The sequence below is a fragment of the Pseudoalteromonas fuliginea genome (genome assembly GCF_000690055.1).
Lineage (GTDB): Bacteria > Pseudomonadota > Gammaproteobacteria > Enterobacterales > Alteromonadaceae > Pseudoalteromonas > Pseudoalteromonas fuliginea.
Map to the genome: position 1 here is coordinate 1 of NZ_JJNZ01000027.1, position 51,547 is coordinate 51,547.

Consider the following 51,547-nt stretch of genomic DNA (forward strand, 5'->3'; position numbering starts at 1 on the left):
GATCAAGTCTGAGCTAGTACAACTAATTTTTGAAGAAGAAGATAAAGATTTGACGGAAAAAGCTTATCTAGATGGATTTGAAGATGGTCTAAAATCTCTGGCCTTTAAGTCCGATCTAAATCTAATTTTTAAGTCGAGCATGCAAGGTGGTAAATCAATTTACTGTAATGCCGCATTTAAAACTCTTGTGAAAGAAAATAATTTAACTGGGATTACTTTTAATAGTGACTTACTTAGCATTTTTACATAGCAGCCTCTAAACGCAGCTTTATAATTCGGAATGCCCTCACTCACGACTATAAAAAGTATCCTTGAAATATTAAGCCTTTGTCAACTAACGTTAATATGTATTAACGTTAGTTCAGTATTAAATGATTTTGAATTCATAGCGTCATTCATTTATTGGAACCTCTTCAAATTCAGGAAATACTTTTAATAGATGCTCCTTTTCTTCCTTTGTTACCACTTTTACAACTGTAAGGTTTTTTATCGTTCGAGAACACGCTACATAAAACAACTTCATGTTAGGGGGTGTAAATACACTGGAGGTTTCTGTACTATCATCACTGAACTTAAAACTGTACTTATTCCAAAAGTACTCATCTAAGACAACTAAAACGTTCTCAATACCTGAGCCTTTAGTTTTATGCATTGTAATGAAATCACACTCCTCATTTAGATATTTGTAATATCTGTTTATCTCACTAAAACTGATCTCTTCAGAGAACAGATCATGATAAAACCTTTCTCGTTTGAAGTTACTATGGAACTCATTGAAAGCTTCTTCAGTTAATTCAGGTACTTGCTTGACCATTTTGGTTAAGCTATTAGATCCTGCATTGAAAATCATTTTGAGCTGTTGATACTCTTCATCATTTTTCAATTCAGATAAAAAAGCTTCTTTACGATCAACATAAGCCAGATGAGCTTCTGACTTAGCAAGAATATTTTCTTTAAAAGCCACTTCAAGAGTTTTATTTATACTAAGGTTTCCTCTAGTTATTTTTTCGAATGCGGCCACTATCCTCTCTTTTTCTCTCAGGGTTTTAAGTACAAACCCTGACTTTTTAAGTTCAGATAATATAAAGTTATACCTTTTTTCCGAACCACTATAGGCATTACATAACTCTGCGAGATCAAGCACTTGAATGCTTGAAAGTACTTTTTCGATCTCATCTTTGACATCCGTATATCTATCAGAAAACACTTTGTACAAACCAGCAAAGCCAACTTTGCCTGCTATTGACTTATTTGTAAGCATTAACTTTTTATGGGATCGCTCTTCACCATCTGCAAAATCTATTAATTTATCGATGAAATCTAGGTATGCCTGTTTTGTTTCAGGGGAGCTCTTAGAGTGAGGCTTGACATTATCCCAGACAGCATAAAGCAAGCTAACATGTCCTTGCCTATCTTTTAATATTTCTTTGATGCCATCTTGTTTAATTTTGAATGCTAGTTTTTGGTTGAGAGCATCTATTCTCAAGTAGTTAACAAAGTCAATTACCTGCTCTGAACATCTGAAATTATCTTCTTTTGCTATCTCGACAATCTGATCTGAATCAATGTATGCGCGAACATCTCCAATACCATCAGAGTAAATACTTTGCATAGAATCACCAAATAAGCCAACAGTCGTTTTTCTTTCTTTTGGAAGGTACTTTAAAAACACTTCAATAATTTCTTCATTCGTGTCTTGATATTCATCAATTAAAACAAAGTCATACTTATCACTTAAAATCCTTCCTAGTTTTGGGAAACGTTTAAAGAGTAGAGCGGCAACTTTGAGTAAACTGTCATGCCCAAATGATAGATCTTTAAACCTATCAAAGCGTGAATCATTGTATTTGATATTTCGATGATCTTTATCTTTGATAACATTACAGACTTCAGCATTCAATTCAGCTATTTTTAAATTCAGTTCATAATTATGCTCAGTAGGAGCTTTATCATATTCTCTTTTACCTATTTCTTTGGCAGAAGTTTCGCCTTTAACTATATATTTTAGCTTTGCGTATTTTTTATAAGTCCTCTTGTAGTTATCATGGTTAGCTTTTTTTAGTTCATTACCAGCTAGGTCTGAATTTTCCTCAGTTTCAAATTCTACGTTAGAAACTATAAAAATTTCATGTATAACCTGCTGAATCGCTTTTGTATGATTCTTAATTAAGGCCGCAAGAAATGAGTGTATAGTGGACACTTTATAGCCATCTCCAACACGGTCAATAATTTCATTAACTGCCAAGTTAGTGTGTGTAATACACGCAACCCTATTCTTAGAGTAATCTTGTGATAGAAACTGCAGAGTATGTTTTAGCGTTTCAGTCTTCCCAGACCCCGCACCTCCCTGTAAAACAAAACTCATGCTTTCAGCTATACATTTTTGAATTTGTTGCTGTGGTGTTATTTGGCTATCCATTTTAATCCCTCCTTGATATACGAGGGAGTGTTCCACTTTAAATTGTCTTTTGAAAGAGCAAGGAAGAGTATGGATGAAGCAAAACTAGACTTTCCCTTACTATCAAGAATTATATCTACAAATTTGTCAGGATCAGACTTGCACTCTTCAAACCTCTTTTTGTTTTTGAGCCCACTAATGTCATCGATATTGCGACCAATTATTTTCATATTTACACTGACAAAAGACTCTTCAAAGCTTCTTCCTTGGTAACTATTTTCAGTATCTTGATATGCTACCTTGATCAGTGACGATGGATCTCTGTGTTGATGTTTTTTTAATTTATCCATCCATATAGGAAAGTCTTTTTCCTTAAACTCGGGTGAATTAAAGTAATGCCTAATAGTAGCATTACTCGTATGTGTCCCTTCTTTAACGGGACATGCTTTATAACTACTTTCACTCCACCTTGTAGTATCTAGGTCTGTGATGATAAGTGTCTTTATTTGAAGGAAATTAAGGAAGTGCTTAAATGCTTTAGCATTCGCTCCGACTTCAAGTATCGAAATATTTTGAGAAGTAAGTGCAATATCTCCTTCATCACCAACTCTTTCTTTATCAAATTGGTCTATGAAGTATGGCAGGAGTATTTTTTCAGAAGTGCCTTCGATAAAGATGATCTTCTCTGCAAAAAATAACTCTGAAGACTCAATTGTTAAATACTGTTTAAGAAACTTAAAGTTTTCCTTCTCTATTTTATCTTCTTCATCATTGGACTCATCTACATACATTTTCTGTAGCTCTAAGTAGAAGTTCAGAACCTCTGTATTCAGTTCTTTTTTGAGAGTCCGAAAGTAGCGAATATCCTTAAAATTGCACTTTTTGACGATATGAGCAGAATGGGTGGAAATGAAAGTTTGAAGACCTTTTATCTCATTTAAAGTGTCTTTTATTTTATCAATAAATATATATTGTAGCTGAGGATGAGTATGAGCTTCTGGCTCTTCAATAAATAAAAGGTTGATATCTCGATTGGCCTCTAAAAAGTCTTGCTTTTCAATTTCTATGTTAAGAAGTAAATAGAGTATATTCATGTGCCCTAAACCATTTTGATGCTCAGGCAACTCGGTATCATCCTTTCCGTACGTTATCTTGGAATGACTTGCCATTACTTCTTTTGATTGCAAGTCCGAAACAACGTTTAAGTCTGTGAGGCCCAGAAAAGACTTACCATTTTTAAGGAAAGGCTCAAAAAAAGTTTTATAATTATCACTAAGCTCTCTATCTGCTTCAATAATTGATGAATTAATAGCGGCGAGTTCATCATGAGACATTTTGACTTTACTGTTATAATACAAAGTTGTTAAATGTGAGAGTATTTTCCGTTCATGAGGTTTTGCATCAGAACTCGTTACATTTCTATTTGCTTTAATTATTTTCAAATTGATTAAGCTATTGACATCTGCAGCTTCTTTTTGAATTAATTTAGAGCGATGCTTTGACTCAAAATCACTATAATCATCAAAAATATAGTAATTAACCTGAATATATTCGAAAAGATTCTTTTTGATGAACTCTTCTCTTGTATTTATAACTGCTTCAAGATCTTTTAAGAGTTTTGATTTATTAATAGTCGCTTCAATCGAGATTCGAGCCAAATTACATTCCGTATCAAGATCTACAATAAAATCTGAAAGGTTATGTAAGCTATCTTTTTCATTATACGTTATATCTAATGATAATCTTATCGCTAACGAGTACACATCTGTTTGATGGCTTAGTTTAAGGATATCTTGACGGAGTGAAAGTGGAAAATCAGCAAAGTAGAACTTTTTAGATTTAAGAAATTTTTCAAATAAAACTATGAAAGATGTTTTTCCAGAATTGTTCTTACCTATCAAAAGCGATAAATCATTATTTTCTTCATCCTCTAAATCTAATGTTGTATCTTTGAGTAACCTAAAATTCTGAATTCGAATTTTACTAATATGCATCTTTATTCCTTGTGAAAATAAGGGGACAGTATTAACCCCAAACACCTTACTTGGTAAGTCCTAACTGCTAAGCTACACAACAAGTCTTTCATTTTCAATGAAATGAACCAACTTAAAATTAAACCTATATTTTTTCATATCCTCGCTCAATAACCTACATCAGATCGCCAGGGTCAAATCTTGACTTCATACATCATAATTTCTCACAGCCCGATTATTACTTTTTATTGAAATTCTACCAAGTGCCATGAGCATACGGCTAAAAACGAATAACTTCCCCTAAAATTTAAACACAAAAAAGCCCGCAGCGTTAACTGCGGGCTTTTTTGTTGAATGAGTGAGTCAGCCGGTAAGCCGGGTTTTGTCCTTTCCGAAGAAAGTGATAATCATTCGTCTAGGCCATAAATCGCTCTATGGCTCAAGCAACCTACCCGGTTCTCACGTGGGCCACGCGTTCATTATTTAAAATGATAGAACCCTATTTGGTCTTGCTCCGAGTGGAGTTTACCTTGCAACCGACTATTACTAGCGGCCCGGTGCGCTCTTACCGCACCCTTTCACCCTTACCAACCGAAGTTGGCGGTCTCCTCTCTGCTGCACTTGTCGTGGGCTCACGCCCCCCAGCCGTTAGCTGGCACTCTGCCCTATGGAGCCCGGACTTTCCTCCCCCTGATCATTTTCGTCACAGGCAGCGATCATCTTGGCTGACTCGGCGCGCAGTATACATGAGGCTAATACCAAGCGCAGTAAAATTTACTCTTTTTCTTCAATAATTGTTTTGTATAAAGCGTTTTTCTTCATTCCAAAGTATTCAGCAACCACGCCACAGGCTTTTTTCATTGGCATTTCACTCTCAAGAAGTGCCAACATTTTGCGCGCTTCAGGCGGAACATCGTCTATTTGCTTTGGTTTGCCCGCAAGCATCAGCACTATTTCGCCGCGCTGCTTGGTAGGATCATCTGTTAAAAACTGTTTAAGCTCACTTACACTACCATTAAAAAATGTTTCAAAGGTTTTGGTTAGCTCTTTAGCAAAAACAACGTGTTGATCGTCGCCAAGTGCTAGTGCTAAATCATCAAGGCTTGCCATAATACGGTGCGTACTTTCGTACATTATGCTGGTGATACCTGAGTTAACAGCTTCGGTAAAAAAGTCTTGCCGAGCTTTGCTTTTAGCTGGCGTAAAGCCTAAAAACTGAAAGCGGTCGGTTGGTAAGCCTGAACAACATACAGCGGTAATAGCAGCACACGCACCAGGTATAGGTGTCACATGCGCGCCTTGTTCGCGACATAGATTTACAACAGCGTAGCCTGGATCACTAATTAGTGGTGTACCAGCGTCAGATACTAAAGCAATATTTAAACCTTGATTAAGTTGATCAATAATTTGTTGTGCTTTTTGCTTTTCGTTGTGGTCGTGTAATGCGAATGTTTTAGCCTTGATACCAAAGTGGCTAAGTAGCTTGCCGGTATGGCGAGTATCTTCAGCAGCTATTAAGTCAACCTGCGATAATGTCGCGATTGCACGCTGACTTAAGTCGTCATAATTGCCAATTGGGGTGGCTACAATGTAAAGAGTGCCAATTTTCTGTGAATTCTCCTCATTTAACATTGAGGTCTCCTGCGTCAGTCAGTAATATAAGCAAATCGCGTTAACGTATTGGGAAATCATTGTGCGACTTAAACTAGTTAGTCTATTAATTATATTGTCAGGGTTATCGGCGTGCAGCACAACCGAAAAACCAACTAAAAACAGTGATAACTTCAGTAACAGTGCAAATGTATTAAAAAATCAAGCTACCAGCGCACAATCTATCTATCAATTGGCTCAAAATCGTCAAGGGGCTGATAAAATACAATTGTTGTATAGCGCAAGAGATGCAGCTATTACAGAGCAAAACTGGCCGCTACTAGAAAAAATAGGTAGCGACCTTGAATTAACAGCCAGTGTTGATCAAATTCAAAACCGTCTTTATATTGCGTTTGCGCAAAAACAACAGAATAAAAATGCTCAAGCCTTGGTTATTCTACAATCGCTAGACGGGCAACTAACCCAACCCGAGCACTTTGCATGGCATCAGTTTTTAACTGCCAGTATTTACGCATCACAAAATTTTCCTAAAAAAGCGGCCCCTTATTTCTTTAGGGCATCTGAGACAGCAGCTAAAAATAATATTGAGATCCCACAGCTTAATCAAAACTTGTGGGATAACTTAAAAAAACTGTCATCTTATGCATTAGAGCGCTTTAACCGAGGTTCAGTAATTCAACAAGGTTGGGCTAACCTTGCCTTATATCATCAAGTATATACAAGCAGCGGTGTTGAGTTAGATCAAGCAATCAATAACTGGCGACGCCGCTATGTTGGACACCCAGCGGTAACGGTATTACCTAAACAAGATGAATTGTTTACAGAGTTTTCCCCTATAAATATAGAACGTTTAGTTATACTGCTCCCACAATCAGGGCCAAATGAGCGATTAGGCGATGCACTCAAAGCCGGTGTTCTAGCTGCGCTTGATAAACAAAACATTAGTGAAACTCTGTTTCTAGATGAAAACCTAAACACTGAAGAACTTGCAGCTAAAATTGAGGAAATAAACCCCGACTTTGTTGTTGGGCCTTTGTTAAAAGCCAATATTGATAAACTTACAGCAGCTAACACCTTGATAAATATACCGGCTCTGCATTTAAATACCTTTGATGGTGAGCGTATTTCATTGCAGCATTACTTCTTTGCGCTGAGTCCTGAACACGAAGTAGAGCAAGCTTTAGAACACTTTTTAGCCATGGGCTACCAAAAACCAATGTTGCTTGCACCTAATAATGTAAATGGCCAACGTTTAATTGACTACTTTAATTTACAGTGGCAACGCTACAGTGAAACCAAACCTCAGATTGGCCTGTATAATGATAAAAAAGACATGCCTAATACAATTACCAGCTTACTAGAAGTTGATAAGTCTAAAGAGCGTATAAAAACTGTAAAAGCACTTTTTAAACAAGAAGTAGAGAACGAAACGCGATCGCGTAGTGACATAGATGTTATTTACATTTTAGGTGATGCAATAGAAACCCGTTTAATTAAACCTTACCTTGATGTAAATGTAAGTACATTTGCTGATCGTATCCCACTTTATGCCAGCTCTAAAAGTCATAGCAAACAAATTGACCGTACAGATAAAGGTGATCTAGAAGGACTATATTTTACTGAGCTCCCATGGATGCTTAACTCACAAGTTAAACTACATACCTTGCGAGCACAATATGACACTTTATGGCCTGAACAAGTTGATATAAGCCAGCGTTTATTTGCTATGGCGTATGATGCAATATTAGTACTTCCAGAAATAAGGCAACTAAGTATTGTGCCTGGCAACGAATTTAGTGGTTTAAGCGGTAAGTTATCTATAAACAGCAGTGGGCACATAGAGCGAACATTAAATTGGGCGCAGTATTCTAATCGTCGTATAAAACCGGTGCAGTTAAAAACGCAGCGCCCAATACCACTATTTATGCAATCAGCAAATACAATACAAACAAGTAATTAAAGGGGGCGACATGTCGTGGTTTAAAGAGCTGTGGCAAAATAGCCGTGAAAAAGGTCAATATTATGAGCTCCAAGCGCAAAAATATTTGGTATCTCAGGGATTAACCCCCATTGAGCGTAATTATTACTGCCCCTTTGGTGAGCTTGATGTCATTATGAAAGAAGGTGACACCCTTGTTTTTGTAGAAGTTAAATTTCGTAAAAACAATGCGCGCGGCGGCGCTAATTATGCATTAAGCCCGCAGAAGCAGGCAAGACTAAAACGCAGTATTTATCATTACTTAGCCGCTAAAAACTTAACAAATGAAGCGCTTAGAATTGATTATGTAGCCATTACAGGAGAATCATCTCCCAAAATTAACTGGCTTAAAAACGTATTTTAAATACTTAGGCAATATAGGCTTAAGTTCATATAAAGATTAAGTATAAATTATTGGTAGGCTATGCAAGATACAATTAAAGAAATTTTTACAGAGAGCATTCAAGTACAAATCGCTGCAGGTGAAGTATTACCCAGTGCACTTGAATCAGCAGCATTTACCATTGCACAAAGCTTGATAAACGGTAATAAACTCATTTGTTGCGGCACTGCAAATTGCCATATGCTAGCCCAACATATTGCGGGTGTACTTGTTAACCATTATGAAACTGAGCGGCCGTGTCTCCCCGCGATAGCTTTGTCTCAAGAAAATATAAATTTAGGTCAAAATAACCAAGGCGATGATCACGATACATTTGCGCGACAAGTTCGTGCTTTTGCCCAGCAAGGAGATTTACTTCTTGCACTTGCTATAAACGGTAACGAAAAACATATTATTTCTGCTGTAGAGGCTGCACTTACTAAAGATATGAAAGTAATCGTGATGGTCGGTGATGATGGAGGGGAATTAGTTGGCTTACTTGGCCCTAATGACGTTGAAATAAGAACCCCTTCTAAGCGCCCTAGCCGTATTATCGAATCGCATTTAGTTAACTTACACTGTTTAAGCGAACTTGTTGATTTAACCCTCTTTCCACAGGATGAAAACTATGTTTAAACGCTCCCTTATTGTTTTAAGTACTGTTGTATTATTGCAAGGCTGTGCGGCCGCTATTGTTGCAGGTACAGCTAGTGCAGTAACAGCAGCGAACGATCGCCGCACTATTGGCTCACAAATTGATGATAACAATATTGAGATAAAAGCCAGCATTGCCTTGAGTGAGGTAGAGCGCCTTGAGAAATTTGCTAATATCAATGCAGTAAGCGTAAACGGTATCGTTTTATTAGTTGGTCAAGTCGCAAATCAAGAAATGAAAGGTGAAGCTCAACGTACAATTGAAGACGTTGCTGGTATTCGTAAAATTCATAATCAAATCCGTATTGGATCAAATATTGGTATCACCACACAAACCCACGACTCATGGTTAACCTCAAAAGTAAAAGCGCAGCTACTCACTGCAAAGAATATTAGTAGCAATAATATTAAGGTAGTTACTGAGAACGGTGAAGTATTTTTAATGGGATTAGTCTCTGAGTCTGAATCTAATCAAGCAGTAAACATTGCACGTAATGTATCTGGCGTTGAACGCGTAATAAAAGTTTTTGAATATATGTAGTTGTAAAATGATAGATAGCCTAATTACATACACCGGCTCGCTTTTGTATCAGGCATAAAAAAAACCGCTTAATAAGCGGTTTTTTTTGGCATTTATGTATTATTTAATAACACGTAAATGAGAGCCTTTTTTCTTTTCAGGCTTTTCTGGTGGTGCTTCATCAATAAATTCAGCTGATGAGTCAACACTTTCAAGCTCTGGAGCAAAGTCGTCTTCGTCCCCTAAAAACTCGTCTGCTGTAAAGACCGTACCTTCACCATTTTCACGTGCATATATTGCCAGCACTGCACCTAAGGGCACATACACTTGCATTGGCTGACCACCAAAGCGCGCGTTAAAGCTAAGTTGGGTTAGGTCTAACGAAAACTGTGTGACTGCTGATGGACTTATGTTTAAAACAATTTGTCCGTCTTGAACAAACTGTGTAGGCACTTGTACATTAGCAAACCCAGCGTCTACCACTAGATGTGGCGTGCATTCGTTATCAACTATCCAATCAAAAAAAGCACGTAATAAATAAGGACGATTAGGCGTCATTATAAACGAATCTCACGCTCAGCTTCAGTTAAAGAAGCTTGGAATGACTCACGTTCAAATAAACGGATCATGTATTCTTTAAGCTCTTTAGAACCAGCACCATTAAGCTCAATACCAAACTCTGGTAAACGCCACAGTAGTGGAGCTAAGTAACAATCCACTAAGCTAAACTCTTCACTCATAAAGTAAGGAGCTTCACTAAAGATAGGTGCTACAGCTAGTAATGCTTCTGTTAACTCTTTACGAGCTTGAGCTGCATCAGATGCGTTATTGATGATTTTTTCAGCTAGGCTGTACCAATCTGTATCAATACGGTGCATCATTAAACGGCTACGGCCACGCATTACCGGGTATACAGGCATTAGTGGAGGATGAGGAAAACGTTCATCAAGGTATTCCATGATGATATTTGCCTGATATAAACCAAGCTCACGGTCAATCAGTGTTGGCACTGTACCGTAAGGGTTAATTTCGTGAAGTGCTTCTGGCAGGTTATCTTTTTCAGCCAAATGAATATCTACACTTACACCTTTTTCCGCAAGTACAATTCGTACTTGGTGGCTATACATACAGTTAGCCCCAGAAAAAAGGGTCATTACAGGGCGCTTATTGGCAGCTACGGCCATGCCTACCTCCATTAAATCACTAAAACAGCAATAGGGGCTTAAGCCCCTATTGCAAAATTACCTTTAAATATGTTCAAACTTAATGAACATCTCTCCAGTATTCTTTCTTAAGCATAAATGCCAAGATAAACAGGATAATTAAAAATCCGATTACCTTAATACCTAATGCTTCCGACTCAAGACGTGAAGGTTCACCCACGTACTCAAGGAAGTTCGTTAAATCACGAGCTGCTTGGTCGTATTCATCTACGCTTAGTTCACCCGTACCATCTGTTTCAGTAGCAATAACTTTAGTCACAGTGTGACCATGCTCTTCTACTTCTTCAGTAATTGGCGTTGGCAAACCTTGCAGCTCTTGAAGAACATGAGGCATACCAACAGATGGGAAAACAATGTTATTTACACCAAACGGGCGAGATTCATCTTTATAAAACGATTTTAAGTACGTGTAAATATAATCTGGTGATTTTACACGAGCAATTAGCGTTAAATCCGGCGGAGCCGCACCAAACCATTTTGCTGCATCATCTTTTGTAATCGCGTTAGTAATATGGCTACCGACTTTAGAACCGTCAAAAATCAATTGTTCTAAACCAACCTCTGTTGGGATACCAATATCGCGAAAAGTACGTTCATAACGTTGATACTGCATTTGGTGACAACCAAGACAGTAGTTCATGAACAACTTTGCACCGCGCTGTAAAGATGGTTGATCAGTAAGGTCGTTATTCGCTTCCATTAAAGGAACCGATGGACCCGCTGCCATAACCATGTTCGGCAACAAGTTTACTGATAAAGCAAATAAACCAATAATAAGCTTTTTCATCATTTCGTTAACCTCTCTGGCAATGGCTTAGTTTTTTCGTTCTTACTGTATACAAACAACAGTACGAAGAACATAAAGTAAGTCACAGTACAGATTTGAGAAATTATCGTCTTAAGGTCTGTTTGTGGAGTTGCACCCACCCAACCTAAAAGAACGAAAGTAACAACAAAACCTGCAATGTTCCATTTATGGAAACCACAACGGTAACGAACCGATTTAACTCTACCACGGTCTACCCAAGGTAGTAACGCAAGTACTACAATCGATGCACCCATTGCTGCAACACCGATAAGCTTATCAGGGATTGCGCGTAAGATTGCATAGAATGGCGTAAAGTACCAAACTGGGAAAATGTGCTCAGGTGTTTTAAGAGGGTTAGCTGCTTCGAAGTTTGGACCTTCTAAAAAGAAGCCATTCATCGCAGGCATAAAAAACACAACCCAACAGAACAATATTAAGAAACCAACCACACCAACAATATCTTTAACTGTGTAGTAAGGGTGGAACGGTATTGCATCAACAATATCTTTTTTGTCAGTGTAATACTCATGAAATTTAAATTTAGGTTTATCTTCTTCAGCTACAGAGCCTTTCTTACGCTTAATTTCAATACCTTCGGGGTTATTTGAACCCACTTCATGCAATGCAACAATGTGTAAGAAAACTAAGATTACGATAACCAGTGGGAGTGCAATTACATGTAATGCAAAGAAGCGGTTAAGCGTTGCACCCGATATTACGTAGTCGCCACGGATCCAAAGTGTTAAGTCATCACCAATAACCGGAATTGCACCGAATAGAGAAATGATTACCTGCGCACCCCAAAATGACATTTGACCCCAAGGTAATAAGTACCCCATGAACGCTTCAGCCATTAATGCCAAGAAAATAAACATACCGAATAACCACAGTAATTCACGTGGCTTTTGGTAAGAACCGTAGATCATGCCACGGAACATATGCATATATACAACGATGAAAAACGCTGAAGCACCTGTTGAGTGCAAGTAACGCAATAACCAGCCATATTCTACATCACGCATGATGTATTCAACCGAGGCGAATGCGCCCTCAGCAGATGGCACAAAGTTCATCGTTAACCAAATACCGGTAAGAATTTGGTTTACTAGTACCAGCATGGCTAGTGAGCCAAAAAAGTACCAGAAGTTAAAGTTTTTAGGTGCTGGATACTGTGCAATGTGCATATTCCAAACACGTGTCATTGGGATTCGGTCGTCTATCCAACCAATAATCTTACCAAACATTAGACTCCCCCTCTTTCTTCGCCCACTAAAATAGTGGTTTCATCTAGAAAAGTATAAGGTGGTATTTCTAAGTTTAATGGTGCAGGTACCGATTGAAAAACTCGGCCAGCCATATCAAATTTAGAACCGTGGCATGGGCAGTAGAAACCATCGTCAGTCCCTTCTACTTTTTCGCCAAAGTTACCTTGTAAAAAGCCAGGAGAACACCCTAAATGCGTACAAATACCTACAGCCAAAAATATTTCTGGGCGTAATGAACGGTAATCATTTGTTGATGATTCTAATTGTTGTGGCTCTTGCGATTGTGGATCACGAAGTTGACCTTCATGTTCTTTCATCTGCTCAAGCATTTTTGGGGTACGTGATACAACCCATACAGGTTTACCACGCCACTCGACACGTATTAATTGTCCCGGCTCAAGTTTGCTGATATCTACTTCCACAGGCGCACCCGCAGATTTAGCTCGCTCACTTGGATTCCAAGACGCAATAAAAGGAACAGCAGCCCCAGCCGCACCAACACCACCAACAACAGAGGTAGCTATGGTTAAAAAGCGACGTCGGCCATTGTCTACAGGCGCATTGCTCATCCACTTATCTCCACTTACGATTCTCAACACTTGCTATATTGAGAACATCAGTTACAGCAGGTTAATTATTCGAAATTTTTAAAATAGAAACGATCATAATTAAAACCCTTGATTAAAACAAGGTTATTCACAGCCTCATGCTCTAACACACCTAACTTCACCTAGGGTTCGGTAAGCCAGTTTGAGTATAGGGCCGAATAGTCATAATACCGTTTCTGTAAAAACTATGTACTGACCAAGATCAACGTCACTAAGCAAAAACTCTAAAACGGTGCGTAGTGTCGTAAAACTCGATCGTTTTACTTCCATGCCAATTGTAGCAAAAAATTCCACCAATTAACTGATGGATTTAAACTAATTACGATAATTATTTAACTTTTTTGCAGCTATCTGAGTATTTTTTAACTTTCGTTTATTAAATACGCTGTTATTGAGGAGTTTGATCAATACAAGTAACTGTAATTATTAAGCCTAGGCACGATAACGAGTCAATTTAGGCATATCTTTCATTGTTGGAATTACTATTTTTAAAAACAAAAAACCCAGCATAAGCTGGGTTTTGAATTTTTGATAACGTATAGATTAACGTTTTGAGAACTGTGGACGCTTACGCGCTTTCTTAAGACCCACTTTCTTACGTTCAACTTTACGTGCATCACGAGTAACGAAACCTGCTTTACGAAGTTGTGGACGTAATGACTCGTCAAACTCCATAAGTGCACGAGTAATACCGTGACGGATAGCACCAGCTTGACCAGTTGTACCACCACCAGAAACGGTGATGAAAAGATCAAATTTTTCAGTCATATCAACTAGCTCAAGAGCTTGATGAACAACCATGCGTGCTGTTTCGCGACCAAAGTACTCTTCTAAAGAGCGCTTGTTGATTACGATGTTACCAGTGCCTGGGCGTAAGAATACGCGAGCACTTGAACTTTTACGACGACCTGTACCGTAGTATTGATTTGCCATGATGGTGCTCCTTAAATGTCTAGAACCTGAGGCTGTTGTGCAGCATGGTTGTGCTCAGTACCTGTGTAAACTTTAAGTTTACGGTACATAGCGCGGCCTAAAGGACCACGTGGCAACATGCCCTTAACAGCCTTCTCGATGATCATTTCAGGCTTTGCAGCTTGAAGTTTATCAAAAGTAGTAGACTTAAGACCACCTGGAAAACCAGAGTGTGAATAGTACACTTTGTTTTTGAATTTGTTACCAGTTACAGTAACTTTTTCAGCGTTGATAACGATGATATAATCACCAGTATCTACGTGCGGTGTATATTCAACTTTATGCTTACCGCGTAGGCGATGAGCGATTTCAGTAGCGATGCGACCTAAAGTTTTACCTTCAGCGTCAACTACGTACCAGTCACGTTTTACTGTTTCTGGTTTAGCAACAAACGTTTTCATTTATAAAAATCCAATGTTTTTCAATTAAAACCACAAGTAGTTAATATTAACTACTGCTCTAAGTTTGCTACAACCCCTTCGAGTTTTAGACTTTTGCGCCGCTCACAAGTGGCTAGACTATATGATGGCATAGAACGCAACGTGGCAGACGCGGGAGTATACCAGCACTTAAAACACATTGCTACTCGCCGGTTGTTTTTTCCACAAGAAATTTTAGAAATAAGAAGTACTATATATGTACCTCTTATTTTTAAGCGTTGGCCTATTACACATTTGCCTACTTACTTTAAACTAAATGCTCTTTAGCTAAATACTCTAAAGACTGCATTTCTTGCAAACGGCTTATACAACGCTTAAATTCAAAATTAAGGTTACCTTGAGTATAAAGGTCGGTGATCGGCTTCTCAGCTGAAATTATTAAAGTTACGTGGCGCTCATAAAATTCATCAACTAAAGCAATAAAGCGTCTTGCAGCATCATCGTTAGTTTGCCCAAGCTGTTTCACGTTAGAAATAATAACCGTATTGTATAGGCGACTAATCTCCATGTAATCGACTTGGCTTCGCGCTGTTTCGCACAATTCACTAAACTCAAACATCACAACACATTTAGCTACTTTGCGCGTTTTGATTAAACGCCCTTCTATCTCTATAGGCTCATCTAATTGGCCAGGCTCTGAGGAAAGTTTATCGAAGTAATCAAATAGGTTTTTATCTGCTTGTTCGTCAAGCGGGCTATGAAAAATTTCGGCTTGTTCTAGCGTACGTAATCGGTAATCGACACCTGAGTCTACATTTACTATTTCTGTATTGAGTTTAACCAACTCAATAGCTGGTACAAAACGCGCACGTTGTAAACCGTTTCTATAAAGATCATCAGGTACTATATTTGACGTTGCAACAAGTACAATACCGCGTGCAAATAATGCCTCCATTAAACCGCCTAACAGCATGGCATCTGTAATGTCTTGAACAAAAAATTCATCAAAGCAAATTATGTCTGTTTCAGCTTTTAAAATATCCGCGACTTTTTCTAATGGGTTTACAGTATTGTTTAGCTTTTTAAGTTCATCGTGTACGCGATGCATAAAACGATGAAAATGTACGCGCATCTTCCGCGTGCCTGGTAAGGCTTCATAAAAAGTATCAACTAAATAAGTTTTACCACGCCCTACTCCTCCCCAGAAATATAAACCTTTTATGGGCGCTGGCTCATCTTTATTAAAAAGCTTGGCAAAAAAGCTTTTTGATTTTATTTTGTTCTGGGTTAAATCGTCATATAAACGCTGTAAATGGCGCACTGCATTTTCTTGTGCTGCATCATGTACAAAGTCATCTCGCTTCAAATCTTGTTGGTATGTTTGCCAAGGAGTCATATCTATTTACAGTTAAAATGCAGTTTAATTTGCAAAGCATATTAACACGCATCATTACTCGGGGTATATTACACTTAGTATGATTTATAATTGAATCAAGCATTCGTTAGTTATTTTCCCAAAGGGGTAGATTTATGGGCACAGTCACGTGGGTAGGTTTAATTGTTATTGTTGCTGTTATAGCTTTTTTTATTGGTGCATTTGTCACTAAAAAACAATTTAAACAAGATGAGCTGGAAAAACAGGCAGAGCAAGCTAAAAATGCGTTAGAGCAATATCGTCAAGATGTAGCCGATCATTTAGCGAGTACAGGCAAGCTTGTAAATAAAATGAAAGAGAATTACGATCAACTACTTAGCCATGTTGAAGAAACCAATCAACTGCTGCTAGAGGATCGGAAGCAAACACCAGCTGAACCTTTCTTTTCAAAAGAAACTACTGAGCAATTACAAGCATCGATAAAAGAGCGCCGATGCGATCGCTCATCAGCAAAAGCACAACCTGCTGATTATGTTTCAGGCGAATCAGGTTTATTTGCAGGACAAAATAAAGTTTCAGAACATTCTAAAGCATCTTGATGAACTTTTTTTTAACCCCATAGTCTTTAGATATAACAGCTTTGTTGTTTTATCTTACTGATAAATTAAAAAGGGCTGCTGATGCAGCCCTTTTCAATTTTTTGCTTTTCTCGAAGTGGAGTAAACCCAGACTATGAAAATGAAATTATCACTTATCAGCGCAGCTATTCTTTCTACTAGCCTTTTATTAAGCCCGGTAGCGTCTTATGCAAAAATACCGGTTGCCGTAAATGGCCAGCAGTTACCAACACTTGCCCCAATGCTCGAAAAAATTACTCCAGGCGTTGTAAGCATTCAAGTTTCAGGCTCAAAAGAAGTGCGTCGCCGTGCGGATCCACTTGAATACTTTTTCGGACAGCAACAGCCCCGAAGCCAAAAACGTCAATTTAGCGGTTTAGGCTCTGGCGTTATTATTAATGCTGATGAAGGTTATGTAGTAACTAATAACCATGTGATTCAAGATGCCGAAAAAATGGTTGTTACTCTTGAAGACGGCCGCGAGTTTGAAGCGATTAAAATTGGGACTGATAAAGAATCCGACATTGCGCTTTTACAAATCGACGCTGATGATTTAACTGAAGTAAAACTAGCAAACTCAGATAATTTGCGCGTGGGTGACTTTGCCGTTGCTATCGGTAATCCGTTTGGCCTTAGCCACACTGTTACATCAGGGATTGTGAGTGCACTTGGTCGCAGTGGTTTAAACATTGAAGGCTACGAAGATTTCATTCAAACCGACGCAGCGATTAACCAAGGTAACTCAGGCGGTGCTTTAGTTAACTTAAATGGTGAATTAATAGGTATTAACACTGCTATTTTAGGGGCTTCAGGCGGTAATGTTGGTATTGGTTTTGCTATCCCGTCTAACATGATGAAAAACCTAGTAGATCAAATTATTGAACACGGTGAAGTACGTCGTGGCTCACTTGGTATTTCTGGGCGCCCACTTGATGCAGGCCTAGCTAAAGCACAGCAACTTGACGTTAAACAAGGTGCCTACGTTATGCAAGTAATGGATGACACCGCAGCAAGTAAAGCAGGAATCAAAGCCGGTGATGTTATTGTAAGTATTAATGGCGGTGATATTAGCGGCTTCCATGAATTACGAAGCAAAATAGCAACCTTGGGTGAAGGTAGAGAAATCAAGCTCGGCATTTATCGTGACGGAAAAATTAAAACAGTTAAAGTTACACTCGATGGTGCATCAGGTGTTACAGCGACAGGCGAAGAGCTACACCCTGCTTTTCAAGGTGCCGAGCTTGAAAACGTGCAAAAAAATAGTAATAAAGGTATTGAAGTTACCTCTGTAGATCCTCGTTCACCTTCTGCCCGTGTTGGTCTTGAAGAGGGTGACATTATAATGCAGGTAAACCGTCAACGCGTAGAAACAATTCGTGATATGAATAAGATCATCGATGACACAAAAGGCAATATAGTGCTTGGCGTGAAACGTGGCCGTGAATCTATATTTATCTTAATTCAGTAATAAATATTGCTATAAATGAAATAAAAGTAACAGCGGCACTTGCCGCTGTTATTTTTTTTATGCCATCATAAAGAAATTACTTCCTTATAATAAGAATCCCGTGCTGAAACTAATAAAATTTATTCTCCCGCCATTATTTGCAGGGCTTAGCATTGCTTTTTTAGTGGTTTTTTTCAGCCCTAATATGCGAGCTTCTCTATTACCGAACGTACCTCTTGCGAGTGCAATGAGTACTAGCCATTTAAGTTTCTCAGATGCTGTTAAACGTGCAGCTCCCTCCGTTGTGACTATTTTTTCTGAGAGCATTTCGAAAGAGCCTCGTTATAAAAGACAAAATACCGTACAAGAATTAGGCTCTGGTGTGATTATGTCGCAAGATGGCTACATTCTTACTAACTATCATGTAGTGAATAATGCAGATCAAATTATGGTTATTCTGACAGACGGCAGGCGCTTTTTTGATGTCCAACTAATCGGCTTTGATACGATTACTGATCTTGCATTACTTAAAATAAACGCAGACCACCTTCCCGTTATTCCTATAAGCGATAGCTATACGTCGAGTGTAGGTGATGTAGTACTAGCCATAGGTAACCCACTTAATTTAGGACAGACAATTACCCAAGGTATTATTAGCGCTACTGGTAAGCAAAAAATTACAGACAGCCCTTATAATAACTTATTACAAATGGATGCCGCTATTAATGTAGGGAATTCAGGTGGCGCATTAGTCAATTCTAACGGTGATTTAGTTGGTATCACTTCAGCCCAATTTAAAACGCGTGAAAATTTAAACATACAGGGAATATTTTTTGCTGTGCCGTATTCACTTGCTAAAAAAGTGATGGGAAAATTGATTCGACATGGTCGTGTAGTTAGAGGCTACCTTGGTTTTGAAGGCACCGCAGTAGACAGCACAGGTAAAGAAGTTAACGATAGCCTAACTCCTGTTTCAGGTATGCGAATTACGAACTTAGATCCCTTAGGCCCAGCTTGGCAAGCAGGTATTGAAGAACAAGATATCGTTATTAAAATTGCAGGGCTTTCCGTAGCAAACCCGCAAAAAGTACTTGAAAAAATAGGCAATACAGAACCAGGGAAAGAAATAGAGTTTGAGCTTTATCGAAATGGCAAAATAGAAAAAATCATGGTGATGGTCGCAGAGCTTGAAACAAAACTATAACTACTAATTGTAGGTCGGTGTGTATTTACATATCCGACCTACATATATTAGGCGCTTTTAACTGCTTCTACGTTTAATATTAGCACCTAATGCACTGAGCTTATCTTCAATGCGCTGATATCCTCTGTCAACGTGATAAATACGGTCAACAACGGTTTCACCTTGCGCGACTATACCTGTTAAAATTAGACTCGCTGAAGCACGTAAGTCAGTTGCCATAACTTGCGCACCGCTTAGGCTTTTGGTTTCACCACAAATAGCCGTGTTGCCCTCAAGACGAATATTAGCACCCATGCGCTGTAACTCAGGCACATGCATAAAACGGTTTTCAAAAATCGTTTCTGTAATCGTTGCACTGCCATTTGCCACAACATTCAATGCTGTAAATTGAGCTTGCATATCAGTAGGAAAACCAGGATGTGGAGCGGTTTTAATATTAACAGCTTTAAGCTCTCGGCCACGCATATCTAAGTAAATACTGTCATCATGCACCTCAAGTAATGCATTCGTTGCACGCAGCTTTTCAATCACAGGTTCAAGTGAATGGAAATCAGTATTCTTACAAAGTACCTCACCGCCAGCCATTGCAGCCGCCACTAAAAATGTACCTGTTTCAATTCTATCTGGCAAAATACTATGCTCACAACCCGCCAAGCGCTCAACACCTTCTACTTCGATACGGCTAGTACCTGCACCAGTGATTTTAGCACCCATTGCAATTAAACAATTAGCTAAATCGATAATTTCAGGCTCACGCGCGGCATTATCAAGTATGGTTTTTCCATCAGCAAGCGCTGCTGCCATCAGTAAATTTTCAGTAGCACCAACACTAACCATCTCCATAAAGATTTCAGCGCCTTTTAAGCGACCATTTACCTTGGCATTAATATAACCATTTTCAACGCTTATTTGTGCGCCTAAGCGCTCTAAACCTTGAATATGGATATCAACAGGACGAGCACCAATAGCACAACCACCTGGTAATGAAACCTGAGCTTCACCAAAGCGTGCCACTAAAGGGCCTAGTGCAAGCACAGAAGCACGCATTTGTTTAACGAGCTCGTAAGGGGCAAGCGTCTGATTTACCGTTGCGCCATCAATAATAAGTGTGTCGCCTTGCCAATTAACATCTGCACCTAAAGTTTTTAATAGTGCTTCGGTGGTAACAATGTCACGTAAACGTGGAACATTAGTAAATGTACTTTTACCATCAGCAAGTAAAGCAGCAAACAAAATAGGAAGCGCTGCATTTTTAGCACCAGAAATAGTAACTTCACCAGCAAGTGAAGTGCCACCTTGAATTACAAATTGATCCATTTAGGAGGCCTTACTTATTGCGGTAAAATAAATTTTTGTTCACGTTTCCACTCTGTTGGAGTGAAAGCGCGAATAGAAACTGCGTGAATTGTGCCATCTGAAATTGTATTCATCAACGGACCATAAACTAGCTGTTGCTTTTTAACACGGCTTAAACCGTCAAAGCATTCACCAACTGCAATTACTTCATAATGACTACCATTAGCTTTTACATGCACTTCAGCTAATTGAAGTTCATCGCGTAATAATGTTTCGACTTGGCTAGTTTCCATAACTCTCACTCAAATAGGGTTGTAACTTGACCCAACTGCATTAAATTTTGCAATTGTTCAGGTGGATTTTGCAATTCAAGACGAATGCCTTGCTGCTTAAATTCTGCAAAAGAGTGAATTAACCAAGCTAAGCCCGCTGTGTCAACCCTTGATACCTCACTAAGGTCAAAATAAGTGGTTTTATGCTTAGTTATTAACTTATCGTTCAAAAGCCGTTCATTACTAATGGAATTTCGAGTAAGTTCACCACTTACTCGAAACTGCTGTTCATCAACTTGGCTAATTGCCAATTTAATCATTCGAGCTACTGCCTCTAAATTGAACAGGTAACTTACTCTTTTGCTCTAAAAGGTTGCTTACATTGTCAATACCTTGCTGACGTAAAATACCTTGTAGTTCGCTTTGTTTGGCGTCTAATAAACTAATACCTTCAGCAATCATATCGTAAGCTCGCCATTCACCATCGCGATCTTCACGAACTTTAAAGTCTATTCTGATATCAGGTTTGCCATCTTCAAGAATTTTAGTTTTAACAACAACGACATCTTTACCTTTAAATGGTTGCTCAGCACCAAACTCAACTTTTTGATTTGTATATTGTGTAAATACACCAGCGTAAGTGGCAACTAAATATTCTCTAAATACACCAATAAAGCGCTGAATATCTTTAATCGCTTGGGCTTTTTCAGCTTCATCTGTAATTGCCCGTACTTTAGATACTTCACTGCCTAACACGCGAAGTGCTGCATATTTGTAGTCAATATAAGGCATTAATTCTTCTTCAACAATGACACGAAGATGCTCTTGATTTTTAATGATTAATGGCTGATCTTTTTTGATACGTGCAAACGTATTGTCCGCTACTTGACGCACCATTTTGTTTGGATCATTTAGTTTAACATCTGCAGCACTTACGCTTTGAGTTAGCGTCATTGTGCTAATTGCTACAATAGCTAGAAACTTTTTCAACATAATAATTACTCACTACCTTGGTTGAATAAAAACTGCCCAATTAACTCTTCAAGTACAATGGCAGACTTAGTATCAGTGATTGAATCACCGTCACCTAACGCTTTACTGTCTACACCAAATAAATCATCAATTGCTTCGTCTTGCTTATTTTCGGTTACGACTTGACCTAAACAGCGTTGCTCTGCTGAATTAGGAGAAATAACAGGGTGGATACCTAGATACTGCTCACCTAAAATACCCGATGTTAAAATTGAAATTGAGCTCGTGTCTGAAAAACGACATAAATACTGTGCATCAATGGTCATATTAACCACTGGCAAGAACTCCTGTGGATGAACATAAATTGACTCTACTCGACCAATAACGACTCCGCCCACTTTTACTGGTGCACGTGCCTTTAATGACCCTATGTTTTCAAATTTAGCATTAAGTGTGTACGTCTCGCCTGAGCCGCTAATACCTGAATTGGCGACTTTAAGCGCAAGCATAGCAAACGCTAAAATTCCTAACGCCACAAAAAAACCAACTAAAATTTCTAATTTCCGTGAATTCATTATCTATACCCTATTAGCTGGTAAACATTACCGCTGTCAAAATAAAGTCAAACCCTAAAACCGCCAATGACGAATGAACAACCGTTTCGGTGGTTGCTTTACTGATCCCTTCAGAGGTCGGCACACAGTCATACCCTTTATAAAGTGCTATCCAAGTCACCACAATGGCGAATACAAAGCTCTTAATAATACCGTTTAGTATGTCTTGCTGAAACGATACTTGTGATTGCATAATTGACCAAAAACTACCCGTATCAACACCAAGCCAATCAACTCCAACTAAATGAGCACCAATAATTGCCACTGCTGAAAATATCACCGCTAGTAACGGCATACTTATAAAGCCTGCCCAAAAGCGCGGTGCAATAATTCGTTTTAGTGGATCAATTGCCATCATTTCTAATGATGATAACTGTTCTGTTGCTTTCATTAAGCCTATTTCTGCAGTAAGCGCACTGCCCGCTCGCCCTGCAAATAATAACGCTGTAACAACAGGCCCGAGTTCTCGTAATAAACTTAATGCCACTAATGGCCCTAAACTATCCTCTGCACCATATCCAACTAATACCGTATAACCTTGTAATGCCAAGACCATACCGATAAATAAACCTGACACCATAATAATGAGCAAAGATTGCGAACCCACCATGTAGAGCTGACGAATAAGTAGAGGTGTACCCTTTTTAAAGTTAGGTACATTTACAAGTGCGCCAAAAAGCATATAAGTTGAGCGACCCAGAGCCGCAAAACGACCTAGCGTCTTATGCCCTAATTTTTGAAATAAATCCAACATTATGCTTTTTCTCCAAGCAACTCATCTGCATATGTTTGAGCTGGAAAATGAAAAGGCACGGGACCATCAGACAAACCTTTTAAAAACTGTTGCACTAAAGGAGACTCATGATTGCGCATTTCGTCAGGTGTTCCACAACCAATTACACCCTGATCAGCTATAATAATAACGTGGTCAGCAATACTCATTACCTCGTTAACATCATGGGTTACAATTAAAGAAGATAAACCAAGCACTTCGTTGAGTGACTTAATTAATTTAACCAACACCCCCATAGAAATAGGATCTTGGCCTGCAAATGGTTCATCGTACATTATAAGTTCAGGGTCGAGCGCAATAGCACGTGCCAGAGCTGCGCGCCTAGCCATACCTCCCGATAATTCAGAAGGCATTAAATCTTTCGCTCCGCGTAGCCCAACAGCTTGCAATTTCATTAGCACAACCAACCGAATTAGGTCTTCACTCAACTCAGTGTGCTCCCTAATTGGGAACGCTATATTATCGAATACCGACATATCAGTAAACAACGCACCACTTTGAAAAAGCATACTCATTTTAGTTCGCGCTTCGTAGAGTTCTTTGCGCGACATATTTGGGATACTACCACCTTCAAATAAAATATCACCGGAGTCAGGCTTAAGTTGACCGCCAATTAAACGCAACATGGTCGTTTTACCAATTCCGCTTGGCCCCATAATCGCAGTGATTTTACCTTTAGGAACGCTAAAGCTCATATTTTTATATATGCTTCTATCGCCTCTCGAAAAGCTAACATCCTTGACTTCTACTATTGATTGCGACAAGTCGCTCTCCATAACAATATTCACTAGTGCACCTATTTTAAAGCTTTTTTAACCAAGATGGAAAAAACAATTCGTAAGATTTTGTAATACACTTGCAAAAAGGAGTATAAGACTCGTTTATAACGGCTTAACTGCAGCTTAAGGTGCTGATATAAGCGCCTTAAAATATTATTCAACAAGTTATTGTAATTAGAGTTGACCTGACTCTTTTATTTATACTTTCACCTTTGCTTTTGTTACTATTCGCGCCATCTGTATTTTGAATAACTGGCTTAATATAATGGTTACCTCGTTTGTTATTTTAATTCTTGGTTTTGCGGCTCTTGTTTGGAGTGCAGACAGGTTTGTTTATGGCGCAGCGGCACTTGCAAAAAACTTTGGCGTACCAACCCTAATTGTAGGCTTAACTGTTGTGGCAATGGGTTCGTCAGCCCCAGAGATGATGGTTTCCGCTTCTGCAGCGCTCGCAAATAAAACAGATACTGCAGTTGGTAACGCTGTCGGTTCAAACATAACAAACATTCTACTTGTGTTAGGTATTACAGCGTTATTTAGACCTCTGTCTGTATCTTCAAGTACATTAAAACGCGAAATGCCACTGGTCTTGCTGATATCATTCGCTACCTGGTATATTTTTTCAGACAATTATTTTTCATTAGCCGAAGGTATCGCCTTACTTATTGGCTTTATCGTGTTTATAGGCGGTTTGATTATTATTTCACTGCGCGCAAAAAACCAAGATGACCCATTTATAACCGAAGCCTGTGACGACGTACCTAACGATGTACCAACTAAAAAAGCGGTATTTTGGTTAGTTATTGGCATGGTTCTACTCCCTGTTAGCTCACATTTTTTAATTGGTTCCGCAGTCGACATAGCTAAATACTTTGGCCTAAGCGATCTAGTCATTGGCTTAACTATTATTGCCATTGGCACGAGCTTACCGGAGCTTGCAGCTTCAATTGCCGGTGTATTAAAAAATGAAGATGATTTAGCTCTAGGCAATATTGTTGGTTCAAACATTTTTAATATATTGGCTGTGTTACCGCTCGCAGGTATTATTAATCCATCCATTATCGATCCGTCAGTAGCGAGTCGAGATATACTCATTATGATTGGTGCAACATTTGCTCTTATCATCATGTCATTGAACTTTAGAGGCACCCAACGCATCAATAGAGTGGAAGGTGGCTTATTGCTTATCGCATTTTTGGGCTACCAAGGGTATATTTTTAGTCAAGTAGGGTAAATAATGACGACGCTGAACTTTATCGAACAGGGTCTTCGTGTTCTCAATATTGAACGCCAAGCACTTAATGACATAGCGCAATATGTAGATGAAAACTTTCATCAAGCATGCCAATTAATGTTTGACTGCGAAGGTCGAATTATTGTTATTGGCATGGGTAAATCAGGCCATATAGGTAATAAAATTGCAGCAACACTTGCAAGTACAGGAAGCCCTGCCTTTTTTGTACACCCAGGCGAAGCTAGCCATGGCGATTTAGGAATGATCACCAAAAACGATGTTGTCATGCTTATTTCAAACTCAGGTGAGACGAGTGAAGTTTTAAATATTATCCCTGTTTTAAAACGCCTTGGCGCAAAAATAATCACCATGACAGGCAATACTAAATCGACCATGGCAACACATGCAAATGTACATGTATGCATTAAAGTAGAAAAAGAAGCATGCTCTTTAGGGTTAGCACCAACGGCGAGCACTACAGCGACTCTTGCTATGGGCGATGCGATGGCAGTGGCTCTGTTAGAAGCTCGTGGTTTTACCGCCGATGATTTTGCGCTTTCTCACCCTGGGGGCAGTTTAGGCAAACGATTATTACTAACCTTAAAAGATGTTATGCACAGCGGCGCAAATACACCTATTATTAGCGTTTCACAAACCGTAAAAGATGCACTTATTGAAATGTCAGCCAAAGGCCTTGGTATGACAGCCATTGTTGATAAAAGTAATCAGCTAGTGGGATTATTTACCGACGGTGATTTACGCCGTATTTTAGAGCAAAGACTAGATATTCATACAACACAAATAGACCTTGTTATGACTAGGTCATGCACAACAGCTACACAAGATATTTTAGCTGCTGAAGCGCTTAATATAATGGAACACAAACGTATAAATGGCTTGATTGTTGTTAATGAGCAAAACCAGCCTATTGGCGCACTAAATATGCAAGACTTATTAAAAGCAGGAGTATTATAAATGCAATTTGAAGAACTCTATCAACCGCTGAGTGCTGATGCAAAAGCACGTGCTAAAAAAGTAAAATTACTTATATGCGATATTGATGGTGTATTTTCTGATGGCCGAATTTATCTTGGCAATCAAGGTGAAGAGCTCAAAGCATTTAATACAAAAGATGGTTTTGGCATTAAAGCGCTTATAAACAGTGGCTTTGAAGTGGCTGTTATTACTGGTCGCCATTCGCAGATAGTGCAACAACGTATGACCAGTTTAACAGTACAACATATTTATCAAGGTCAAGAAAACAAGCTTATTGCTTACGAAGAGCTAAAAAACAAGCTTCACCTAAGTGATGATCAAATTGCCTACATTGGTGATGATGGCCCCGATATGCCGGTAATGGAATTAGTTGGGTTTGCCGTTGCAGTTAACGATGCTCACCCACTAATCAAGCGTTTATCACATTACACGACACAGATGCTGGGTGGTTTTGGCGCAGTGAGAGAACTAACCGACTTACTTATGCTAGAGAACGACAAACCACTTACTAGCAAAGGTACTAGTTCATGAATACAGCGCGCATAATTTTAAGCGTTTTATTCATCAGCTGTATGGTTTGGCTTTGGTACCCTTATTTTGCACAAACAAATATGACAGCTCAGGTTGAAGCTGAAGTTATCGCTAAGCCTGATTATATTGCTATTGAGCTAAAACAAACGGCCTATGATGAAAATGGTAAAATTAATCATAAAGTTACAGCTGCTAAAATGGAATTATATCAACAGTTAGGCTTTACCTTTTTTGAAAAGCCCATTTTCACCTTATATAACGAAAAACAAACATGGCGAATAAATGCAGACGAAGCAACGTTATATGAAGGAAAACAATTAATTTTAGAAGGTAACGTGGTTGCCAAGAATCTTACTGATAATGCAATGATAGACAAGATTAATGCGGATAATATTCAAGTAGATATAAAACTACTCACGATGCGTTCAGAGCAACCCGTTATTGTTACGGGACCCAATTTAAAGATCACCGGTAAAGGCCTTGAAGCCGATTTAAAAACTGAAGTGATAAAACTTATTAACCATACGCGAACTATATATTATGACCAATAAAATTTCAAAAATACTTATTATTCCGACACTTATACTAGCTTTCAACCTTAGCGCTGCTGAACAAGCGATTCAACCTGCAGCGAATCAAATATCAATAAGTGCCGACAAACAAGAAGGCCAATTAAAAGAAAACGTCGGAATTTTTGAAAAAAATGTTGAGATTATTCACGGCAACCGCCGTATTACAGCCGACCGTTTAGAAGTACATAAACGTGATGAATTAGGCGATAATAAACAGCTACTAATTGCAACTGGTAGCCCTGCATATTTCGAAGAAAAACAAACTGATGGCACTATAATGAGCGCCAGCGCAAACGAAGTTCGTTATGATGTAGCTAAACGATTTTTAACCCTTATTGGCGATGCACAAGTATCGCAAGCGGGTCAAAAAATAAATGCCAAGAGTATTACTTACGATATGCAACAGCAATTAATTAGCGCTGAAAAAGACGAAAACTCAACCGATCGTGTGCATACTATTTTAGTACCTATTGAGACTAAAAAAGAAAAAAACGATAAAGGTCAGCCATGAGTACATTAAAAGCAGAACTATTAGCTAAAAGTTATAAAGGCCGTGAAGTTGTAAAAAATGTAGGTCTGGAAGTAAAGGCTGGCAGCATAGTCGGGTTACTTGGCCCTAATGGTGCAGGTAAAACCACAACGTTTTATATGATTGTAGGCCTTGTACCTAGTGATAAAGGCAAGATTTCTATCGACGATAACGATATTACTCTTTTACCTATGCATAGTCGTGCTAGATTAGGCATTGGTTACTTACCCCAAGAATCATCAATTTTTAGAAAGCTTACTGTTTATCAAAATTTAATGGCTATTTTAGAAACACGTAAAGAGCTAAATAAGCAAGCAAGAGAAGACACACTTAACAATTTATTAGATGAATTTAGTATTCAGCACATTCGTGATAGCCAAGGTATGGCATTATCAGGAGGCGAGCGTCGCCGAGTTGAAATAGCGCGAGCACTAGCCGCTGATCCTAAATTTATATTGCTTGATGAGCCTTTTGCTGGTGTTGACCCTATTTCAGTGTTAGATATAAAGAAAATAATAGAACATCTTAAAAATCGTGGTATTGGTGTGTTAATTACCGACCATAATGTAAGAGAAACTCTTGATGTTTGCGAAAAAGCCTACATAGTTTCTCATGGTGAGTTAATTGCTTCTGGTACACCAGAGCACGTATTAAACGATAAAACAGTACGTGATGTTTATTTAGGCGAACAATTTAGGCTGTAACATTTACGCCATGTCTTTAAGCATCTGCTAGTATTAATTATAACAACATAAAAGGATTGTTAGAGATACATGAGGCAATCATTACAGCTGCGCATGGGCCAGCAACTTACAATGACTCCACAGCTGCAACAAGCAATTCGCCTGCTGCAACTCAGTACATTGGATCTCCAGCAAGAAATACAAGAAGCACTCGACAGCAACCCCCTATTAGAGGTTGAAGAGCAAGATTACGCCGAAGATTCTGCTGGTAAAAACGAGCAAAAAGCAGATAACGACGATGTAACTGTTAGCGCAAATGCTGATGATGTTCCGAGCGAATATGAGCAAGACAGTGGTGAAGCACTTGCTAAAGATACGCTAAGTGATGAAATGGCTATGGATGTTAGTTGGGATGAATATATGAGCGCAGCCCCAGCGTCATCATCAGGACCAATGCCTGAAGATGAATCTATATACCAAGGCTCCTCAACTGAAACGCTCCATGAATACCTAATGTGGCAACTACAACTGACTCCCTTTAGTCCTACCGATGAAGCGATTGCGATTGCGATTGTTGAAGCCGTCGATGATTCGGGTATTTTAACGCTGAGCTGCGAAGAAATTTTAGAAAGTTTTAATCAAGAGAACGAAGAAGACAACGAAGTTGAACTTGACGAAATAGAAGCTGTTTTAAAACGAATTCAATTGTTTGACCCTGTTGGTATTGCAGCACGTAGTTTACAAGAATGCTTATGTATTCAGCTGAACCAATACGATAAAGAAACACCCTATATTAATGAAACAAAAATGATTTTAACCGAGCACATTGATCTATTAGCTGCTCGCGACTATCGTACATTAATGAAAAAAACAAAGCTCAAAGAAGAAGAGCTTAAAGAAATAATGACTTTAATACATACTCTTAGCCCAAAACCGGCGGATACTATAGTTAGAGAAGAATCTGAGTATGTAATTCCTGATGTATCGGTGAAAAAAATAAAAGGTCGCTGGGTTGTTGAACTAAACCCAGATAGCATGCCTAAAATCAGAGTCAACAGCCAATATGCAGCAATGTCACGCACCGTTAAATCAAGTGGTGATAGCCAGTTTATTCGCTCGCATCTACAAGAAGCTAAATGGTTTATTAAAAGTTTAGAAAGTAGAAACGATACACTATTAAAAGTAACTAATTGTATTGTTAAGCAACAACAAGGTTTTTTTGAGCATGGCCCCGAAGCCATGAAACCAATGGTTTTAAATGATGTAGCAGAGATGGTCGAAATGCACGAATCAACTATTTCACGCGTAACAACTCAAAAATATATGCATACACCTCGCGGTATTTTTGAGCTTAAATATTTTTTCTCAAGCCATGTAAGTACTGAAAATGGAGGCGAATGCTCATCAACAGCAATACGCGCTCTCATTAAAAAATTAATCGCAGCAGAAAACTCAGCAAAACCATTGAGTGATAGTAAAATTGCAGATATATTAGCTGAGCAAGGAATAAAAGTAGCGAGACGTACAATCGCAAAGTATCGCGAATCTCTAGCTATTCCACCGTCAAATCAGCGAAAAAGTTTGATTTAAGACGCTAAACAAAGAGGGTAATGCTTATGCAACTAAACTTAACTGGTCGTCACGTAGAAGTAACTGATTCATTAAGAGATTATGTAAATACCAAATTTGCGAAGCTAGAAAGACACTCAGATCATATTAATAATGTTCATGTCATTCTTGATATAGAAAAATTAAACCAAAAAGCTGAGGCAACGATTCATGTAAGTGGAGCTGAGTTATTTGCCTCTACTGAACATCAAGATATGTACGCCGCCATTGACTCGCTGATTGACAAGCTCGATCGCCAAGTTATTAAACACAAAGAGAAGCTTGCTCGACACTAATATTATGAAATTAAGTTCACTTATATGCCAGGACTGCAGCAGAGCTGCGGTCCTTTTTAATAGTAAAAAAAGAATTTTAGAGTTCATCAGTCAACTTGCTCATGACAAGCTCCCATATCTTTCTCAACAAGATATTCTCAGCGCCTTAATGAATAGAGAAAAACTGGGAAGCACTGGTATAGGAAGAGGTATTGCAATCCCTCATGGGCGAATGAGCGGTGCAGAAGAGCCTTTAGCACTCGTATTAGTAAGCGAAACACCTATTAATTTTGATGCAATAGATAATCGCCCTGTTGATATATTTGTTGCTCTCATCGTACCTGATGGCGATAACCAGCAGCACTTAAAGACGCTCGCAACGATAGCTGATAAACTAAATAATAAAGATTTTTGTAAACAGTTACGCAGCGCAAAATCAGATACTGAACTGTATCAAGTTATTGTAGAACAATCGTAATTAACATAATGGGTGATAAATGGAATTAATTATCATAAGTGGCCGTTCCGGTTCTGGAAAATCGGTTGCTTTACGCGTAGTTGAAGATTTAGGTTATTATTGCGTAGATAATATTCCAATTAATCTGCTACCTTCTTTAGTGAGAAGTGTATCTGATAACTACGACAAAATTGCAGTTAGTATTGATGTCCGTAATTTACCAAAAGAGCAAGATGAATTTAACGATATCCTTGAATACTTACCTGGCTTTGCTAAACCGACTCTGTTTTATCTAGACAGTGAGGATCAAACATTAATTAAACGTTTTTCTGAGACTCGCCGTCTACACCCGTTATCAGTTGACTCATTACCTCTTGATTTAGCTATAAAAAAAGAAAAAGAACTACTCGATGTTCTCACTACTCGCGCTGACTATATGATCGACACGAGTGATTTAAGTGTTCATCAACTTGCTGAATCAATTCGTGAAAAAATTCTGGGTAAAAAAGATAAACAACTCATTGTTACTTTTGAGTCATTTGGCTTTAAACACGGCATTCCTAAAGAAGCTGATTATGTCTTTGATGCACGCTTTTTACCTAATCCACATTGGGAGCCAGAATTAAAACCTTTAAATGGCTTAGACCAACCCGTAAAGGATTACTTAGCCAGCCACAGCATTGTCCAAAAGTTCACTTGGCAAATTCAAACTTTTGTACAAACATGGTTGCCACATTTAGAGCGAAATAACCGTAGCTACTTAACTATTGCTATAGGTTGTACTGGTGGGCAACATCGCTCAGTATATTTAGCACAAACGATTGGTGAAAGTTTTTCGATGACACATCCAAATGTAAAAATCCGCCATAGAGAACAAGAAAAATAACTCATTCAAAATAATCATCTGTTCAGCTTAGGTAGAGTAACTTATGCGTTTAGAAGACACTTTTTTAATAAAAAATAAATTAGGACTTCATGCAAGAGCCGCTACAGTATTAGCGCAACTTGCTATTAAATTTGATGCCTCAATCATGATATATCAAGATGATAAAGAAGCGCCTGGGGACAGTGTATTGGCTTTAATGCTACTGGAAAGCAGTCAAGGAAAAGAGGTGAAAGTAGTGTGTGAGGGCCCTGATGCCGAACAAGCTTTACATGCCGTTGGTCAATTGATAGCACAACGCTTTAATGAAGAAGAATAGCACTTAGCTAAAAACCGAAACTAAGATAAACTAAATGTGGTTAATTACCCCATTAATAAACCTCCCTATCCATAGTTATATAAAAATCAATAAGGACGCCAATGCCTGAAGCTTTTGAACAAGACTATCCACTACAACAATTAAAACAAGTGACAAAGTCGCTTAACAGTGGTCAATTTGTTCAAGTTAGGCGGATGTTAGCAAAAACAGCTCCTTGTGATACCGCATTATTATTAGAGTCATCGCCGCATAAAATTCGCCGACTACTTTGGCAATTGGTTGACCCTGATGTACAAGGTGATGTTCTTGAAGAGCTTTCCGAAGATGTTCGTTTAGGCATTATTGCCCAAATGGAACCTGAGCACATTGCAGCCGCAACTGAAGACATGGGCCACGATGACTTAGGTGAAGTACTCCGTAGTTTACCAGACACCGTTTATAAAGACGTTGTCAGCGCGATGGATATTCAAGACCGTGAGCGTGCAACGCAAGCACTTTCATATCAAGAGCGTTCAGCTGGCGCGCTAATGAACACCGATACGGTAACCATTCGCCCTGATGTAACGCTCGATGTTGTACTTAGATATATTAGGCTACGTGGGGAGCTACCAGAAGGTACAGATGATCTATATGTTGTTGATAAACACAACTGTTTTATAGGCGCTCTATCACTGAGTACGTTATTAACGAACCCACCTGAAAAAATTGTTCGCGATTTAATGGATGAAGATTGTGAATCAATCCCAATTTCAATGGATGAAAGTGAAGTCGCGCAACTATTTGAGCGCCATAATTGGATATCAGCACCTGTTGTGGATGATAACGATCAATTACTTGGTCGTGTCACTATCGATGATATTGTTGACGTAATTCGAGAAGATGCAGAGCATAGTTTACTAGGCTTAGCCGGTCTAGATGATGAAGAAGATACCTTTGCGCCAGTACTCAAAAGCTCTAAAAAGCGCTCAGTTTGGTTAGGTGTCAATTTACTAACCGCACTTGCAGCGGCCTTTGTTGCTAGCTTTTTTGAAGGAACACTAGATGTTTTACCTATTTTGGCGGTACTAAACGGTATTGTCCCTTCTATGGGTGGCGTTGCAGGAAGTCAATCGTTAACGCTTGTTATACGCGGTATTGCGGTAGGCCATATAAACCAAACAAACCAACGCTTTTTAATGATGAAAGAACTTGCCATTGGTGCATTAAACGGTATTTTGTGGTCATTATTAATTGCAGGTGTTATTGCCCTATGGCAATGGGACTTTATGCTTGGTGGTGTACTTGCCTTCGCTATGTTTATGAACTTAGTCGTGGCTGGTGTGGCTGGCGCAAGTATTCCAATAATACTTAAAAGAATGAATATAGACCCCGCACTTGCAGGGAGTGTGGTGCTAACCACTGTGACAGATATTGTTGGTATATTCGCCTTTTTAGGAACTGCTACCTGGTTGCTGGTATAAATTAGAATTTTTTGCAAATAACTAAAGTAAAAAATACTTAGGGTAAAGCAGCAATTATGACAACGAATATCAAGAATAAAAAAGTGACACCCAAAAAAACGCTAAAACAAAAAAGCGTATCCATATTAAAAAGTGTATTGGTATATGGCTCTATATTTTTCGTCATTTATACCGCCGTCAATTGGTGGCGGCAACCTGTCATGCCAGCAAATCCTCAATTACAATTAACAGATTATAAAGGGCAAAACATTGATCTAGCAGCAATGAGCCAAGATAAACCAACCCTTGTGTATTTTTGGGGAACTTGGTGCTCTATTTGTAGTATTACCTCCCCTGCCATAAACGAACTCGCAAACGAGAATAATTATCCTGTCGTGAGCATCGCAATAAAATCAGGTTCTGATCAAGAACTACATAACTATCTAAATGATCATGGCTACAGTTTTACGACCGTCAACGATCAACACAGTGAAATATTTACCGATTGGCAAGGGCAAGTCACGCCATCTTATATAATCTTAAAAGATAATAAAATGACGCAAGGGCTAACAGGTATTCAGCCGTTATGGTCACTTAAATTACGTTTGTGGTTATCATCAACGTTATAAGGAAGAACTGACTGCAAATATATAGGCACTAAATACGCGCAGCTCAAAGAGGGGGCTCTAAAAGCTCACTCTTTATCATCTACAATAATATTGATAATAAAGAGCAAGGTTAACTCAACTTACGTATTACGAAGGCTGAAAAGCGCGTATCGCAATTAAACTAATAACTGGCAGATTGAATTACTAACGTGTACTTTGACGATTACCACCTACTTTTGGTTTAGTGTTTGCCTTTTTAAATTGGCTAAAACCGGTATGTCGCGTTAATGCTGGTCGCCCGCCTTTTTTACCGCCTTTACCTATTTTTTCATCACGCCCTTCTTCTGGCACTAAACAGTTAGACCCTTTACCAATTAAATTAGCTTTACCCATTTTACGTAGTGCTTCACGTATCATCGGCCAACCTGCTGCATCATGGTAGCGTAAAATAGCTTTATGCAATCTACGCTGGCGAGCGCCTTTAGGTACTGGAACAACTTCTGAGTTGTTTTTTATATTACGTAAAGAGTTCATCTCTGTATGGTAAATAGTCGTCGCATTAGCCATAGGTGATGGGTAAAAATTTTGTACCTGATCAAGCTTAAAGTCGTTTGATTTAAGCCATAAAGCCATGTTTACCATGTCTTCATCTTTTGTACCTGGGTGAGCAGATATAAAGTAAGGAATTAAATACTGCTTTTTACCGGCTTCTTTAGAGTACTTATCAAATAGTTCTTTAAATTGATCGTACGCACCCATACCTGGTTTCATCATTTTTGATAATGGACCATCCTCAGTATGCTCTGGCGCTATTTTTAAGTAGCCACCCACATGATGCGTTACTAACTCTTTAACGTAACGAGGGTCGCGTACAGCTAAATCGTAACGTACACCTGAAGCAATCAATACCTTTTTAATACCCTTAACTTCACGTGCTTTTTTATACAAATCTATTGTTGGCGTATGATCTGTATCCATGTGTTTACAAATATCAGGATATACACATGATAAGCGTCTACAGGTACTCTCTGCCTTTTTGCTCGTACAGCGCAGCTTATACATATTCGCCGTTGGACCACCTAAATCAGAAATAACACCAGTAAAGCCGGGAACTTTATCTCTAATTTGTTCAATTTCTTCAATAATAGATTCTTGCGAACGACTTTGAATAATGCGCCCTTCATGCTCTGTAATTGAGCAAAACGAACAACCACCAAAACAGCCACGCATAATATTAACTGATGTTTTAATCATATCGTAAGCAGGTATTTTAGCATCACCATAACTTGGGTGAGGAATACGCTGATACGGCAAACCAAATACAGCATCCATTTCATGTGTTTCTAACGGGTATGCTGGCGGGTTTACCCAAATAGAACGATCGCCGTGTCGCTGAAACAGCGCTCTTGCACAACCAGGATTTGTTTCTTGATGCAAAATGCGCGAGGCGTGGGCGTACAAAGGTTTGTTAACACTTACTTGCTCATAAGCAGGTAACTTAACGTAGGTTTTTTCCCACGGTTTAGGTCGCGCAGGCTGAACCATAATTGGTTTTGCAGCTTCAGCTTTTAAATCAATACCGGCTTGTTTAAATTCAGATTTACTACAGCCAACATCATCCGCGCCATATGGGTTTGGAATAGGGTCGATTTTACCAATTTTATCAATAGCGGTAGAATCACTGCCACGCCAACCAGGTAGGGGCTCTTTTCGAATAACAGCCGTGCCGCGAATATCCTGAATCGTATCCATCATTTCGCCCGCCGCAATACGGTGTGCAACTTCAACTAACGGGCGCTCTGCGTTGCCATAAATTAAAATATCCGCTTTTGCATCAAACAAAATACTACGACGTACTTTTTCTTGCCAATAATCATAATGAGCAATACGACGAAGGCTAGCTTCAATACCACCAATAACAATTGGGATACCTTTGTATGCTTCACGGCATTTTTGCGAGTAAATCATTACGGCACGATCGGGGCGTTTACCGCCGACGTTATCAGGTGTGTAAGCATCATCATGACGCATACGCTTTTCGGCAGTATAGCGGTTGATCATTGAATCCATGTTCCCAGCTGTTACACCAAAAAATAAATTCGGTCTGCCTAGCTCCATAAATGCATCTTTAGAGTCCCATGCTGGCTGGGCAATAATGCCCACTCTAAAGCCTTGCGCTTCAAGTACACGGCCAATTACCGCCATACCAAAACTAGGATGATCAACGTACGCGTCGCCACTGATAATAATTATGTCGCAGCTATCCCAGCCAAGTGCATCCATTTCTTCACGTGTAGTAGGTAAAAATGGCGCGGTGCCATAACATTCAGCCCAATATTTAGGGTATGAAAATAAGGCGCGCTTAGCTTTGAGTGTGCTCATAAATTTAGCCGTAGAATAACAAAAGGCGCGAATTATACCTTATAGCATTGTTTATATATACAACATTACAATGTGTGATGTGGCTTTAGCTGTAAAATCATAATTTAACTTTAATTATTTTGCTTATTAATAAACTCAATTAATTCGTGCTCAGGCATCGGCTTGGCATACATAAACCCTTGCACCTCATCGCACCCTAAATCTTTCAAAAATTTAGCTTGTTCCTGCGTTTCTACTCCTTCTGCAATCGTTTTTAAACCCAACTTAGCACCAAGTGATATAACCAAAGCAGCTATTGCACCTGTGTCATCATTTGGTAAACCTTTAATAAACGCCCTATCTATTTTTAATCTATCAATTGGTAAACTCTGGATATAACTTAAAGATGAAAAGCCTGTACCAAAATCATCAATAGCCACCTCAACACCTAATTTTTTGAGTTCTTGGAGTGTATTAATGACAGTTTCTAACTCATCCATAACCACACTTTCAGTTACTTCCAACTCTATATTTTTTGGCTGCACACCATATTTTAATAATGTATTTTTAACGGTTTGTGCATACCCTTTTACTTTAAATTGTGGAACAGATACATTTACTGCAATGCAAATATCTGCGCCGGCACTTTCCAATCGTTTTTGTTGCTGGCATGCTTGCTCTAATACCCATTGTCCTATATCAACTATTAGCCCTGCATCTTCAGCTAAGGGAATAAATACAGCAGGTGAAATATAAGTGCCATTTTCTAAAGGCCAGCGCAAAAGCGCCTCACAGCCAATTAATGATAGATCATTAAACGCCAATTGAGGCTGATACCACACCTCTAGTTTATTTCTAGCAAAATCATGCCTTAGTTGCCTAATAATACCGAGTCGCCATGCAATGGCGTCCTCCATATCAACGCAGTAATAAACACCTTCTTTATGTTTATTCTTTTTAGCTTGATTAAGCGCAATATAAGCTACTTTGAGGGTTTCAATACCTGTACTTTGAAAATCTTGCTGTTGACATAAACCAATTTTAAACCCCACCGGTAATATATGCTCTGCAGCACAAAATGAAATACTAAGTTTTTCGTTAAAGTCTGTAATATTAAATTCATTTTTAAGGATAACAAAACCAAATACATCAGCCCCAATACGTGATAGTAATTTAGCTGTTGGATAAATTTCCTTTAAACGCTCAACAATAGCAATTAATAACTTATTACCAACCTCTTGCCCTAAACCATTATTAACATCCGAAAAATTCATTACATCAAGTAAAACAAGAAGGTAGTCATTTTTTTGTGGCTTTTGATAGCGCTCTATTCGCTCAATAAAATTAGTTCGATTGGAAATACCTGTCAGTACGTCTCTGTAAGCCGCATCTCTCAACTTAACAAATAGCCTAACGTTATCTAAAGCAATGCTTACATTTGCAAAAAATATTTCTGCAAATTGCAATTGAGTACGCGTTATCACTTCGTCGCATTCAATATAAATGGCTGCTTTTCTGTGCTTACTTCTTAAAACAAATGTAGCGCTAGTATCTGTATATTGATGTTTTTTTTGACTAAAAGACGCTTCTACTTCATTGTATATCCGACTATCAACCTCAGCTAAATTTTCTCCAAAGTATGTTTCATAGCGCGTGCAACCACCCAAGACTTGAATGTAATTATTACCATCTAGTTTGCTGCAAATTAAGCCTTTATCCGGACACTGTAAAATAACACTTAAGTGCTTTATAATTCTTCTGCACAGTACTTTTATGTCGGTCTGTCCTAAAATAGACTTCGAAGCCGATAAAATAGAGTCCATTGCTTTATGCTGGTACTCTAATTGGCCAATTTGTTCATATGAGCGAATTGCGGTAATTAAAGAGGTGACGAGCTTAGAACGTGTTAATTCCGTTTTTGTTTTATAATCATTGATGTCATATTCACGAGTTACTTTTTCTTCAGGTATACTACCGGCTTGCCCCGTACGTAAAATAATCCTAACATGTTGGTTATTAAGCTCCTCACGGACCCGCCTTACAACCTGTAAACCTGCATCATCAGTTTCCATTATCACATCTAAAAAAATGACTGAGATTGAGTTTTTTTGAGATAATATAGCAATAGCTTCAGCACCAGAATAAGCATCATGAAATCGAAATCCAGCTCCTTTGTATTCCAACCCAGAGAGAGCTAATTTAGTTACAGAATGAATAGCAGGATCGTCATCGACGATTAAAATATCCCAACAATCAGAAGGCTCTGAGATGACTTCATCATGGTCTTCTTTTAAAAATAAAAAACCGCTCGATTCTGATGACATTCATGCTCCTATTAATAACAAGCAAAAAAACAACCAACTTAAAAACAATAACTTAGTAAAAACAACAGCTCAACATTCTCGTTAACACCTTAGTTAGGATTAGATTGTTTGAACTTCTAAGTTTACAGCTTTAGATTTAGATTTTGGTTTACAACTCTACTCATACTATAGTCTACTAATGGAAAGTTGTTATATTTTAAGTAAATAATTCAGTTAAGGCCTAATTATTAAATTATTAAAAACACTGTTAAAATGTCTCTTAATTTTGTTACTCACTATTATTATTATTGGCTTAATGCTTCCTCAAAACTATAGCGTCAATAAGACTATCGAAGTGAATGCAAGTATTCGTACTATCAAATCATTAACAACCGATTTTGATGAATGGCATAAATGGTCTCCTTGGCAACAAGTCGATCCATCCATTAAATTTGCAGTTAGTGAACCAAGTGCTGGTATTGGAGCTCATCAATCATGGATCAGTAAATGGGGGCATGGTGAGATGACAATTACTGCATTAAATGATCGTAAGATGGTATTTAATACCTTATTAAATAATGAACATATCGTACAAGGCACATTGACGTTTACAACTAATAGTAACAACAGTGTAAATGTAGAGTGCCATATTGAAGGGCAAGCAACGACAATACTTGTTTCTGGTTACATGGCTATATTTAGCGAATATGTGCTCAATAATACAATTGCATTAGGGCTAAATAATTTAAAAACAGTTGCTCAACTAAGTGATATACAAAATGTAATGGAAAGTCATGACAGTCAAAACAGCACAAGCAAGAATTAATCTCGCAAACATCATAGAATCATTACTTGGTTACTCTATAACCAAGGTAGGAAGTAATGGTGCACTCTCAAACGATGAAAAAAACTATAACCCACAGGGGAAAATAAAACCGCTGTACCATATTAGTAGCGATAATTCAGTTTTAGCTCGCGCTCAAAAGCGACAAGATTTACTACTTATTAAGCAACAGCAAAATATTGAAACAATCTTAGCGATGGCAATGGCGTTTTGTCCCGATGTAGCAAGTAGCAAACAACCTGATGCGGATTGGGTAGAGCACTTTATTGGGCTCTGTGAAGACACCTCAAACGAATCAATGCAAACATTATGGGCAAAAATACTTACAGGCGAAACTCTCAATCCTGGAACATTTTCAATTAAGAGCCTGCAAACACTTAAGCACATGACTCAGCGCGAAGCCGATGCATTACAAAAATGTGTATCACTAAGTAGCTATAACGAAAAAGACGACAGTCACTTTATTTTACTCGGATTTTATAAAAAACCATCGATTTTTGATTTACTACGCAAAGGCAATAAAGTATCTCTAAATTTAGGAAAAACAGGTATCAGCTTTCCTGACATTTTAACTTTAATGGATCTTAACTTATTGTATCGAAAAGAAATTGAATCAGCCGTGTTAAAATCAGGGCAAGAACTTACGCTTTCATTTTTTTCTCAAAAAGTAACGTTAAAAGCAAAAAGCAATGATTTAGTACTGAGTTATTACAAATTCACTCAAACGGGTGATGAGCTATCTAAACTAATAAACGTTCCAGTAAATAAAGTGTATAAACAATTAATAAATAGTGCATTAGAAGTAGAATTTGATTTAGCGTGGCATGCTACTAAGTAGTAAACCACGCTATAAAATCACTCAACTAGTTATCAAGTGAGTAATTAAAAGTGAATCTGAATACCTGCAAATGGGCCAGATGCATCGATATCTGTAGTAATATTATCTACATCATCAAGTTCTAATACCATGGAGCGATATCCAGCTTTAACTGCAACATCAATCGCTAGGTTATCAATAAATTCCCACGCAATACCCACTTGGTAATCTTGTACTTTACTATCGTCTATAGCCAAAAAGCTACCTTCAAAAAACACACTTAAACCAGTAAATGGCAGGCCGGCTTCTGCACGACCATAAGCAAGTGGTACAAAACCTGAAAAATCAACGGTTTCAGTAAAGTTAGTGTTGCCACTTTGAGTAGTACCCGTTACAGCAACCTCACCATCAAACTGTTTCGCATTCAAACCTAAATCAATAGAGATTAAATCGTTATCAAAAATTTCGTAATACAGAATATAATCAATGTGTGTTAGATCGCTAATTGAATTAACTGTCGTACCAACCACATAGTCTGAACCATTAAAGCTAAATGTATCAGTTAAAACTGCAGAACCGTTTAGTTCAAGTTCGGTATACTTTAATTTAATATTAGGTACTAACGGTACTGGGTGCTCAAGGGCTGCGTAATAACTTATAAATGTTTCATCTTCAAAATTGAAATCTTGAGATGCATTATTTTTATAAGAAAACTGACCATCATTATCTGATTTCCAGCCATCAACCCCTACATATAAACCTAATAAAGTGTCAGCGTGTGCTGCAGGTGCTAAACATGCCATTGAAAGGGCTGCTGCTAAACAATACTTTTTCATTTTTTATCCTTGAGCTAGTAGTTCGCTAAGTTCGATTAAAGCCGCATTGGCTCTAGAAATATAATTTGCCATAACTAAGGAATGATTAGCCACATAGCCAAAACCATTCCCATTTAAAATTATTGGGCTCCACACCGTTTCTTGGGTTGCCTCAAGTTCACGTATTATTTGTTGCACACTAACACGGGCATTTTTCTTCTCAAGTACATCTGCAAAGTCATACTCTACCGCTTGTAAAAAGTGTAACAACGCCCAAGTTGCGCCACGAGATTCATAAAAAACATCATCAATTTTTAGCCAAGGTGTTCTGACTTGCTGTTGTAATGGTGCAAGAGTCGCTTGTTTATTTGACGAATTTCCAGCTAAATCAGTATTCACTTTTTCTTGGCCGACACTGGCACTTAAACGTTGGCTTAAGCTACCTAAGCGCTTTTCCGCTTCTTTTAACCAACTACGTAGATTATCAGCTCGCGCATAAAATTGGCTATCACGTTCGTGCTGATTCGCTATTTGTGTACGATAAACGACTAGATAATCAATTCCTTTTTGATACTCTCCCTCCGCGCTTGGCCATGCCCACGCTTCAGAGCTTATATTAAACTGTGGCTGTGCTTTTTTAAGTGCTTCATGCTCTGTTGATTGCGATTGCGAACGGCTAAAATCTTTTCGCATAGAAAGCGCTAAATCACGCGTCATTTCTAACGCACCATATTCCCACGCAGGCATGTCATCCATAATAATACTTGGCGGTATAACATCATTCGATAAATAACCACCCGGTTTATTTAGTATCGTACTCGCTACCTCAATAAGCGTTGCCGTTGTTGTATAACCTGTAACTATTTTTTCATTACGTAACTGCGCTTGCTCTTTTGCATTAGCGACAACATCAAAACGTGCCGGTTCAGTACTCCAATAAACAGCAATTGCGTAAAATATGATAAGCAGTAAAACAATTGTTCCTGCTATTTTCCCTTTATGTTGCGACATGTGTACTCCTAATGATGAGCGTGTTGAGTAGATGGTTTTGACTGCTTAGCTTGCGTTTCAAGCGACACCACTTGAGCATTAGTAAACAAGCGGTTACCGTCACTAAAATATAGCGTGAGTTTACGTTCTTGCCCTACTTTTAATGGCTCTAATGGTTCAAATGCCATTAAATGATAACCGCCTGGTTGGAAGCTAACACTTTCATGCGCTTTAATTACAACCGATTCAACTTGTTGCATTTTCATCATGCCGTCTACATGTGAATGCTCGTGTATTTCCACACGCCCTAAGCCATCAATTGTTGCCTTAGTTAAAGTGGCGTTTGTTCCACTGTGATTAATAAGCGTTAAATAGCCTACAGTTGCAGTACTGGCAGGTAAAAACTCCCTTACTTGCGCGTTAGTTACTTCGAGTACAGCCACATCAGAACCATGCTCATGCCCTGAATGCGCCGCCAATGATGACGTAAATAAACCTAACATTAACGCTGAAGCCATCGAAAAAAACTGCTTTGTCATCATTTCATCCCTAGTGAAAACATTAAATTACAGGCTAAATTTAACATAGTTAACCCATAATAGTCAGTCAAATTAAGGATTAAGAGGCTACTTTTTTGTTATCAGCAACAAGCCAACACAACACTGCAACAAATAGTAACGGCCATGCAATCATTATTGATCCGAATAAAAACGCTAAAACAGTCCCAGCTAATGCTACAACACCCGCTCCAACTAATCCCATAGTAATTAAGGCCACTACCGCAACCACAGCAACAATTGCGGCCAAAGCACCTACAAGCTCGAGCCCTGCCCAGCTAATATCAGCAATCCATAATGGTAACTGCCAAGAATCAACATGCACAAACGCTATTAAATCAGTAAACAGTAATAAATAGATAAATACACATACTGCCAAAGCTTTCATAGTAATTCTCCTTATACCAACCGGCTTATATATGGGTCTATTTAACGATAAGAAAATTGCGCTATAACTAGGCAAAAGTTTTTATATCTAGTTGTTCTAAATAAAAAATTCAACAACGCTATAGAGTGATTTAATTCGTTAAATTGTTCAAATATTTATGCCTCTTAGTATTAATACTCTTTATTTTCAAGGCAGCAATGCGCTATAAAATAACCAAGTGTAATTGCAAACGGAAAACTCAAAAATAATAAAATAGTAACTAGGCGGGTTGCCCATACTGGAAAGTCCAATCTATGTGCTAAACCACTACAAACACCCGATATTTTTTTATTCAAAGTATCTTTATACCAACCTCGTTGACGATTAAAGCTGTTCATAGCAATCTCCTAAGCAGTGTGTTTTAAATTAGTATTTAAGTTCGCTTTTAAGCGAGCCAGTTCAGCATCAATTTTTTCATTTTTAACTAACGACTCAATTTGGGCACTGGTAGAGCTTGCTGTATCAGTCAGCTCATAAGCCTCTACTTGAGCTTCAATGCCTTCAACACGCTGCTCTATTTGTTCAAAACGAGACAACGTATGGGCAACTTTATCACTTTGTAATTGCGTATTAATTCGCTCTCTAGCAATAACAACATGATGACGTTGCATTAACTGAGCTTGCTTTGTTTTAGCCATAGCCATTTTTTGCTGCAAGCGTTCACAATCAACCTTAATTTTTGCAATAGACTCTTGCAATGTTTCTAGTTGATTTTGCTTATTTTCAATGCTTTCGTTAACGCGTTGCTTCTCAAGTAAGGCTGATTTAGCAAGGTCATCACTGCCCTTCTCAACCGCACGTTCTGCTTTAATTTGCCAAGCTGCTAATTCTGTTTTTTTAGTATCAATTTGGCGATTAATTACTTTCTCTTCACACAATAAAGCGGCTGCTGTACTACGACACTCATTCAATGCATCTTGCATCTCGGTAAGCATTAGGTTTAAAAGTTTTTCAGGGTCTTCAGCTTTATCAAGCATGGCGACAATGTTTGATTGAATTACATCATTTACGCGGTTAAATATTCCCATGGTATTCTCCTGTTGATTTTTAATTAATTTCAACAAGAAGATTCCAAGAGTTGTGCCAAGTTCATAAAAACAATGAAAAACAGCCTAATATCAACAATATAATTAATAAACAATTAAATTTTTAGTGACTTTAAGCTGAATAGCATAGAGTGTAATTAGCCAATAAATTATGCTTTTGACTAATTTTTAGGATCAAAAAAGCCACTTGAAAGTGGCTTAAATTTAGAATTTTTAAAGCTTAGTTTTATTCGGGTACAAAGCTTAATGCTTTATCCATTACTGATAAATCGGCTTGCTTACCGTGACCACTTTCAGAAAGGTGGCGTCTAAAACCTCGCGCACCAGGCTGCCCCTGAAAAATACCGAGCATGTGACGTGCAATATGCCAAAAATTAGCACCCAAACGCATTTCTTCTTCAATATAGCTGTACATTGAGCGTACTACATCGTGGCGTGATTGCGTGTTTGCAGTATCACCATAAATTTTCTCATCAACGTCATTGAGCATAAATGGGTTACTGTAAGCTTCACGCCCAATCATTACACCATCAATATGTTGTAAATGTTCTAGGCTCTGCTCAATTGTTTTAACACCGCCATTTAGGCTTAAGTCTAGCTGCGGATAATCTTTTTTAAGTTGGTAAACACGTGGGTAATCAAGCGGTGGAACTTCACGATTTTCTTTTGGACTTAAACCATTGAGCCATGCTTTACGAGCATGAATAATAAAATCATCACACCCTACTTTATGCGACGCCTCAATAAGCGCACACAAAAACTCATACGAATCTTGCTCATCAATACCAATACGTGTTTTAACGGTAACAGGGATGCTTACTTCGTTTTTCATTGCTGCAACACACTCAGCAACTAATTGAGGTTCAGCCATTAAACATGCGCCAAATCGGCCATTTTGAACTCTGTCTGACGGGCACCCTACATTTAAATTTATTTCGTCATAGCCACGCTCACCTGCTAGCTTTGCACATTGCGCAAGCGCTTTAGGATCAGAGCCACCAAGTTGCAGCGCAACTGGGCCTTCGTGTTTATTAAAATGTAAGTAATCGCCTCGACCAAATAAGATAGCCCCTGTGGTTATCATTTCGGTATAAAGCACAGTGTGTTTAGTCATTTTGCGATGAAAAGTACGACAATGACGATCAGTCCAATCAAGCATTGGGGCTACAGAAAAGCGTCTATCCAAAGTACATTTATTCAAAGCAAACCTCAGGGTATTAAGTTATTAAGCACAGCTTAAAAGGCGCTGTATTTTACACAAAAGCCTAGCAGGCATCAATGCAAAGCAAACACCTAAAAACTAAAATAATGAGCTACACCATTTAAAAGACAATCGGTGTAGCCGAGCTTAAAATAAACCATATGGCTCTACTAATAAATTTACGCAAATATCATTAATTTGTGTACACGACAGTCATTAAACTAATACCACTGCCCCAAGACAATTACATAACCCATAAAATCATTAATTATCAAAGAAATATACATCTTTAAATTAGTAATGATGTTACCGAATTGCCACACTTCCATTGCTTCTATATAAAAACATAATTTAAACTTTAAATTTATTCAAATTAACTCTTAAATTAGCAATATATCGGGCGATACTTTCATTTGCTTCTGACGTATTTTTTGCTCCTGTAGATGTTTCTATTGCAATATCAGTAATATTAATTAAATTTTGATTTATTTCGCTTACAACAGCAGACTGCTCTTCTGCTGCGGTAGCAATCTGTAAGTTTAGGTCCGTAATCTCATTAACAGCAATGGCTGAGTTAGCAAATATTTCTGACGTTTCAGTACTTTTTTTAAGGCATTCGTCAGCACTACTAATCCCTTTATTCATACTAACAACCGCATTTTTCGCCTCACTTTGTAAGCGAGTAACCAGCCCTTGTATATCAACAGTTGAGACCTGTGTTCGTTGAGCAAGTGCCCTGACTTCGTCCGCTACAACAGCAAAACCTCTACCAGTATCACCAGCACGAGCGGCTTCTATTGCAGCATTTAAAGCGAGTAAATTGGTTTGTTCGGCAATACTCTGTATTGTATCTAAAACGCTGCCGATATTATTTGTTTCTGTAACAAGGCACTCAATTACGGTACTTGCTTCATCTATTTCTTTAGCTAAACGCTGAATAACAACTTTTGCCTCAGAAGCTTCTGCCTTGCCCTTTAATACACGCTCTTTGACTGCTTCTGTTACATCAGAAGCATTCTGGGTATTACTCGCAACTTCTAAAGTTGTACAGTTCATTTCTTCTACTGCTGTTGAAACCATTTCGGTTTCAGCTCTTTGCTTTTCAACATTAACTACCGTTTCCTGCATAACAGTTACGGCAAACTTTGATGAGTCGTCTAATTGCGATAAATGTATATTAGCTTCATTTATTGTTTCTCTTAGCATTGATAAAAATTTGTTGAACGCTCTTGCTGTATCGCCAGTTTCATCGCCGGCGCTTTCATCAAGCTTTAACGTTAAATCGCCATCGCCATCAGCTATTTCAACTAATCTATTTTTTAGCATATTCACAGGCAAAGCGATTGCCCTGCTAATCATATATGATAAAACAACACCCACAATAACGGAGAAGATAAATATATAAAGAATAAGGTTAATACCTTGCTTTTCATCATTTTCAGCTTGCAAAGCTGAGTTTAAAGTAAACTGCTGGATCTGAGAGAGTAAAGCTATAAGTTTTTCTTCAAATTTATCTTCTGCGACTTCTATTAACTTTATTTTATCATCCAAGCTGCCAACGGATTGCGTTTTAGTGGCCTCAATAATGTCATTAATATTCAGAGAAATACTTTGGTATTCTTTATTTAAAAGCTTCAGGTCACTCGCTAGCGAAGTAAAACTCGCTTTTGCCTCTTCACTGTGCAAATAATCAATAGAATCGGTGACAAATTTTTCTGACTTATTAAATTCACTTTGAATTTTTTGCGTTAATGACGTGAGTTTATTCTCGATTTCTTCATTGGCTTTACCTGGTTCTAAACTTGCGTGTAATAAAGCTCGCTGAAAAAATATCGTTTGTTCTAATTTGTGCTCAGACATTGCAGTAAGCATGTTGCTGAGCGGAATATCTCGCTCAGCTATATCAACCAGCTCTATACCAATTTTGTTCATTTGTGTTAAAGATATAATCCCAATTACCACCATTAATAATATTTGTGATATTCCTAGGCAGTATATTTTACTTGTAATAGATAACTTATTTAACATTTTAGACCCCTTCATATTTTAGGCTTAAACCTAACTTTACTGTTACAAAGTAAAAACTTAAAAAGGTCGAGTAATAGCTAAACCGACAACTACTGCTTCTTCATCATCAATAAAATCGACAGCTATCGTTGGTGCTATACCAAAATCACCGACATGAAAATCATAAGCAGAGCTAATGCGGTATAAATCTTCATTATGGGGGTGAGCTCCGCCTATACGCTCTTCACCATAACCAACACCTAAACGAACATTTTTAGTCGGGTGATAATAGAGCGAAGCCAAAGCAACCGCCGTTCCATCTCCATGATGTGCATCATTTGTACGCTCAAATACCACTCCAGCTCCCCAATTTTGAGTAAACTTATATTCATACTCAACACCAAACGTAAACTCACTTTCACTGTCAAAATGTGTAGTGCCAATAAAAACGCCTGGTATATGTTTCACCTCGTCACCCGCTTGAACAGCAGGAGTCAAAAATATAAAAAAACACGCTGTAAATTTTAGAACTTTATTTTTCATAATCTTCTCTTGTAAATAAGGAAACAAACAAACAAACAAACCCTCCAGCATCACATCAACGTTAGTATTCCTTACAACAAAGCCAAAAATGTAATAACTAATAAACAATTAAGAAAAACATTTATTCTACATGGAGGGTGGTATTGTTAATAAATATAGGCAGGATTATTTACTTAGTAAAATTTTTTATAAAATCAGTTAAAAAATAAAAACAATACTATTTTACTTACACCAATCGGCTTAGATTTGAGGTCTATTAACAATAATTAAATTGCACTGTAGCTAGGCCGTGTTGATCTTTGTGAATAGAAATTTGTTCAATCTAGGGGCGATTAAATCGCGGCGCGAGGTTTGTAATCAAGTGGTTTCGGTAACTGCTCCTGCGTAACTCTAATGGCTTGCATCCCTGTAAGAGTAAGTAAAAACCGAGTAAAGCTTCTATGCCTAGCTCGCGCCTACTTAACTTCATCAATGTAAGTAACATGAAGGTTAATCATCCCTAAAAAGCCCCATTAGGGCGGCGCATATTTCTACTGCATTATCGCCTATTTATGGGAAATAATCACACGACATAGACTCTGTTTTGCCTGAAAAACAAACACACAGATAAAATTAAATCTCAAAAGATAAACTGCTCCTAGGCTAAAACTTTTATGAGGATTGGTACTATAAAAAATACCTATTTTAATTTACACAACGCTACGAGTGAGCAATTTAAGACTGTAACGATATAGTAAGGGGTTGCGTTTAGTATTATATCGCTCTAAAAACACAGCCATACAGCATTAAAAAACAACAATACAATTTAAAATCAGAGACTTACATTTAAAACTCATATAATAGCAGCAAGAGTAATTTGCATATAAGCAGCAGGCCGATTACCCGCAAACCCAATATTTTCCAGTCATAAATATCATTACGTGTGATTAATTATTCCAAATTCAAGTTAGTAAATATAATGTTATGGTCTCCTAAAATCGCAACGATTTTAAGTAAATACTTGCAAACCAAAGTAATGAGCAATACCGCTTAAAATATTTGTTACCGCAACTGAACTCAAAATAAGCCCCATTATTCTACTTATTATACTTGCACCACTGTCACCAATTAATTTATGCACATGCGTAGCTAAGAGCAATAAAATTAGGACAATAGCCAACACCGCTAACATCGTTGATGATGTTATTAGCTGCTCAACCCATGTATGCTCTTCGTTACGAGTCATCAACACGGCCCCCAACATAGCACCAGGGCTTGCTATAGAAGGAATAGCCAGTGGGAAAATGGCGGTCTCAGTGCTATCTCGAACACTTTTTATTTCTGTTTCTGGTTTGCTTTCACCAAATATCATTGAAAGTGCAAAAATAAGTAATACTATGCCGCCAGCAATTTGAAATGCTGAAAGCGGAATTTCTATGGCATTAAGTAGTTGCTCACCCGCTACAACAAAAAATAAAAGCACGATGGCAGATACACCTACGGCTTTAAATATTACTTTGCGCTTAAATTTTTCATCTTCACCGCGAGTAACTGCAATAAATACAGGCACAGTGCCAATGGGGTCTATCACCGCAAAAAAGAAGATAAATATAGCTAATAATTCATGCATTACTGGGTTTCCTAGATAAAAAGCGTCTAATAAAAACGCTGCAACTACAACACAGTATGTTAGTATATCACGGTAGCGTAAGGATAAGAGAATGATGAATATAGAATCACTCGTAGGTAAAGCAAAACAAGTATGTGATAACCGTGGCGCACGTTTCACACCCATTCGTGAGAAAGTATTTCGCTTACTCGCTAGTGCCCAAGGTGGCGTGGGGGCCTATGACTTACTTGAACAATTAAAAGTAACTGAGTCAGGTGCTAAACCCGCCACTATATATCGCGCCTTAGATTTTTTGGCCGAACTAGGCTTTATTCATAAAATTGAAAGCACAAATGCATTTATGCTGTGTCATCATTTTGATCATATTCATCCCGTACAGTTATTAATTTGCGATACTTGTGGTTTTGTAAAAGAGTTACACTCTACCGTTATTTCGCATGAGCTTAATAACTTAGCGGCTGAGGGTGGATTTGTTGTTTCAGGACAAACTATCGAAGCACATGGAAAATGTGATTCTTGTAGGACATCCTAGCCCTCAAAGTTACCCATATTGGCTATACTTAATATAATTATAGTCATTTTCATAGTATCAATTTAAGAGTAAGCAATATGAATGTAGAGTTCATCAATCCTTTTTTATCTTCTTTGATAAATGTATTAAGTACCATGGCTCAAACTCAATTAAAGCCAGGTAAGCCACGTATCAAAACAGATGAAATAGCCTGTGGTGATGTGTCTGGCCTTATTGGCATGGTAGGCCCACAAACTAAAGGTTCATTTTCAATTACCTTTGATGAAGAGCTTGCATTAACTATTATGGAACGCATGCTAGGCGAACGCCCTGATTCAATTGATGAAGAAGTAACCGATATGGTCGGCGAAATTACTAATATGGTTACCGGTGGCGCTAAAAATTTATTAGGTGAAAAAGGCTTTGATTTTGATATGGCAACACCTATTGTCGTATCAGGGAAAGGGCATACAATTACCCATAAAAGCCAAGGTAAAAAAATCATCATGCCATTCACTAGCGATGCTGGTAATGCAAATATTGAAGTTAGTTTCGATAAGCTATGAGTTGGCAACAAAAGGTCATAGTATTAAAACCTCGCTCGCGGGGTTTTCATCTAATTGACGACGAAATATTGTCTCAACTCCCTGAACTTACTACTTACACAGTAGGCTTGTTACACTTATTCATCCAACATACCTCCGCTAGCCTTACTATAAACGAAAATGCCGATCCTACGGTGCGTATGGATATGGAAAGCCATTTCAATAAATTCGTTCCTGAATGCCAGCCTTATTACCGCCATGATTATGAAGGCGATGACGACATGCCCGCACATATTAAAACCAGCACATTGGGCTGTGAGTTAACTATTCCTATTTCTAATGGGTATTTAGCACTAGGTACATGGCAAGGTATTTACTTAGGTGAACATCGCAACTCTGGTGGCGCTAGGCGTATTATAGCAACGATTCAGGGGGAGCGGCTTTAATAAAAGCTTCAGGTTTTAAATTATTGACTCCTCCTACCTCACTCATACCTCATAACTTCAAAGTACAATACCTTTATTGTAGGCGCAGAGCTCACGCAAGAAGCGATAGCTTCTAACAACCAAAACTTCAATGCTGAGTATTACATATGCAATAAAATAGATAAGAGAGACTTTAAATTATAATTTTATTTGTGATTTTTAATACAGAAACTTTAAGGATATAAAAAGATTGGAGCGGTACACGAGGCTC

At 38.2% G+C, this 51,547-nt stretch carries 56 protein-coding genes and 1 other RNA gene; 26 read left to right on the plus strand and 31 right to left on the minus strand.

What is annotated here, in order from left to right; genetic code table 11:
• Positions 1 to 250: hypothetical protein (locus DC53_RS22140; protein WP_033029527.1), on the plus strand; the 250-nt coding region annotated here is incomplete at its 5' end.
• A 141-nt stretch (positions 251 to 391) separates the two neighbouring features.
• On the opposite strand, the gene DC53_RS11250 is transcribed toward DC53_RS22140, so the two are convergent.
• From DC53_RS11250 to rsmI, 4 genes are all read right to left on the minus strand, one after another.
• Positions 392 to 2,419 carry a UvrD-helicase domain-containing protein gene (locus DC53_RS11250; RefSeq protein ID WP_033029529.1) on the minus strand — a complete coding sequence of 676 codons (2,028 nt, stop codon included), beginning with the start codon at positions 2,417 to 2,419 and terminating at the stop codon, positions 392 to 394.
• Positions 2,404 to 4,392, minus strand: a complete 1,989-nt coding sequence (locus DC53_RS11245) for an ATP-dependent nuclease (RefSeq protein ID WP_007378916.1) — start codon at positions 4,390 to 4,392, stop codon at positions 2,404 to 2,406. The genes DC53_RS11250 and DC53_RS11245 overlap by 16 nt, the downstream gene beginning before the upstream one ends.
• A gap of 334 nt (positions 4,393 to 4,726) precedes the next feature.
• Positions 4,727 to 5,104, minus strand: an RNA gene (gene rnpB / locus DC53_RS21380) — RNase P RNA component class A.
• A 41-nt stretch (positions 5,105 to 5,145) separates the two neighbouring features.
• Positions 5,146 to 6,003, minus strand: coding sequence for a 16S rRNA (cytidine(1402)-2'-O)-methyltransferase (rsmI, locus tag DC53_RS11240; protein WP_033029532.1), 858 nt, complete (start codon positions 6,001 to 6,003; stop codon positions 5,146 to 5,148).
• 61 nt (positions 6,004 to 6,064) lie between these two features.
• Between rsmI and DC53_RS11235 the strand changes: the two genes are divergently transcribed.
• Genes DC53_RS11235 through dolP form a run of 4 tightly spaced genes read left to right on the plus strand, consistent with a single transcriptional unit; the run spans position 6,065 to position 9,537 of the window.
• A complete protein-coding gene (locus tag DC53_RS11235; RefSeq protein ID WP_033029534.1) occupies positions 6,065 to 7,942 on the plus strand; it encodes a penicillin-binding protein activator in 1,878 nt (625 codons plus the stop codon).
• Positions 7,943 to 7,952: 10 nt separating this feature from the next.
• Positions 7,953 to 8,324, plus strand: coding sequence for a YraN family protein (locus tag DC53_RS11230; protein ID WP_007379078.1), 372 nt, complete (start codon positions 7,953 to 7,955; stop codon positions 8,322 to 8,324).
• Positions 8,325 to 8,384: 60 nt separating this feature from the next.
• Complete coding sequence (locus DC53_RS11225) at positions 8,385 to 8,978, plus strand: SIS domain-containing protein (RefSeq protein WP_007379077.1); 594 nt, start codon at positions 8,385 to 8,387, stop codon at positions 8,976 to 8,978.
• Positions 8,971 to 9,537, plus strand: a complete 567-nt coding sequence (gene dolP, locus DC53_RS11220; protein WP_008134588.1) for a division/outer membrane stress-associated lipid-binding lipoprotein — start codon at positions 8,971 to 8,973, stop codon at positions 9,535 to 9,537. The genes DC53_RS11225 and dolP overlap by 8 nt, the downstream gene beginning before the upstream one ends.
• Before the next feature lie 99 nt (positions 9,538 to 9,636).
• Here dolP and DC53_RS11215 read toward each other — a convergent pair whose 3' ends face one another.
• The 8 genes from DC53_RS11215 to zapE form a co-directional block, all read right to left on the minus strand.
• Entirely contained in the window at positions 9,637 to 10,074 is a 438-nt protein-coding gene (locus DC53_RS11215; RefSeq protein WP_007378323.1) for a ClpXP protease specificity-enhancing factor, read from the minus strand.
• Entirely contained in the window at positions 10,074 to 10,700 is a 627-nt protein-coding gene (gene sspA / locus DC53_RS11210) for a stringent starvation protein SspA (RefSeq protein WP_007378322.1), read from the minus strand. Before sspA ends, DC53_RS11215 begins: the two co-directional genes overlap by 1 nt.
• 79 nt (positions 10,701 to 10,779) lie before the next feature.
• A complete protein-coding gene (locus tag DC53_RS11205) occupies positions 10,780 to 11,529 on the minus strand; it encodes a cytochrome c1 (RefSeq protein ID WP_008135840.1) in 750 nt (249 codons plus the stop codon).
• Positions 11,526 to 12,791 (minus strand): cytochrome b, encoded by a 1,266-nt coding sequence (locus tag DC53_RS11200; protein WP_007378320.1) that lies wholly within the window; start codon positions 12,789 to 12,791, stop codon positions 11,526 to 11,528. The genes DC53_RS11205 and DC53_RS11200 overlap by 4 nt, the downstream gene beginning before the upstream one ends.
• Entirely contained in the window at positions 12,791 to 13,381 is a 591-nt protein-coding gene (gene petA, locus DC53_RS11195) for a ubiquinol-cytochrome c reductase iron-sulfur subunit (protein WP_033029536.1), read from the minus strand. Before petA ends, DC53_RS11200 begins: the two co-directional genes overlap by 1 nt.
• Before the next feature lie 582 nt (positions 13,382 to 13,963).
• A complete protein-coding gene (gene rpsI / locus DC53_RS11190) occupies positions 13,964 to 14,356 on the minus strand; it encodes a 30S ribosomal protein S9 (RefSeq protein WP_086007041.1) in 393 nt (130 codons plus the stop codon).
• An 8-nt stretch (positions 14,357 to 14,364) separates the two neighbouring features.
• A complete protein-coding gene (gene rplM, locus DC53_RS11185; RefSeq protein WP_007378318.1) occupies positions 14,365 to 14,793 on the minus strand; it encodes a 50S ribosomal protein L13 in 429 nt (142 codons plus the stop codon).
• Between the two features lie 286 nt (positions 14,794 to 15,079).
• Positions 15,080 to 16,168 (minus strand): cell division protein ZapE, encoded by a 1,089-nt coding sequence (gene zapE / locus DC53_RS11180; RefSeq protein WP_033029539.1) that lies wholly within the window; start codon positions 16,166 to 16,168, stop codon positions 15,080 to 15,082.
• A gap of 134 nt (positions 16,169 to 16,302) precedes the next feature.
• Here zapE and DC53_RS11175 point away from each other — a divergent pair, with 134 nt between their 5' ends.
• The 3 genes from DC53_RS11175 to DC53_RS11165 all read left to right on the plus strand — a co-directional run bounded on the left by DC53_RS11175 (position 16,303) and on the right by DC53_RS11165 (position 19,415).
• On the plus strand, positions 16,303 to 16,746 hold the full coding sequence (locus DC53_RS11175) for a Z-ring associated ZapG family protein (protein WP_008135838.1): 444 nt from the start codon (positions 16,303 to 16,305) through the stop codon (positions 16,744 to 16,746).
• A gap of 133 nt (positions 16,747 to 16,879) precedes the next feature.
• Positions 16,880 to 18,232: a Do family serine endopeptidase gene (locus DC53_RS11170; protein ID WP_033029540.1), complete on the plus strand. Its 1,353-nt coding sequence runs from the start codon at positions 16,880 to 16,882 to the stop codon at positions 18,230 to 18,232.
• A 100-nt stretch (positions 18,233 to 18,332) separates the two neighbouring features.
• A complete protein-coding gene (locus DC53_RS11165) occupies positions 18,333 to 19,415 on the plus strand; it encodes a trypsin-like peptidase domain-containing protein (protein WP_007378314.1) in 1,083 nt (360 codons plus the stop codon).
• A 57-nt stretch (positions 19,416 to 19,472) separates the two neighbouring features.
• Here DC53_RS11165 and murA read toward each other — a convergent pair whose 3' ends face one another.
• Genes murA through DC53_RS11130 form a run of 7 tightly spaced genes read right to left on the minus strand, consistent with a single transcriptional unit; the run spans position 19,473 to position 24,138 of the window.
• Positions 19,473 to 20,732 carry a UDP-N-acetylglucosamine 1-carboxyvinyltransferase gene (murA, locus tag DC53_RS11160; RefSeq protein ID WP_007378313.1) on the minus strand — a complete coding sequence of 420 codons (1,260 nt, stop codon included), beginning with the start codon at positions 20,730 to 20,732 and terminating at the stop codon, positions 19,473 to 19,475.
• 14 nt (positions 20,733 to 20,746) lie between these two features.
• Positions 20,747 to 21,004 (minus strand): BolA family protein, encoded by a 258-nt coding sequence (locus tag DC53_RS11155; protein WP_007378312.1) that lies wholly within the window; start codon positions 21,002 to 21,004, stop codon positions 20,747 to 20,749.
• A gap of 5 nt (positions 21,005 to 21,009) precedes the next feature.
• A complete protein-coding gene (locus DC53_RS11150) occupies positions 21,010 to 21,303 on the minus strand; it encodes an STAS domain-containing protein (protein ID WP_033029543.1) in 294 nt (97 codons plus the stop codon).
• Positions 21,296 to 21,976, minus strand: a complete 681-nt coding sequence (locus DC53_RS11145; protein WP_007378310.1) for an MlaC/ttg2D family ABC transporter substrate-binding protein — start codon at positions 21,974 to 21,976, stop codon at positions 21,296 to 21,298. The genes DC53_RS11150 and DC53_RS11145 overlap by 8 nt, the downstream gene beginning before the upstream one ends.
• Positions 21,977 to 21,981: 5 nt before the next feature.
• Positions 21,982 to 22,530, minus strand: coding sequence for an outer membrane lipid asymmetry maintenance protein MlaD (mlaD, locus tag DC53_RS11140; RefSeq protein WP_008135833.1), 549 nt, complete (start codon positions 22,528 to 22,530; stop codon positions 21,982 to 21,984).
• Between the two features lie 13 nt (positions 22,531 to 22,543).
• Positions 22,544 to 23,323 (minus strand): lipid asymmetry maintenance ABC transporter permease subunit MlaE, encoded by a 780-nt coding sequence (gene mlaE / locus DC53_RS11135; RefSeq protein WP_007378308.1) that lies wholly within the window; start codon positions 23,321 to 23,323, stop codon positions 22,544 to 22,546.
• Entirely contained in the window at positions 23,323 to 24,138 is an 816-nt protein-coding gene (locus DC53_RS11130) for an ATP-binding cassette domain-containing protein (protein WP_033015593.1), read from the minus strand. Before DC53_RS11130 ends, mlaE begins: the two co-directional genes overlap by 1 nt.
• 268 nt (positions 24,139 to 24,406) lie before the next feature.
• Between DC53_RS11130 and DC53_RS11125 the strand changes: the two genes are divergently transcribed.
• The 13 genes from DC53_RS11125 (at position 24,407) to DC53_RS11065 (ending at position 34,296) form a co-directional block, all read left to right on the plus strand.
• A complete protein-coding gene (locus tag DC53_RS11125) occupies positions 24,407 to 25,375 on the plus strand; it encodes a calcium/sodium antiporter (protein ID WP_007378306.1) in 969 nt (322 codons plus the stop codon).
• A gap of 3 nt (positions 25,376 to 25,378) precedes the next feature.
• Positions 25,379 to 26,350, plus strand: coding sequence for a KpsF/GutQ family sugar-phosphate isomerase (locus DC53_RS11120; RefSeq protein ID WP_033029545.1), 972 nt, complete (start codon positions 25,379 to 25,381; stop codon positions 26,348 to 26,350).
• Positions 26,351 to 26,902, plus strand: a complete 552-nt coding sequence (gene kdsC, locus DC53_RS11115; protein WP_007378304.1) for a 3-deoxy-manno-octulosonate-8-phosphatase KdsC — start codon at positions 26,351 to 26,353, stop codon at positions 26,900 to 26,902.
• Positions 26,899 to 27,453, plus strand: a complete 555-nt coding sequence (lptC, locus tag DC53_RS11110; protein WP_007378303.1) for an LPS export ABC transporter periplasmic protein LptC — start codon at positions 26,899 to 26,901, stop codon at positions 27,451 to 27,453. Before kdsC ends, lptC begins: the two co-directional genes overlap by 4 nt.
• Entirely contained in the window at positions 27,443 to 27,985 is a 543-nt protein-coding gene (lptA, locus tag DC53_RS11105; RefSeq protein ID WP_007378302.1) for a lipopolysaccharide transport periplasmic protein LptA, read from the plus strand. Before lptC ends, lptA begins: the two co-directional genes overlap by 11 nt.
• Positions 27,982 to 28,707, plus strand: coding sequence for an LPS export ABC transporter ATP-binding protein (gene lptB / locus DC53_RS11100; RefSeq protein ID WP_007378301.1), 726 nt, complete (start codon positions 27,982 to 27,984; stop codon positions 28,705 to 28,707). The genes lptA and lptB overlap by 4 nt, the downstream gene beginning before the upstream one ends.
• A gap of 69 nt (positions 28,708 to 28,776) precedes the next feature.
• Entirely contained in the window at positions 28,777 to 30,276 is a 1,500-nt protein-coding gene (locus DC53_RS11095) for an RNA polymerase factor sigma-54 (RefSeq protein WP_007378300.1), read from the plus strand.
• Between the two features lie 26 nt (positions 30,277 to 30,302).
• Entirely contained in the window at positions 30,303 to 30,590 is a 288-nt protein-coding gene (gene hpf, locus DC53_RS11090) for a ribosome hibernation promoting factor (protein ID WP_007378299.1), read from the plus strand.
• A 4-nt stretch (positions 30,591 to 30,594) separates the two neighbouring features.
• Positions 30,595 to 31,047 carry a PTS IIA-like nitrogen regulatory protein PtsN gene (gene ptsN / locus DC53_RS11085; protein ID WP_033015583.1) on the plus strand — a complete coding sequence of 151 codons (453 nt, stop codon included), beginning with the start codon at positions 30,595 to 30,597 and terminating at the stop codon, positions 31,045 to 31,047.
• Positions 31,048 to 31,066: 19 nt separating this feature from the next.
• The gene (gene rapZ, locus DC53_RS11080; RefSeq protein ID WP_007378297.1) at positions 31,067 to 31,912 is read left to right on the plus strand and encodes an RNase adapter RapZ; all 846 of its coding nucleotides are present in this window, start codon (positions 31,067 to 31,069) and stop codon (positions 31,910 to 31,912) included.
• 43 nt (positions 31,913 to 31,955) lie between these two features.
• The gene (locus DC53_RS11075; RefSeq protein WP_033029547.1) at positions 31,956 to 32,228 is read left to right on the plus strand and encodes an HPr family phosphocarrier protein; all 273 of its coding nucleotides are present in this window, start codon (positions 31,956 to 31,958) and stop codon (positions 32,226 to 32,228) included.
• 101 nt (positions 32,229 to 32,329) lie between these two features.
• Complete coding sequence (gene mgtE / locus DC53_RS11070) at positions 32,330 to 33,688, plus strand: magnesium transporter (protein WP_007378295.1); 1,359 nt, start codon at positions 32,330 to 32,332, stop codon at positions 33,686 to 33,688.
• A gap of 56 nt (positions 33,689 to 33,744) precedes the next feature.
• Complete coding sequence (locus DC53_RS11065; RefSeq protein WP_007378294.1) at positions 33,745 to 34,296, plus strand: protein disulfide oxidoreductase; 552 nt, start codon at positions 33,745 to 33,747, stop codon at positions 34,294 to 34,296.
• A 183-nt stretch (positions 34,297 to 34,479) separates the two neighbouring features.
• On the opposite strand, the gene DC53_RS11060 is transcribed toward DC53_RS11065, so the two are convergent.
• A complete protein-coding gene (locus tag DC53_RS11060) occupies positions 34,480 to 36,657 on the minus strand; it encodes a YgiQ family radical SAM protein (protein WP_033029550.1) in 2,178 nt (725 codons plus the stop codon).
• A gap of 110 nt (positions 36,658 to 36,767) precedes the next feature.
• A complete protein-coding gene (locus DC53_RS11055; RefSeq protein ID WP_033029552.1) occupies positions 36,768 to 38,960 on the minus strand; it encodes a GGDEF/EAL domain-containing response regulator in 2,193 nt (730 codons plus the stop codon).
• Positions 38,961 to 39,225: 265 nt separating this feature from the next.
• On the opposite strand from DC53_RS11055, the gene DC53_RS11050 reads away from it, so the two are divergent.
• Both DC53_RS11050 and DC53_RS11045 read left to right on the plus strand, forming a co-directional pair.
• The gene (locus DC53_RS11050) at positions 39,226 to 39,765 is read left to right on the plus strand and encodes an SRPBCC family protein (RefSeq protein WP_081824556.1); all 540 of its coding nucleotides are present in this window, start codon (positions 39,226 to 39,228) and stop codon (positions 39,763 to 39,765) included.
• A complete protein-coding gene (locus DC53_RS11045) occupies positions 39,734 to 40,621 on the plus strand; it encodes a TIGR03899 family protein (RefSeq protein WP_007378289.1) in 888 nt (295 codons plus the stop codon). The genes DC53_RS11050 and DC53_RS11045 overlap by 32 nt, the downstream gene beginning before the upstream one ends.
• Before the next feature lie 44 nt (positions 40,622 to 40,665).
• On the opposite strand, the gene DC53_RS11040 is transcribed toward DC53_RS11045, so the two are convergent.
• From DC53_RS11040 to DC53_RS10995, 10 genes are all read right to left on the minus strand, one after another.
• On the minus strand, positions 40,666 to 41,436 hold the full coding sequence (locus tag DC53_RS11040; RefSeq protein WP_007378288.1) for a TIGR04219 family outer membrane beta-barrel protein: 771 nt from the start codon (positions 41,434 to 41,436) through the stop codon (positions 40,666 to 40,668).
• Between the two features lie 3 nt (positions 41,437 to 41,439).
• On the minus strand, positions 41,440 to 42,426 hold the full coding sequence (locus tag DC53_RS11035) for a DUF2333 family protein (RefSeq protein WP_007378287.1): 987 nt from the start codon (positions 42,424 to 42,426) through the stop codon (positions 41,440 to 41,442).
• A gap of 8 nt (positions 42,427 to 42,434) precedes the next feature.
• A complete protein-coding gene (locus DC53_RS11030; protein ID WP_007378286.1) occupies positions 42,435 to 42,944 on the minus strand; it encodes a copper chaperone PCu(A)C in 510 nt (169 codons plus the stop codon).
• A gap of 79 nt (positions 42,945 to 43,023) precedes the next feature.
• Positions 43,024 to 43,350: a hypothetical protein gene (locus DC53_RS11025; RefSeq protein ID WP_007378285.1), complete on the minus strand. Its 327-nt coding sequence runs from the start codon at positions 43,348 to 43,350 to the stop codon at positions 43,024 to 43,026.
• Between the two features lie 170 nt (positions 43,351 to 43,520).
• Positions 43,521 to 43,727: a PspC domain-containing protein gene (locus tag DC53_RS11020; RefSeq protein ID WP_033029554.1), complete on the minus strand. Its 207-nt coding sequence runs from the start codon at positions 43,725 to 43,727 to the stop codon at positions 43,521 to 43,523.
• A gap of 9 nt (positions 43,728 to 43,736) precedes the next feature.
• A complete protein-coding gene (locus DC53_RS11015; RefSeq protein ID WP_033029556.1) occupies positions 43,737 to 44,417 on the minus strand; it encodes a PspA/IM30 family protein in 681 nt (226 codons plus the stop codon).
• A gap of 244 nt (positions 44,418 to 44,661) precedes the next feature.
• A complete protein-coding gene (dusA, locus tag DC53_RS11010) occupies positions 44,662 to 45,594 on the minus strand; it encodes a tRNA dihydrouridine(20/20a) synthase DusA (protein WP_033029558.1) in 933 nt (310 codons plus the stop codon).
• A 393-nt stretch (positions 45,595 to 45,987) separates the two neighbouring features.
• The gene (locus DC53_RS11005; RefSeq protein WP_239462839.1) at positions 45,988 to 47,664 is read right to left on the minus strand and encodes a methyl-accepting chemotaxis protein; all 1,677 of its coding nucleotides are present in this window, start codon (positions 47,662 to 47,664) and stop codon (positions 45,988 to 45,990) included.
• Between the two features lie 57 nt (positions 47,665 to 47,721).
• Positions 47,722 to 48,186, minus strand: coding sequence for a hypothetical protein (locus DC53_RS11000; protein WP_033029560.1), 465 nt, complete (start codon positions 48,184 to 48,186; stop codon positions 47,722 to 47,724).
• 988 nt (positions 48,187 to 49,174) lie between these two features.
• Entirely contained in the window at positions 49,175 to 49,795 is a 621-nt protein-coding gene (locus DC53_RS10995; RefSeq protein ID WP_007378742.1) for a MarC family protein, read from the minus strand.
• A 94-nt stretch (positions 49,796 to 49,889) separates the two neighbouring features.
• Here DC53_RS10995 and DC53_RS10990 point away from each other — a divergent pair, with 94 nt between their 5' ends.
• The 3 genes from DC53_RS10990 to DC53_RS10980 all read left to right on the plus strand — a co-directional run bounded on the left by DC53_RS10990 (position 49,890) and on the right by DC53_RS10980 (position 51,297).
• A complete protein-coding gene (locus DC53_RS10990) occupies positions 49,890 to 50,327 on the plus strand; it encodes a transcriptional repressor (RefSeq protein WP_033015589.1) in 438 nt (145 codons plus the stop codon).
• Positions 50,328 to 50,404: 77 nt separating this feature from the next.
• Positions 50,405 to 50,872 (plus strand): chemotaxis protein CheX, encoded by a 468-nt coding sequence (locus DC53_RS10985; RefSeq protein WP_007378744.1) that lies wholly within the window; start codon positions 50,405 to 50,407, stop codon positions 50,870 to 50,872.
• Entirely contained in the window at positions 50,869 to 51,297 is a 429-nt protein-coding gene (locus tag DC53_RS10980) for a secondary thiamine-phosphate synthase enzyme YjbQ (protein ID WP_008135799.1), read from the plus strand. The genes DC53_RS10985 and DC53_RS10980 overlap by 4 nt, the downstream gene beginning before the upstream one ends.
• The last annotated feature ends 250 nt before the right edge of the window (positions 51,298 to 51,547 follow it).

What these genes read in the sequence shown, in the direction of transcription:
- DC53_RS11250 (WP_033029529.1), bottom strand. Translation starts at nt 2,419, where the DNA reads ATGGATAGCCAAATAACACCACAGCAACAAATTCAAAAATGTATAGCT.
- DC53_RS11245 (WP_007378916.1), bottom strand. Translation starts at nt 4,392, where the DNA reads ATGCATATTAGTAAAATTCGAATTCAGAATTTTAGGTTACTCAAAGAT.
- rsmI (WP_033029532.1), bottom strand. Translation starts at nt 6,003, where the DNA reads ATGTTAAATGAGGAGAATTCACAGAAAATTGGCACTCTTTACATTGTA.
- DC53_RS11230 (WP_007379078.1), top strand. Translation starts at nt 7,953, where the DNA reads ATGTCGTGGTTTAAAGAGCTGTGGCAAAATAGCCGTGAAAAAGGTCAA.
- DC53_RS11225 (WP_007379077.1), top strand. Translation starts at nt 8,385, where the DNA reads ATGCAAGATACAATTAAAGAAATTTTTACAGAGAGCATTCAAGTACAA.
- dolP (WP_008134588.1), top strand. Translation starts at nt 8,971, where the DNA reads ATGTTTAAACGCTCCCTTATTGTTTTAAGTACTGTTGTATTATTGCAA.
- DC53_RS11215 (WP_007378323.1), bottom strand. Translation starts at nt 10,074, where the DNA reads ATGACGCCTAATCGTCCTTATTTATTACGTGCTTTTTTTGATTGGATA.
- sspA (WP_007378322.1), bottom strand. Translation starts at nt 10,700, where the DNA reads ATGGCCGTAGCTGCCAATAAGCGCCCTGTAATGACCCTTTTTTCTGGG.
- DC53_RS11205 (WP_008135840.1), bottom strand. Translation starts at nt 11,529, where the DNA reads ATGATGAAAAAGCTTATTATTGGTTTATTTGCTTTATCAGTAAACTTG.
- DC53_RS11200 (WP_007378320.1), bottom strand. Translation starts at nt 12,791, where the DNA reads ATGTTTGGTAAGATTATTGGTTGGATAGACGACCGAATCCCAATGACA.
- petA (WP_033029536.1), bottom strand. Translation starts at nt 13,381, where the DNA reads ATGAGCAATGCGCCTGTAGACAATGGCCGACGTCGCTTTTTAACCATA.
- rplM (WP_007378318.1), bottom strand. Translation starts at nt 14,793, where the DNA reads ATGAAAACGTTTGTTGCTAAACCAGAAACAGTAAAACGTGACTGGTAC.
- zapE (WP_033029539.1), bottom strand. Translation starts at nt 16,168, where the DNA reads ATGACTCCTTGGCAAACATACCAACAAGATTTGAAGCGAGATGACTTT.
- DC53_RS11175 (WP_008135838.1), top strand. Translation starts at nt 16,303, where the DNA reads ATGGGCACAGTCACGTGGGTAGGTTTAATTGTTATTGTTGCTGTTATA.
- DC53_RS11170 (WP_033029540.1), top strand. Translation starts at nt 16,880, where the DNA reads ATGAAAATGAAATTATCACTTATCAGCGCAGCTATTCTTTCTACTAGC.
- murA (WP_007378313.1), bottom strand. Translation starts at nt 20,732, where the DNA reads ATGGATCAATTTGTAATTCAAGGTGGCACTTCACTTGCTGGTGAAGTT.
- DC53_RS11155 (WP_007378312.1), bottom strand. Translation starts at nt 21,004, where the DNA reads ATGGAAACTAGCCAAGTCGAAACATTATTACGCGATGAACTTCAATTA.
- DC53_RS11150 (WP_033029543.1), bottom strand. Translation starts at nt 21,303, where the DNA reads ATGATTAAATTGGCAATTAGCCAAGTTGATGAACAGCAGTTTCGAGTA.
- DC53_RS11145 (WP_007378310.1), bottom strand. Translation starts at nt 21,976, where the DNA reads ATGTTGAAAAAGTTTCTAGCTATTGTAGCAATTAGCACAATGACGCTA.
- mlaD (WP_008135833.1), bottom strand. Translation starts at nt 22,530, where the DNA reads ATGAATTCACGGAAATTAGAAATTTTAGTTGGTTTTTTTGTGGCGTTA.
- mlaE (WP_007378308.1), bottom strand. Translation starts at nt 23,323, where the DNA reads ATGTTGGATTTATTTCAAAAATTAGGGCATAAGACGCTAGGTCGTTTT.
- DC53_RS11130 (WP_033015593.1), bottom strand. Translation starts at nt 24,138, where the DNA reads ATGGAGAGCGACTTGTCGCAATCAATAGTAGAAGTCAAGGATGTTAGC.
- DC53_RS11125 (WP_007378306.1), top strand. Translation starts at nt 24,407, where the DNA reads ATGGTTACCTCGTTTGTTATTTTAATTCTTGGTTTTGCGGCTCTTGTT.
- DC53_RS11120 (WP_033029545.1), top strand. Translation starts at nt 25,379, where the DNA reads ATGACGACGCTGAACTTTATCGAACAGGGTCTTCGTGTTCTCAATATT.
- kdsC (WP_007378304.1), top strand. Translation starts at nt 26,351, where the DNA reads ATGCAATTTGAAGAACTCTATCAACCGCTGAGTGCTGATGCAAAAGCA.
- lptC (WP_007378303.1), top strand. Translation starts at nt 26,899, where the DNA reads ATGAATACAGCGCGCATAATTTTAAGCGTTTTATTCATCAGCTGTATG.
- lptA (WP_007378302.1), top strand. Translation starts at nt 27,443, where the DNA reads ATGACCAATAAAATTTCAAAAATACTTATTATTCCGACACTTATACTA.
- lptB (WP_007378301.1), top strand. Translation starts at nt 27,982, where the DNA reads ATGAGTACATTAAAAGCAGAACTATTAGCTAAAAGTTATAAAGGCCGT.
- DC53_RS11095 (WP_007378300.1), top strand. Translation starts at nt 28,777, where the DNA reads ATGAGGCAATCATTACAGCTGCGCATGGGCCAGCAACTTACAATGACT.
- hpf (WP_007378299.1), top strand. Translation starts at nt 30,303, where the DNA reads ATGCAACTAAACTTAACTGGTCGTCACGTAGAAGTAACTGATTCATTA.
- ptsN (WP_033015583.1), top strand. Translation starts at nt 30,595, where the DNA reads ATGAAATTAAGTTCACTTATATGCCAGGACTGCAGCAGAGCTGCGGTC.
- rapZ (WP_007378297.1), top strand. Translation starts at nt 31,067, where the DNA reads ATGGAATTAATTATCATAAGTGGCCGTTCCGGTTCTGGAAAATCGGTT.
- DC53_RS11075 (WP_033029547.1), top strand. Translation starts at nt 31,956, where the DNA reads ATGCGTTTAGAAGACACTTTTTTAATAAAAAATAAATTAGGACTTCAT.
- mgtE (WP_007378295.1), top strand. Translation starts at nt 32,330, where the DNA reads ATGCCTGAAGCTTTTGAACAAGACTATCCACTACAACAATTAAAACAA.
- DC53_RS11065 (WP_007378294.1), top strand. Translation starts at nt 33,745, where the DNA reads ATGACAACGAATATCAAGAATAAAAAAGTGACACCCAAAAAAACGCTA.
- DC53_RS11060 (WP_033029550.1), bottom strand. Translation starts at nt 36,657, where the DNA reads ATGAGCACACTCAAAGCTAAGCGCGCCTTATTTTCATACCCTAAATAT.
- DC53_RS11055 (WP_033029552.1), bottom strand. Translation starts at nt 38,960, where the DNA reads ATGTCATCAGAATCGAGCGGTTTTTTATTTTTAAAAGAAGACCATGAT.
- DC53_RS11045 (WP_007378289.1), top strand. Translation starts at nt 39,734, where the DNA reads ATGACAGTCAAAACAGCACAAGCAAGAATTAATCTCGCAAACATCATA.
- DC53_RS11040 (WP_007378288.1), bottom strand. Translation starts at nt 41,436, where the DNA reads ATGAAAAAGTATTGTTTAGCAGCAGCCCTTTCAATGGCATGTTTAGCA.
- DC53_RS11035 (WP_007378287.1), bottom strand. Translation starts at nt 42,426, where the DNA reads ATGTCGCAACATAAAGGGAAAATAGCAGGAACAATTGTTTTACTGCTT.
- DC53_RS11030 (WP_007378286.1), bottom strand. Translation starts at nt 42,944, where the DNA reads ATGACAAAGCAGTTTTTTTCGATGGCTTCAGCGTTAATGTTAGGTTTA.
- DC53_RS11025 (WP_007378285.1), bottom strand. Translation starts at nt 43,350, where the DNA reads ATGAAAGCTTTGGCAGTATGTGTATTTATCTATTTATTACTGTTTACT.
- DC53_RS11020 (WP_033029554.1), bottom strand. Translation starts at nt 43,727, where the DNA reads ATGAACAGCTTTAATCGTCAACGAGGTTGGTATAAAGATACTTTGAAT.
- DC53_RS11015 (WP_033029556.1), bottom strand. Translation starts at nt 44,417, where the DNA reads ATGGGAATATTTAACCGCGTAAATGATGTAATTCAATCAAACATTGTC.
- dusA (WP_033029558.1), bottom strand. Translation starts at nt 45,594, where the DNA reads ATGCTTGATTGGACTGATCGTCATTGTCGTACTTTTCATCGCAAAATG.
- DC53_RS11005 (WP_239462839.1), bottom strand. Translation starts at nt 47,664, where the DNA reads ATGTTAAATAAGTTATCTATTACAAGTAAAATATACTGCCTAGGAATA.
- DC53_RS11000 (WP_033029560.1), bottom strand. Translation starts at nt 48,186, where the DNA reads ATGAAAAATAAAGTTCTAAAATTTACAGCGTGTTTTTTTATATTTTTG.
- DC53_RS10995 (WP_007378742.1), bottom strand. Translation starts at nt 49,795, where the DNA reads ATGCATGAATTATTAGCTATATTTATCTTCTTTTTTGCGGTGATAGAC.
- DC53_RS10990 (WP_033015589.1), top strand. Translation starts at nt 49,890, where the DNA reads ATGAATATAGAATCACTCGTAGGTAAAGCAAAACAAGTATGTGATAAC.
- DC53_RS10985 (WP_007378744.1), top strand. Translation starts at nt 50,405, where the DNA reads ATGAATGTAGAGTTCATCAATCCTTTTTTATCTTCTTTGATAAATGTA.
- DC53_RS10980 (WP_008135799.1), top strand. Translation starts at nt 50,869, where the DNA reads ATGAGTTGGCAACAAAAGGTCATAGTATTAAAACCTCGCTCGCGGGGT.